The organism is Dermacoccus barathri (genome assembly GCF_015070805.1).
Lineage (GTDB): Bacteria > Actinomycetota > Actinomycetes > Actinomycetales > Dermatophilaceae > Dermacoccus > Dermacoccus abyssi.
In genome coordinates this window covers 568,584-623,555 of the sequence record NZ_JADCTK010000001.1, presented here as the reverse complement: position 1 = coordinate 623,555, position 54,972 = coordinate 568,584, and the positions used below count along the sequence as shown (strand labels likewise).

The 54,972-nt window shown below is 68.7% G+C and carries 60 protein-coding genes and 1 riboswitch (2 of these 61 running past the window's edge); of the genes, 27 read left to right on the top strand and 33 right to left on the bottom strand.

Annotated elements, in window-relative coordinates; all coding sequences use genetic code 11:
- Positions 1-35, top strand: the 3' end of a protein-coding gene (locus IM689_RS03015) for an MFS transporter (protein WP_406565485.1). The gene continues 505 nt to the left of window position 1, outside the view; the window shows 35 of its 540 coding nt (coding positions 506-540); the start codon falls outside the window, past its left edge; it ends in the stop codon at positions 33-35.
- Between the two features lie 35 nt (positions 36-70).
- Here the strand turns inward: IM689_RS03015 and IM689_RS03010 are convergent, their stop codons facing one another.
- Positions 71-1,516, bottom strand: coding sequence for an APC family permease (locus tag IM689_RS03010; RefSeq protein WP_193642804.1), 1,446 nt, complete (start codon positions 1,514-1,516; stop codon positions 71-73).
- 288 nt (positions 1,517-1,804) lie between these two features.
- Positions 1,805-4,108, bottom strand: a complete 2,304-nt coding sequence (locus IM689_RS03005; protein WP_193642803.1) for an ArnT family glycosyltransferase — start codon at positions 4,106-4,108, stop codon at positions 1,805-1,807.
- Between the two features lie 186 nt (positions 4,109-4,294).
- On the opposite strand from IM689_RS03005, the gene IM689_RS03000 reads away from it, so the two are divergent.
- The 3 genes from IM689_RS03000 (at position 4,295) to IM689_RS02990 (ending at position 6,120) form a co-directional block, all read left to right on the top strand.
- Entirely contained in the window at positions 4,295-4,990 is a 696-nt protein-coding gene (locus IM689_RS03000; protein WP_129666046.1) for a phosphatase PAP2 family protein, read from the top strand.
- Positions 4,990-5,718 carry a phosphatase PAP2 family protein gene (locus IM689_RS02995; protein ID WP_193642802.1) on the top strand — a complete coding sequence of 243 codons (729 nt, stop codon included), beginning with the start codon at positions 4,990-4,992 and terminating at the stop codon, positions 5,716-5,718. The genes IM689_RS03000 and IM689_RS02995 overlap by 1 nt, the downstream gene beginning before the upstream one ends.
- 207 nt (positions 5,719-5,925) lie before the next feature.
- A complete protein-coding gene (locus tag IM689_RS02990) occupies positions 5,926-6,120 on the top strand; it encodes a hypothetical protein (protein WP_047310764.1) in 195 nt (64 codons plus the stop codon).
- 67 nt (positions 6,121-6,187) lie between these two features.
- Here the strand turns inward: IM689_RS02990 and IM689_RS02985 are convergent, their stop codons facing one another.
- From IM689_RS02985 to IM689_RS02975, 3 genes are all read right to left on the bottom strand, one after another.
- The gene (locus IM689_RS02985; RefSeq protein WP_047310763.1) at positions 6,188-6,580 is read right to left on the bottom strand and encodes a hypothetical protein; all 393 of its coding nucleotides are present in this window, start codon (positions 6,578-6,580) and stop codon (positions 6,188-6,190) included.
- Complete coding sequence (locus IM689_RS02980) at positions 6,580-6,933, bottom strand: hypothetical protein (RefSeq protein ID WP_193642801.1); 354 nt, start codon at positions 6,931-6,933, stop codon at positions 6,580-6,582. Before IM689_RS02980 ends, IM689_RS02985 begins: the two co-directional genes overlap by 1 nt.
- 182 nt (positions 6,934-7,115) lie before the next feature.
- A complete protein-coding gene (locus tag IM689_RS02975; RefSeq protein WP_193642800.1) occupies positions 7,116-8,597 on the bottom strand; it encodes a hypothetical protein in 1,482 nt (493 codons plus the stop codon).
- Between the two features lie 222 nt (positions 8,598-8,819).
- On the opposite strand from IM689_RS02975, the gene IM689_RS02970 reads away from it, so the two are divergent.
- The 4 genes from IM689_RS02970 to IM689_RS02955 all read left to right on the top strand — a co-directional run bounded on the left by IM689_RS02970 (position 8,820) and on the right by IM689_RS02955 (position 11,899).
- Positions 8,820-9,734: a class I SAM-dependent methyltransferase gene (locus tag IM689_RS02970; protein ID WP_193642799.1), complete on the top strand. Its 915-nt coding sequence runs from the start codon at positions 8,820-8,822 to the stop codon at positions 9,732-9,734.
- A gap of 51 nt (positions 9,735-9,785) precedes the next feature.
- Positions 9,786-10,955 carry an RtcB family protein gene (locus IM689_RS02965; RefSeq protein WP_047310759.1) on the top strand — a complete coding sequence of 390 codons (1,170 nt, stop codon included), beginning with the start codon at positions 9,786-9,788 and terminating at the stop codon, positions 10,953-10,955.
- Between the two features lie 104 nt (positions 10,956-11,059).
- Positions 11,060-11,419: an ArsC/Spx/MgsR family protein gene (locus tag IM689_RS02960; RefSeq protein WP_193642798.1), complete on the top strand. Its 360-nt coding sequence runs from the start codon at positions 11,060-11,062 to the stop codon at positions 11,417-11,419.
- Positions 11,420-11,455: 36 nt separating this feature from the next.
- Positions 11,456-11,899, top strand: coding sequence for a YccF domain-containing protein (locus IM689_RS02955; RefSeq protein WP_047310757.1), 444 nt, complete (start codon positions 11,456-11,458; stop codon positions 11,897-11,899).
- Positions 11,900-11,905: 6 nt separating this feature from the next.
- On the opposite strand, the gene IM689_RS02950 is transcribed toward IM689_RS02955, so the two are convergent.
- Positions 11,906-12,145 (bottom strand): hypothetical protein, encoded by a 240-nt coding sequence (locus tag IM689_RS02950; protein WP_047310756.1) that lies wholly within the window; start codon positions 12,143-12,145, stop codon positions 11,906-11,908.
- 146 nt (positions 12,146-12,291) lie between these two features.
- Entirely contained in the window at positions 12,292-12,918 is a 627-nt protein-coding gene (locus tag IM689_RS02945; RefSeq protein WP_182434750.1) for a maleylpyruvate isomerase family mycothiol-dependent enzyme, read from the bottom strand.
- A 308-nt stretch (positions 12,919-13,226) separates the two neighbouring features.
- Here IM689_RS02945 and IM689_RS02940 point away from each other — a divergent pair, with 308 nt between their 5' ends.
- Together IM689_RS02940 and IM689_RS02935 are read left to right on the top strand one after the other, a co-directional pair.
- Entirely contained in the window at positions 13,227-13,886 is a 660-nt protein-coding gene (locus tag IM689_RS02940; protein WP_193642797.1) for a hypothetical protein, read from the top strand.
- A 536-nt stretch (positions 13,887-14,422) separates the two neighbouring features.
- Entirely contained in the window at positions 14,423-14,599 is a 177-nt protein-coding gene (locus tag IM689_RS02935) for a hypothetical protein (RefSeq protein ID WP_193642796.1), read from the top strand.
- 58 nt (positions 14,600-14,657) lie between these two features.
- Here the strand turns inward: IM689_RS02935 and IM689_RS02930 are convergent, their stop codons facing one another.
- Positions 14,658-16,244, bottom strand: a complete 1,587-nt coding sequence (locus IM689_RS02930) for an APC family permease (RefSeq protein WP_193642795.1) — start codon at positions 16,242-16,244, stop codon at positions 14,658-14,660.
- A gap of 316 nt (positions 16,245-16,560) precedes the next feature.
- On the opposite strand from IM689_RS02930, the gene IM689_RS02925 reads away from it, so the two are divergent.
- The 4 genes from IM689_RS02925 to IM689_RS02910 all read left to right on the top strand — a co-directional run bounded on the left by IM689_RS02925 (position 16,561) and on the right by IM689_RS02910 (position 20,997).
- A complete protein-coding gene (locus IM689_RS02925; RefSeq protein WP_193642794.1) occupies positions 16,561-18,039 on the top strand; it encodes an aldehyde dehydrogenase in 1,479 nt (492 codons plus the stop codon).
- Between the two features lie 73 nt (positions 18,040-18,112).
- Complete coding sequence (locus IM689_RS02920) at positions 18,113-19,099, top strand: DODA-type extradiol aromatic ring-opening family dioxygenase (RefSeq protein ID WP_193642793.1); 987 nt, start codon at positions 18,113-18,115, stop codon at positions 19,097-19,099.
- Positions 19,100-19,128: 29 nt separating this feature from the next.
- The gene (locus tag IM689_RS02915) at positions 19,129-19,989 is read left to right on the top strand and encodes a fumarylacetoacetate hydrolase family protein (RefSeq protein WP_193642792.1); all 861 of its coding nucleotides are present in this window, start codon (positions 19,129-19,131) and stop codon (positions 19,987-19,989) included.
- A gap of 183 nt (positions 19,990-20,172) precedes the next feature.
- Positions 20,173-20,997, top strand: coding sequence for a gamma-glutamyl-gamma-aminobutyrate hydrolase family protein (locus IM689_RS02910; protein WP_193642791.1), 825 nt, complete (start codon positions 20,173-20,175; stop codon positions 20,995-20,997).
- 113 nt (positions 20,998-21,110) lie between these two features.
- Here the strand turns inward: IM689_RS02910 and IM689_RS02905 are convergent, their stop codons facing one another.
- From IM689_RS02905 to IM689_RS02865, 9 genes are all read right to left on the bottom strand, one after another.
- Entirely contained in the window at positions 21,111-21,695 is a 585-nt protein-coding gene (locus IM689_RS02905) for a GNAT family N-acetyltransferase (RefSeq protein ID WP_193642790.1), read from the bottom strand.
- Positions 21,696-21,899: 204 nt separating this feature from the next.
- Complete coding sequence (locus tag IM689_RS02900) at positions 21,900-22,949, bottom strand: ADP-ribosylglycohydrolase family protein (RefSeq protein WP_193642789.1); 1,050 nt, start codon at positions 22,947-22,949, stop codon at positions 21,900-21,902.
- Between the two features lie 204 nt (positions 22,950-23,153).
- The gene (locus tag IM689_RS02895; RefSeq protein ID WP_193642788.1) at positions 23,154-24,254 is read right to left on the bottom strand and encodes a winged helix DNA-binding domain-containing protein; all 1,101 of its coding nucleotides are present in this window, start codon (positions 24,252-24,254) and stop codon (positions 23,154-23,156) included.
- Positions 24,247-24,786: a MarR family winged helix-turn-helix transcriptional regulator gene (locus tag IM689_RS02890; protein WP_193642787.1), complete on the bottom strand. Its 540-nt coding sequence runs from the start codon at positions 24,784-24,786 to the stop codon at positions 24,247-24,249. The genes IM689_RS02895 and IM689_RS02890 overlap by 8 nt, the downstream gene beginning before the upstream one ends.
- A 126-nt stretch (positions 24,787-24,912) precedes the next feature.
- The gene (locus tag IM689_RS02885; RefSeq protein ID WP_193642786.1) at positions 24,913-25,308 is read right to left on the bottom strand and encodes a DUF779 domain-containing protein; all 396 of its coding nucleotides are present in this window, start codon (positions 25,306-25,308) and stop codon (positions 24,913-24,915) included.
- On the bottom strand, positions 25,308-26,351 hold the full coding sequence (adhP, locus tag IM689_RS02880; protein WP_193642785.1) for an alcohol dehydrogenase AdhP: 1,044 nt from the start codon (positions 26,349-26,351) through the stop codon (positions 25,308-25,310). The genes IM689_RS02885 and adhP overlap by 1 nt, the downstream gene beginning before the upstream one ends.
- 48 nt (positions 26,352-26,399) lie before the next feature.
- Positions 26,400-27,923, bottom strand: coding sequence for an acetaldehyde dehydrogenase ExaC (exaC, locus tag IM689_RS02875; RefSeq protein WP_193642784.1), 1,524 nt, complete (start codon positions 27,921-27,923; stop codon positions 26,400-26,402).
- Positions 27,924-28,041: 118 nt separating this feature from the next.
- Positions 28,042-29,160, bottom strand: coding sequence for a GAF domain-containing protein (locus IM689_RS02870; protein ID WP_193642783.1), 1,119 nt, complete (start codon positions 29,158-29,160; stop codon positions 28,042-28,044).
- A 134-nt stretch (positions 29,161-29,294) separates the two neighbouring features.
- Positions 29,295-30,095: an acetoacetate decarboxylase family protein gene (locus IM689_RS02865; protein WP_193642782.1), complete on the bottom strand. Its 801-nt coding sequence runs from the start codon at positions 30,093-30,095 to the stop codon at positions 29,295-29,297.
- 217 nt (positions 30,096-30,312) lie between these two features.
- Here IM689_RS02865 and IM689_RS02860 point away from each other — a divergent pair, with 217 nt between their 5' ends.
- Both IM689_RS02860 and IM689_RS02855 read left to right on the top strand, forming a co-directional pair.
- Positions 30,313-31,665 carry a glutamine synthetase family protein gene (locus IM689_RS02860; protein ID WP_193642781.1) on the top strand — a complete coding sequence of 451 codons (1,353 nt, stop codon included), beginning with the start codon at positions 30,313-30,315 and terminating at the stop codon, positions 31,663-31,665.
- Between the two features lie 30 nt (positions 31,666-31,695).
- Entirely contained in the window at positions 31,696-32,988 is a 1,293-nt protein-coding gene (locus tag IM689_RS02855; protein ID WP_193642780.1) for a cytochrome P450, read from the top strand.
- Between the two features lie 140 nt (positions 32,989-33,128).
- Here IM689_RS02855 and IM689_RS02850 read toward each other — a convergent pair whose 3' ends face one another.
- The 4 genes from IM689_RS02850 to IM689_RS02835 form a co-directional block, all read right to left on the bottom strand.
- Positions 33,129-33,452, bottom strand: coding sequence for a HepT-like ribonuclease domain-containing protein (locus IM689_RS02850; RefSeq protein ID WP_193642779.1), 324 nt, complete (start codon positions 33,450-33,452; stop codon positions 33,129-33,131).
- The gene (locus IM689_RS02845) at positions 33,449-33,922 is read right to left on the bottom strand and encodes a nucleotidyltransferase domain-containing protein (RefSeq protein WP_193642778.1); all 474 of its coding nucleotides are present in this window, start codon (positions 33,920-33,922) and stop codon (positions 33,449-33,451) included. Before IM689_RS02845 ends, IM689_RS02850 begins: the two co-directional genes overlap by 4 nt.
- A gap of 42 nt (positions 33,923-33,964) precedes the next feature.
- Positions 33,965-34,456 carry a hypothetical protein gene (locus IM689_RS02840; protein ID WP_193642777.1) on the bottom strand — a complete coding sequence of 164 codons (492 nt, stop codon included), beginning with the start codon at positions 34,454-34,456 and terminating at the stop codon, positions 33,965-33,967.
- Between the two features lie 76 nt (positions 34,457-34,532).
- On the bottom strand, positions 34,533-36,068 hold the full coding sequence (locus tag IM689_RS02835; protein WP_227484360.1) for a pyridoxal phosphate-dependent decarboxylase family protein: 1,536 nt from the start codon (positions 36,066-36,068) through the stop codon (positions 34,533-34,535).
- A 145-nt stretch (positions 36,069-36,213) separates the two neighbouring features.
- Here IM689_RS02835 and IM689_RS02830 point away from each other — a divergent pair, with 145 nt between their 5' ends.
- Positions 36,214-37,134 (top strand): LysR family transcriptional regulator, encoded by a 921-nt coding sequence (locus tag IM689_RS02830; protein WP_193642776.1) that lies wholly within the window; start codon positions 36,214-36,216, stop codon positions 37,132-37,134.
- Between the two features lie 105 nt (positions 37,135-37,239).
- Positions 37,240-37,857, top strand: coding sequence for a PaaI family thioesterase (locus IM689_RS02825; protein ID WP_193642775.1), 618 nt, complete (start codon positions 37,240-37,242; stop codon positions 37,855-37,857).
- A 23-nt stretch (positions 37,858-37,880) separates the two neighbouring features.
- Here IM689_RS02825 and IM689_RS02820 read toward each other — a convergent pair whose 3' ends face one another.
- Positions 37,881-38,114, bottom strand: coding sequence for a hypothetical protein (locus IM689_RS02820; protein ID WP_193642774.1), 234 nt, complete (start codon positions 38,112-38,114; stop codon positions 37,881-37,883).
- Positions 38,115-38,144: 30 nt separating this feature from the next.
- Entirely contained in the window at positions 38,145-38,870 is a 726-nt protein-coding gene (locus IM689_RS02815) for a type 1 glutamine amidotransferase (protein WP_129666106.1), read from the bottom strand.
- A 155-nt stretch (positions 38,871-39,025) separates the two neighbouring features.
- Here IM689_RS02815 and IM689_RS02810 point away from each other — a divergent pair, with 155 nt between their 5' ends.
- Positions 39,026-40,057, top strand: coding sequence for a PDR/VanB family oxidoreductase (locus IM689_RS02810; protein WP_193642773.1), 1,032 nt, complete (start codon positions 39,026-39,028; stop codon positions 40,055-40,057).
- Positions 40,058-40,179: 122 nt separating this feature from the next.
- On the top strand, positions 40,180-41,568 hold the full coding sequence (locus IM689_RS02805) for an NAD(P)/FAD-dependent oxidoreductase (RefSeq protein WP_193642772.1): 1,389 nt from the start codon (positions 40,180-40,182) through the stop codon (positions 41,566-41,568).
- A gap of 71 nt (positions 41,569-41,639) precedes the next feature.
- On the opposite strand, the gene IM689_RS02800 is transcribed toward IM689_RS02805, so the two are convergent.
- Positions 41,640-42,158: a hypothetical protein gene (locus tag IM689_RS02800; RefSeq protein WP_193642771.1), complete on the bottom strand. Its 519-nt coding sequence runs from the start codon at positions 42,156-42,158 to the stop codon at positions 41,640-41,642.
- A 279-nt stretch (positions 42,159-42,437) separates the two neighbouring features.
- On the opposite strand from IM689_RS02800, the gene IM689_RS14965 reads away from it, so the two are divergent.
- A complete protein-coding gene (locus tag IM689_RS14965; RefSeq protein ID WP_319803776.1) occupies positions 42,438-43,511 on the top strand; it encodes an FUSC family protein in 1,074 nt (357 codons plus the stop codon).
- On the opposite strand, the gene IM689_RS02790 is transcribed toward IM689_RS14965, so the two are convergent.
- Positions 43,496-43,699 carry a hypothetical protein gene (locus tag IM689_RS02790; protein ID WP_047310729.1) on the bottom strand — a complete coding sequence of 68 codons (204 nt, stop codon included), beginning with the start codon at positions 43,697-43,699 and terminating at the stop codon, positions 43,496-43,498. The genes IM689_RS14965 and IM689_RS02790 overlap by 16 nt on opposite strands.
- Before the next feature lie 146 nt (positions 43,700-43,845).
- Here IM689_RS02790 and IM689_RS02785 point away from each other — a divergent pair, with 146 nt between their 5' ends.
- Positions 43,846-44,307 (top strand): pyridoxamine 5'-phosphate oxidase family protein, encoded by a 462-nt coding sequence (locus IM689_RS02785; protein WP_193642769.1) that lies wholly within the window; start codon positions 43,846-43,848, stop codon positions 44,305-44,307.
- On the opposite strand, the gene IM689_RS02780 is transcribed toward IM689_RS02785, so the two are convergent.
- From IM689_RS02780 to IM689_RS02755, 6 genes are all read right to left on the bottom strand, one after another.
- Complete coding sequence (locus IM689_RS02780) at positions 44,304-44,774, bottom strand: hypothetical protein (protein ID WP_193642768.1); 471 nt, start codon at positions 44,772-44,774, stop codon at positions 44,304-44,306. The genes IM689_RS02785 and IM689_RS02780 overlap by 4 nt on opposite strands.
- Positions 44,767-45,681 carry a DUF692 domain-containing protein gene (locus IM689_RS02775; RefSeq protein ID WP_319803775.1) on the bottom strand — a complete coding sequence of 305 codons (915 nt, stop codon included), beginning with the start codon at positions 45,679-45,681 and terminating at the stop codon, positions 44,767-44,769. The genes IM689_RS02780 and IM689_RS02775 overlap by 8 nt, the downstream gene beginning before the upstream one ends.
- Entirely contained in the window at positions 45,624-46,424 is an 801-nt protein-coding gene (locus IM689_RS02770; RefSeq protein WP_047310727.1) for a TIGR04222 domain-containing membrane protein, read from the bottom strand. The genes IM689_RS02775 and IM689_RS02770 overlap by 58 nt, the downstream gene beginning before the upstream one ends.
- Before the next feature lie 29 nt (positions 46,425-46,453).
- Entirely contained in the window at positions 46,454-46,867 is a 414-nt protein-coding gene (locus IM689_RS02765) for a DUF2207 domain-containing protein (RefSeq protein ID WP_187036391.1), read from the bottom strand.
- 71 nt (positions 46,868-46,938) lie between these two features.
- The gene (locus IM689_RS02760; RefSeq protein ID WP_193642767.1) at positions 46,939-47,847 is read right to left on the bottom strand and encodes a TIGR04222 domain-containing membrane protein; all 909 of its coding nucleotides are present in this window, start codon (positions 47,845-47,847) and stop codon (positions 46,939-46,941) included.
- Positions 47,848-47,947: 100 nt separating this feature from the next.
- The gene (locus tag IM689_RS02755) at positions 47,948-48,784 is read right to left on the bottom strand and encodes a uracil-DNA glycosylase (protein ID WP_193642766.1); all 837 of its coding nucleotides are present in this window, start codon (positions 48,782-48,784) and stop codon (positions 47,948-47,950) included.
- A gap of 104 nt (positions 48,785-48,888) precedes the next feature.
- On the opposite strand from IM689_RS02755, the gene IM689_RS02750 reads away from it, so the two are divergent.
- Entirely contained in the window at positions 48,889-49,653 is a 765-nt protein-coding gene (locus IM689_RS02750) for an ABC transporter permease (protein WP_052946911.1), read from the top strand.
- 79 nt (positions 49,654-49,732) lie between these two features.
- On the opposite strand, the gene IM689_RS02745 is transcribed toward IM689_RS02750, so the two are convergent.
- Both IM689_RS02745 and IM689_RS02740 read right to left on the bottom strand, forming a co-directional pair.
- Positions 49,733-49,912 carry a hypothetical protein gene (locus IM689_RS02745; protein ID WP_118913757.1) on the bottom strand — a complete coding sequence of 60 codons (180 nt, stop codon included), beginning with the start codon at positions 49,910-49,912 and terminating at the stop codon, positions 49,733-49,735.
- Between the two features lie 248 nt (positions 49,913-50,160).
- Complete coding sequence (locus IM689_RS02740; protein ID WP_193642765.1) at positions 50,161-51,636, bottom strand: UDP-N-acetylmuramoyl-L-alanyl-D-glutamate--2,6-diaminopimelate ligase; 1,476 nt, start codon at positions 51,634-51,636, stop codon at positions 50,161-50,163.
- A gap of 140 nt (positions 51,637-51,776) precedes the next feature.
- Here IM689_RS02740 and ccmA point away from each other — a divergent pair, with 140 nt between their 5' ends.
- From ccmA to IM689_RS02720, 4 genes are all read left to right on the top strand, one after another.
- Positions 51,777-52,409, top strand: coding sequence for a heme ABC exporter ATP-binding protein CcmA (gene ccmA, locus IM689_RS02735; RefSeq protein ID WP_319803774.1), 633 nt, complete (start codon positions 51,777-51,779; stop codon positions 52,407-52,409).
- On the top strand, positions 52,333-53,847 hold the full coding sequence (locus IM689_RS02730) for a DUF6297 family protein (protein ID WP_193642763.1): 1,515 nt from the start codon (positions 52,333-52,335) through the stop codon (positions 53,845-53,847). The genes ccmA and IM689_RS02730 overlap by 77 nt, the downstream gene beginning before the upstream one ends.
- A 43-nt stretch (positions 53,848-53,890) precedes the next feature.
- A riboswitch (guanidine-III (ykkC-III) riboswitch) is annotated at positions 53,891-53,954 on the top strand.
- Positions 53,955-53,968: 14 nt separating this feature from the next.
- Positions 53,969-54,283, top strand: coding sequence for a DMT family transporter (locus IM689_RS02725; protein ID WP_193642856.1), 315 nt, complete (start codon positions 53,969-53,971; stop codon positions 54,281-54,283).
- 338 nt (positions 54,284-54,621) lie between these two features.
- Positions 54,622-54,972, top strand: the 5' portion of a protein-coding gene (locus IM689_RS02720; RefSeq protein ID WP_193642762.1) for a hypothetical protein. Its footprint extends 333 nt past the window's final position; only the first 351 of its 684 coding nucleotides appear in the window; it begins with the start codon at positions 54,622-54,624; the stop codon falls past the right edge of the window.

Sequence of the window (54,972 nt, the reverse complement as noted above, 5' to 3'; positions counted from 1 at the left end):
CGCCTCGCGAAGCGACGGCGCCCGCTCGACCATGAGGGTCGGGCGGGCGCCGTTGTCGTCGGGAGAGGGTTTACTCCTCGAGGTTCTCGATGTCGCTGAAGCGCGTCTTCTCGTGGTGGCGCGTGTGGACGAACCACGTGAACAGCGACAGCACGACGCCGATGGCGAGCAGGGCCGCGCCGATCTTGTACTGGATGTACTTCTCCGGGTCGCGCGCCCACGGGCCGGCGAGGAAGGCGCACAGCACCGCACCGAGGATCGGGATGACGGTGGGCGCACGGAAGGCCTCGGGGTGTGCCTTTTCCCGGCGCAGCACGAGGCACGCGATGTTGACGATGGTGAACACGATGAGCAGCAGCAGACCCGTCGTGCCGCCGAGTGCGCCGACGACCGGCGTGCCCTCCTGCATCGACACGTAGATGATGAGCGCCAGGGCGAGCGCCGTCGTGAAGAACACGGCCGCGTAGGGCGACTGGCGGCGCGACACCTTGCCGAGTGCCGGCGGGAGCACTTCCTGCTTCGCCAGGCCGTAGATGAGGCGGCTCGCCATCATCATGTTGATGAGTGCGGTGTTGGCGACGGCGAACACCGTGAGGAACGGGAAGACTGCGTCGACGGGGAAGCCGGGCATGCCGGTCTTGACGACCTCGAGCAGGATGCCGGTCTCGCCGTCGAAGTTCTGGATGTCCTTGATCGGCAGCACGAGCACGACCGACACGGCGACGAGCATGTAGATGAGCACGGCGATGCCGAGGCCCGTGAGCATGATGCGCGGGAAGACCTGACGCGGGTTCTCCGTCTCCTCGACCATGTTGACCGAGTCCTCGAAGCCCACCATCGAGAAGAACGCGATGGCGGTGGCGACGGTCGTCGCGGCGAACATGTTGCGGTCCGAGGACGACTCGAACGTCGTGAGCTGGCTGAAGTCGGCGCCCTTCGTGGCCATGGCGTAGAAGCCGATTCCGATGACGACGGCCAGTGCGAACAACTCGACGACGGTGAGCACGACGTTGAACTTCACGCTCTCGCCGACGCCGCGCAGGTTGATGAGCGCGAGCAGCACCATGAACGCGAGGGCGACGAGCATCGTGCCGAGGGCACCCGGGCCGTCGTCACCGCCGACGCCGAGACCGGTGAGGAGGTTCGCGGCGAGCAGGTTCGACGACGTCGCAGCGCTCGTGATGCCCGAGCAGACGACGGTGAACGCCACGATGAACGTGAGGAAGTGGATGCCGAACGCCTTGTGCGTATAGAGAGCAGCGCCGGCGGCTTGCGGGTACTTCGTCACGAGTTCGAGGTAGCTGAACGCCGTCAGGGTGGCGACGGTGAACGCGATGAGGAACGGCAGCCACGCCATGCCGCCCACTTCGCCCGCAATGTCGCCGGTGACGGCGTAGATGCCTGCGCCGAGAATGTCGCCGACGATGAACAGAAGCAGCAGCTTCGGGCTGAGGACCCGCTTGAGCTCGGTCTTCGGCTCGTGCGCCTCGGCTTGCGCCGCGTCCGTCGCAGCCATGATGTGTCCTCTCACCCCGTGATGCGTGTCACTCACACTGTCGCGTACGCAGCGGTAGAGCAACCCTGACATGCCGCCCCTTCGCGACTTTCACGAACGCCTTTCTGGGGCCGACCTATTTTGCACGCTGACGAACACCGTTGTGGGTGTTGGCGGCTCACGATTCCGGCAGAACGGTTCGGGTCATGAGGCTCGGCGGCTGCCAGCCGCAGCCGGTGCACTTGTGTGGATCTGGCCGCGATATCTCGCGGCCAGATCCACACAACGTACCCAGATAGGGGGAGAGGCTTACGACGTCGCCTTCGTCAGGTCGTACATCGTCACGCCACCGACGGTCGTCGCCGTGTAGTGCGCCTTGACCCAGGCCGTGATCTGCACGGCCGACCCGTTGCCACCCTGGTCACCGCCCATGCCGCCTCCGGCGATGAAGTACGTGATGTCGCCGTTCTTCACGTACTCCTGGAACTGCGCGAGCGTGACGTTGTTGTCGCTGCCGCTCCATCCGCCGATCGACATCACCGCGGTGTCCGAGGCGAGGATGTACCCGGCCGCACTCTGGTCACCGATGACCGCAGCGGACCACGTGGATGTCGTCGCGTCGAGCTTGGCGCTGAGGGCCGTGTTGCGCGTCGCGCTGCCCTGGCCGCCGGGAGCAGCCTGCATCGAACCGGACGTTGCCGATCCCGACGTTGCACCGCCCGACGACGCGGACCCGCTCCCGGGGGAGTTCGTCGAACCTGACGACGACTGGCCGTTCGTGCCGGACGCTCCCGGTGCGGCACCGTTTGGTGCCGACCCACCCGGGCTGCCGGACGGCGGCGTTCCCGTCGGCGGCTGCCCGCTCGGCGGCGTTCCGGTGGGTGCTTGCGCCGACGATGACGACGACGACCCGCCTGTCGTGCCGCCCTGTTGGGCGTTCTGCTGGGTGCCTTGCTGACCGCTCGGTCGAGTGCCGACCTGGCCGCCCGACGGGCCGCCACCCATGGGGCCGCCGCCCGCGCCGCCAGCCACAGCCGGGCCGGACGCCGGCATCGAGCCGGTGTGACCCTGGGTGATCGTCGCGAGCGTGTACGCCGTCGTTCCGCCCAGGCCACCGAGCACGCCGATGACGAGTCCGATCGTCGCGAAACGACGCACTCGCGCAGGGCGAGCACCGGCGACCACGAACGTCAGCGCCCCGATGACGGCGAGCACCAGCGACACCCACTTGAGCCACGGCATCCACGACGCAGCGTTCGTCGACAGCACCTGGAAGCTCCAGGCCGCCGTCACAACGACAGCCGCGGCGATGACGAGCCGCCACACGAACGAGTCGCGTCGGGCCCACGCCTCACGGCCACCGACGGCGACGCACGCCGCGATCGCCGGAGCGAGAGCCACCGCGTAGTACGAGTGGACGGTGCCCTGCATGAACGACAGGCACAGCACCGTGACGACGAGCCAGCCGCCCCAGAGGATGAGCGACGCGCGAACACGGTCGGTGCGCGGCGCCCGTCCTTGAGCGACGAAACCGGCGACGAGCAGCAGGAGAGCGGCCGGCAGCAACCATGAGATTTCACCGGCGAACTGGCTGTTGAACATGCGCAGGAGGCCTGCGGTGCCACCGAAGCCGCCTCCGCCACCACCTCCGCCGCCGTTGCCCGCGCCGCCGAGGATGCGGCCGAGGCCGTTGTAACCGAGGGCGAGCTCCCACAGCGAGTTGTTCGTCGAGCCGCCGATGTACGGGCGTGCCGATGCAGGCCACAGCGAGACGAGTGCGACGAGCCAGCCAGCTCCGACGACGACGCCGACGAGACCCACGACGAGGTGCGCGAGGCGCTGCTTGAGCGAGAACCGGGCCGCGACGAGGTAGGCCAGGCCGAGGCCGGGCAGCACGAGCAAGCCTTGGAGCATCTTGGTGAGGAACGCGAAGCCGATGAGCAGACCGGCCCCGAGCATCCACCGCAGGGCCACGCGTCCGCGTGTGGTCTCCACAGCGCGCACCACCGCGTAGGCGGCCGCCGTCATGAGGAGAACGAGCATCGCGTCGGGGTTGTCGAAGCGGAACATGAGGGCCGCAACCGGGGTCAGGGTGACGAGGAGCCCGGCGAACAGGCCGGCGGCGTGACCCGACCACCGACGCACCGCGCCGTACGTCAGCGCCACCGTGCCGACGCCCATGAGCGCCTGCGGCAGGAGGAGGGAGAAGCTCGAGAAGCCGAAGATCCGAGCCGACAGGCCCATGACCCACAGTGACGCCGGGGGCTTGTCGACCGTGATGGCGTTGCTCGCATCGAGCGACCCGAAGAGCCAGGCCTTCGCGTCCTGGGTCGCCGACTTCACTGCGGCGGCGTAGAACTCGTTGGCGTAGCCGGAGTTCGTCAGATCCCACAAGTACACGAACGCGGCGAACGCGAGCAGCGCGAAGAGCGCGGGACGCGCCCACGGCGGGTCGTCCTGCCTGCCGCGCAGGAGAGTGGCCGCGCGCCCACGGCTCGAGGTCTGGCCCGTGACGGCGTTCGTGCGTGACGCGCCGTCCGTCAGGTGTTTGTCATGAGGCGCGGTGTCGCTGCGTGATCGCCGCAGCAACCGCGCCGGGGTGGTCGTCGTCATCGCTGATCCTTGGGTCCGTTCGACGGCCGCCGAGTGCGACCGTGACGAGACCAAACTCCCGGCCCGCTCTTTGCGGGCCTCTGGGTGGCGCTGTGGGATTCCTGTGGGCGAATTCGTCCGAATCGTCCGCGGCCAGGAATCACCGAGCGCGGCGGCGTCTCAGTGCGCCGCGCGTACCCTGACGGCGTGTCCCCAGCAACGTCGGGCGCGTGGTTCGTCCGCGTCGTCCTGCCCCGCCTCGTGCGCGGTGCCCTCGCAGCCGCAGTGCTCTGCCTGCCCGTTGTCGTCCTAGCCGTGCTGGTCACACGTCACTGGTCGCCCATCGTCGACGCCGACCAACGCGCCGTCCTCGCAGCCACGAACGTCACGCGCGAGCGGGGTTTCCTCCCGGCGCTCGAGGCGTGGCAGTGGTGGCTCCACCCGATGCGGGTCTACATCGCGGCCGTGCCGATTGCGCTGTGGACGTGGCACCGGCGTCTTCGCGGACGCACCATCTGGGGTGTCGCGACGATGCTCGTCGGCTGGAACCTCGGCCTCCAGGCGAAGCTCGTCGTCGAGCGTGCGCGGCCCCTCATCGACGATCCCGTCGCCCACGCGCCGGGCTACAGCTTCCCCAGCGGGCACGCGTTCAACGTCGCCATGATGCTCACGACGAGCCTCATCATGCTCTGGCCGCTCGTGCGCGAAAGGGCGCTCGCGCTGCGTGCCCTTCTCGTCGCGGGCGCCGCCGTCATCGCCGTGCTCACGGCCCTCGACCGTGTTTTCCTCGGCGTCCATTACCCGAGTGACGTGACGGCCGGCGTTCTGCTGGGGTGCGGGCTGTCGGTGGCTTCGTTCATCGGGTTCAGTCACCGACCGCGAGCGACGAAGGAGCCGGCGTGATGGCGGTTGGACCCGCTGCGAACACGCGCGCCGCTCGGCCCACCGTCCACGAGGTGCTGCGATCGGTACTGCTTCGCGCCGTTCTTCCGGCGCTCGTGATGTTCGGGCTCCTGCTCGGTATCGGCAAGGCCCTCATGACGGTGTTCCACGAGGTGCCGTCCGAAGAGCGCATCTCGCAGAAGGTGGCCGCCGAGCGTGACGGTGTGCTCAACACCGTGACGAAGGTCGTCTCGACGATCAACGACACCTGGTTCACGATCGGCGGAGCGATCGTCATCGGGCTCGCTCTTCTCGCGCTGACGCGGAAGTGGTGGCTGAGCGTCGTGCCGCTGCTCGCCATCAGTCTCGAAGCGAGCGTCTTCGTGCCCGTGACGCACCTCGTCGGCCGACCGCGCCCCGAGGTCGGTCGGCTCGACAACGCGCCGCCGACCTCCAGCTTTCCCAGCGGCCACACGGCCGCGTCGTTCGCGCTGTTCTGGTCACTCGCGATGCTCGCGACGCGTATCGAGAACTCGGCTCTGCGACGCACCGTGCAGACGCTGTGCGTCCTCTTTCCGTTCGGCGTGGGCGCCGCACGTCTCTACCGCGGCATGCACCACTTCAGCGACATCGTGTTTGGTGGCCTCCTTGGCATCGGGTGCGCGTTCGCGGCCTACCTTGCTGTTCGAGCGGCGGATCGCCATGCCACCGAACGTCAGGTGGATCGGGGGAAGCTGACGACGGTCTGAAGCGTGAGCCCAAGGTGTCCAATTTGGGACGGATCGCGGTGTTCGGCCGTGTTTTTCAGGTGGTGACGGACCGGAAAGCAGGACCGCGAAAAATTCTCGGTTCACTTTTCGATGCACGCTCGATTTCACTCCCGTCGAGGTGAGAAGGTCAGACTCCGTTCCCGGACGCCGGCGCACCACGGTGGCGGCTTTCTTCGAGGAGAGACCATGAAACGACTCACCGCAGCGGCTGCTTCGATGCTCGTCGCCGGATCCTTCGTCGCCCTCTCCGCGGGGGCGGCCAACGCTGTGAGCCACCCGGTCACCGCGAAGCACGGTGAGGACAACGCCCCCACGGCGCGCGGCGAGGACAACGCCCCGTCCGTTCGCGGTGAGGACAACACACCCGGCGCGCGTCGCTGACGATGACGCACGAGGCGCCCTCCACGACGAATCGCGAAGGGCGCCGACGAGGTGAGGCGTGCAGGCTTCAGCCCATGCGTTCGATCGACTCGGCGCTGATCTCCGTGACGTCGTTGATGCCCTGGGTGCGCTGCCCCGTCACCGAGCCGCGCACGCGAACGACGCTGCCGAGGCGGAGGTGCTGGGTGTTCGGCAGCGGGCAGCACAGGGCGAGACCCGAGTCGACGGTGCGGAAGCAGTGGCGCACGATGTCCGGGCCGTCCTGCGCGTGGCGGGGGGTGGTGCCGGCAACGCGTACGACGATCTCGAAGGGCTCGCCGACCTCGCCGAGGTAGCCCGACGACGTCGTGCGGGTGGAATCCTGCTCGGCCGGGCCGGCAGCGACCCCGGCGAACCGGTCGTCGCGGGCCGCGCCGCGACGTTGCGCGGAGACGCGGGAGAGGGTCAAGGGGCCGAACATCAGGTCATCCTCAGCGGGTTGAAGCACTCGTGGAGCGTCGTGATGCAGACATCGTCACGACGGATGTGGGCCTGTACGAGGCCGGACAATTTCACTCGATCGCCCACGCGGAATCCGTAGCGGCGGGCTGATGACCATTCAAGCAAATTGTGAGTGCCGATTTGGCGGACGAGATAACGCTGAATTCGATGACCCATGTCGGTGATGGCGACGATCTCCACCGGCACGCGCACGTGCTCGGCCTGTTCACCGATCCATTCACTCGCCAGAGACGGGACGAACGGGCGCTCAGGGGTGCGGCTCGCGGCACCCGTTGCAGTCGCCGTACGGGTGCTGGACGAGACGAGGTTCACCGGAGCGAAAGTGCGCACGAGGGCACGACGAAGAGCGAAGGTCGCCACACGAACTCCAAAGCTGATCGACAGTCCTGACAGAAGGAGGACGCTCGATCAAGGTTTGGGTTGCACGTCGTGAGGTGATCAACGGAAAGCGTGTGCGCGTCGTCGGGCCGAGATGCTCGAAGCCGGTGCGTGTGTCAGCGGCGCACGACCTTGGGCAGGCCGAGCACGGCGGCCACGCCGAGCGCGGAACGCGGGGCCCACGCCGTCCGCCACAGCCCGCCGTGAGCGGCGCCGTCGCTGAAGAGTGCCTCCGGGTGGTCGCGGTGCGGCGCCTCGCCGGGCGCCAGGTCATCGCGCATGACGTCGTGCACGAGCAGCGCAGCCATGAGGGCGCGGCTCGTCTCGGACGCGAAGACCTCGACGCCGAAGTGGTGGGCGCCGCCGTACGCCGCACGTAGGACGGGGTTCTTCGTCACCGATCGCGTGAGTGTGGCCGGTGCGACGTTGAACGACACGCGCTTGCCGTCGGCTTCGGCCGCTACAGCACGCCAGCGCTGCAGTCGCTTCGCGACGGCGTAGTTCGGGCCCTGCTGCGCGACGAGGCAGTCGGCCACGTGCGAGTGCTTGGGGTAGGGCTCGCTGAACAGCTGGCCCCGCGAGGCCAGTCGTAACCCCTTCTTCGCGACGCCGCGACTGCCGTGACGCTGCCAGCGTCCCCGCGAGGCGTCGACGATCTCCTGCGGCACGACGAAGGCGTCCGTCGGAGTGGCGAGGTACGCGAGGACCGTGGTGGGGCGCATGCGTTGCAGGTACTGGCCGATGGCGTCGGCCGCCAGCGTGAGGCGGATGTGCATGCCCGAGTCGGCGTAGGCGTGCATGCCGAAGACGATCGTGTCGTCGCCGGCGTTGTCGGCGAACCAGGCTGCAACACCGGCCGGGTCGGCCACGATGTCGGCACCCGCCTCGCCGTCCCTGACGGGCAGGGTGATGCTGCCCGCCCCGGCCTCGGCGAACTTCGCGAGACGCTCGCTGACGCGCGGAATGTCCACGGCGAGGATGCGTGCGCCCCAGCGCGACAGCATGTCGGTGGGGCCCATCTCGGCGCCCGCGCCGACGCTCGCGAGGACGTGACCGGGCAGGCTCAGCCATTCCGGGTGGTTGATGACGCGCTTGACCGCTTCGGCGCACGAGGCCTCGATGACGCCCTTGGCCACCCACGTGTCGAGCTGACGCTCGAGGTCGTGGCCCGTGAGATCGCGTCCCTTGTAGGGCACCGCCAACGCCTCGACCCGAGGCTTGCGACCGTCGATCGTGCGAATCTCGTACGTGCCGTGAGCCGCTTCGACGGCGTCGTCGAAGGCCCACTCGGCGAGTGGTGTTTCGTGGCCGTCGTCCCCGACGACGCGCATGCGGCGGTAGGCGGAGTCGAGCCCCGCGCGGGCGATGTCGACAGCGGCCTGCGGCGTGGAGGCCGTCGTCATCGTGAGGTCGCGAACCGCGGCGAGGTAGGCCTCGCGCCAGTTCTTCGCGCCCTCCACGCGTGCGGCGAGGACCGCGTCGCTGCCGCGGACGGCGTCGGTGACGATGCCCCGAACGGTCGGGGTGGTGGGGCGCTCGGCGTCAGCGCTCTCCGCGGTGTCGGGCGCGGGGAAGGTGATGCCACGAAGCGTCGTCATCGTCTGTCTCTTCCTGATCGGTGCAGCGGTCGCTTTCATGAAATCCCAGGACGTGTGGCCGGATCATCCGAAGAACCGCCAACGTCGGACGGGCGTCTTTGGAGGTTTCCTCCAACTTCCCGATGATGAGCGGTGACCGCGGCACCGGTGCCGCGTTTTCGAGGCAACATCGTCGGAGATATTCGGTCGCGCACCGGGATCACCTGCGTCAGACTCTCTTCTATGAACTCCTTCACCACGAGTTCTCCCAGCGCCGACGCGACGTGGGAGAACTCCCGCTCGCACAATCAGGCCAACTGGGACGAGCGCGCCGCCGCGCACGCTTCGAGCCCCGACTACGCCGTCCAGCGCTTCATCGACGACCCCGACGCCCTCAGTGGCGTCGTCGAGTTCGACCGACCTTGTCTCGGCTCGATCGAGGGCCTCGACGTCGTGCACCTGCAGTGCCACATCGGCACGGACACACTCTCGTTGGCGCGTCTCGGGGCAGCGTCCGTCACGGGGCTCGACTTCTCGACGGCGTCGCTCGAGCAGGCGCGCAGCATCACCGAGCGCGCCGGGCACCGCGACATCCGGTTCGTTCAGTCCGATGTCTACGACGCTCCGGCCGCGCTCGAACGACAGCAGTTCGACCTCGTCTATACCGGCATCGGCGCGTTGTGCTGGCTGCCGAGCGTCGAACGGTGGGCCGCCGTGGTGGCTGAGCTGCTGCGAGCAGGCGGACGACTGTTCATCCGCGAGGGACACCCGATGCTGTGGGCGCTGAGCGACAACCCAGCCACCGGGCAGCGCACCCTCGCGGACGGCGAGTTCACCGGCCCAGCGCTCGAATTCCCCTACTTCGAGATGCCCGAGCCACTCGTGTTCGACGACGGCGGCACCTACGTCGAGACCGAGCGCGAGTTCAACGCGACGGTCACGCACGAGTGGAACCACGGTCTCGGCGAGATCGTCACCGCGCTGCTCAAGGCGGGCCTGCGCCTCGACTTGTTAACCGAACACCAGAGCGTCCCCTGGAACGCGATGCCCGGCCAGATGGTCGAGATCGGCGCCGGCGAATGGCAGCTCGCCGAAGCGCCGGAACGTCTCGCCGCCACGTACACGATCACCGCCACGAAGGTGGCACCCCAAACCTGACCTTGCTCCGTACTCCGTTGCGGTGCAGGGTGACCGCAAGGAGAAAGAACAATGGAGCGCATTTCCCCGACCCTCTTCAACTGGGCCTCGATCCTCGAGGATTCGACCCGCGAGCAGGCCGTCACCACGGCGTCGATGCCGTTCGTCTTCCCGCACCTGGCCCTCATGCCGGATGCCCACCTCGGCCGTGGCGCGACCGTCGGCTCGGTCATTCCGACGCTCGGGGCCATCATCCCGGCCGCCGTCGGTGTCGACATCGGCTGCGGCATGATCGCCGTCCGCACGCAGCACACGGCGGCAGATCTGCCCACCGAGCGTGCGTCCGTGCGTCAGGCGATCGAGCGCGCCATCCCGCTCTCGGCGGGTGGGGCCAACCGCAAGATCAGCCGAGAGCACACGCAGGTGCGCATCGACGAGCTCGAGACGATGGCCGAAGAGGCCGGGTTCGACCCGGCCGCGTACGCGAAGAAGTGGAAGCTCCAGCTCGGATCGCTCGGTTCCGGTAACCACTTCATCGAGATCTCGCTCGACGAGGAGGACCGGGTGTGGCTCTTCCTGCACTCCGGTTCGCGAGGTGTCGGCAACCGCATCGCCCAGCACCACATCAAGGCGGCCGAGGCGTACTGCCGGACGAACTGGATCCAGCTGCCCGACCGTGACCTCGCCTACCTCGTTGAGGGAACGCCGCAGTTCGACGCCTACATCCGTGAACTGCGCTGGGCGCAGCACTTCGCGCTCCTCAACCGCGAGGAAATGATGGACCGCGTCGTGCGCCAGTACGCCGAGTGGGTGGGCGAGCCGGTGACAGAGCTTGAGCGCATCAACTGCCACCACAACTACACGGAGCAGGAGAAGCACTTCGGGAAGAACGTGTGGCTCTCACGGAAGGGCGCGATCAACGCCGAGGCAGGGCGTCCGGGTCTCATTCCGGGCTCGATGGGTACGGCGTCGTACGTGGTCGTCGGCAAGGGCAACGCGCTCTCGCTCAACTCGTCGCCGCACGGTGCGGGTCGTGCGTTCTCCCGTTCTGCGGCGCGCAAGCGCTTCACTGGTGACGAGCTGCGGGAGGCGATGAAGGGCATCGAGTACCGCGACACCGATGCCTTCATCGACGAGATCCCGGGCGCGTACAAGGACATTGACCAGGTGATGGCGGACGCCGCCGACCTCGTCGAGATCCGGCACACGCTGCGTCAGATCGTCAACGTCAAGGGCGATTAGTCGTAGCCCGATTCCCCCGATGGTGTGTGGCCCCTCCGCCGCGCGGCATCGGGGGAATCGGCGTTCCCAGCGGGTTGTCGGTGGCGACGGGTAGCGTCAGGGGCATGGCTGAGACCACCGTTCTGCACAACCCGCGCTGCTCGACGTCACGCGCCGCCCTCGACGTGGCGCAGGAGGCGAGCGTCGACGTCGAGGTCGTCCAGTACCTCAAAGAGCCCCTCACCCGTGAGGCCCTGCTCGAGTTGCTGGGCAAGCTCGAGGACGCACCCGCTGACCTCGTGCGTCGTGACGCCACGTTCAAGGAGCTGGGCCTCACCGACGCCGACGTCGCGACGCCCGAACAGGTGGCCGACCTCCTCGCGGAGCACCCGAAGCTCATGCAGCGCCCCGTGCTCGTGCGTGGCAACCGCGCCATCATCGGGCGCCCGAAAGACCGCGTGCCCGCGTTCCTCGCAGGCAACTGACTTCTCGCACTACTGATCACCACTGGGGGAGGCCGCGTGAAGACGCTGCTCAACATCATCTGGTTTGTGCTGGCCGGCTTCTGGCTGTGGATCGCGTACGCGGTCGCGGCTCTCGTCATGTGCATTCTCATCGTGACGATTCCGTTCGGCATCGCGTCGTTCCGCATCGCCAACTTCGCGGCCTGGCCCTTCGGCCGCACCTACATCGACAAGCCGACCGCCGGCGCGGCGTCGATGATCGGCAACGTCATCTGGTTCGTGTTCGCCGGCCTGTGGATCGCGCTCGCGCACATCGGCACGGCCATCGCGCTCGCGGTGACGATCATCGGTATCCCCTTGGCGTGGGCGAACCTCAAGATGATCCCGCTCGCGCTGTTCCCCCTGGGCAAGGAGATCGTGCCGGAGGGTGCCCTCGCTCCGCCCCGGTACACACCGCCGCAGGCCTACGGCCAGGGCGGCCCGCCACTTTCGCGCTACTGAGTGGCCTCACGTGTAGGGGTAGGGCTTGGGCGTTCCGTCGTCGTCAATGCCGTAGCCGCTGCGAGGGCTTTCCTTCGGTTCGTCGAAACTCACCCAGCGGCGCAGCAGGCCGGGCACGAGGAAAACCACCCACGCGATCTCCCACGCGTGGAAGGCGAAGCCGAGCACGAAGAACGTGATGAGCGCCAGGGTGCCGGAGACTGCGAGCAACTTCTGCGCGGTGGTCATGGGCTGGTTGGTCTTCATGCCTTCACTCTTCCCCCGTGGTGGTCGCGCAGCCCGGGGTTGGTGTCACGAACGCCCCATGACATTCGTCAGGGGGATGACGAAGGGCGCCCGCCGCCGATACGAATGTCGGAGACGAGCGCCCTTCGTTCGTGAGCGGCGCCGCGTTACTTCGTGAGGCGGGCGCGGTACTCGGGCAGGCCGTCGCCGGCGAGGTCGTCAAGGTACTCGGCGCGGCCCGTCATCGTCATGATGAGCGCGAGCAACGGGCCCTGGACGATCTCACCCTTGCCGTGATCCCACTTCTGGTCCGTAGCCATGAGGTGCAGGCCGTCGATGCGCTTCTTCACACCGAGGCCACTCGAATCCTTGTAGTAGTCGCCGAGCTCACGCAGCGTCTCGAGCGGGTACTCGCGGGTGAGCCCGAGCGAACGGCGGATGTCTTCGGCGTGCACGAGCGTGTCACCCAGCATCGCTTCGCCGCTCAGCGGGGCGGTGCGCTCGTGGAGCACGGCCTTGAACGCGGCGAGCGTCTCGGCGGGCGTGCCCTTCGAGTACTCGGCCACGCCGGCGTCGATGGCGGCCTGGAAGTCGCCCTTGTGCTTGAGCACGAGCTTGGCGACGTCGGCCTTCGACGTCGAGGCGCCGGAAGCGAGGTGGGCGACGACGTCCTGGATCGTCCAGCCCTCGCACAGCGACGGGCTGCGCCACTGCTCGTCGGAGAGCTGCTCCAGCTCGGCGAGGAGAGCCTCGCGCTCGTCGTGGATCTTCGTCCACACCATCTCGTGCGACATGACGTTGCCTTTCGTCGGGGCCGAATCTTGGCTCCAGTCTGCCGAAACGGCGAGCGATCGGCCATCCGAGCGCGTGAACCTGCTCACAGCGCGACGGCCGTTCGCGCGCGGGAAATCACTCGACGGTGAACCTGCGATGAACGCGTCGTGACTGCTCGGAGGCGCCCTTCTCGACGCGGATGAAAGCCCATCGCTCTCCTATCAAGTGTGAGAGTCCTCACGAAAAAACCGCGGAAACTCGGTCGATTCCTTTTTGTGCGGTCGTCCATGTTCGAGCGCCTCGGCCGTCTCGCGGTCGGGGATTCATCTTGAGGAGGAGCACATGCACGTCCGTTCATGGGGCCGCACGACGGACGGCCGCTGCGGCCACCGTCGCCGTCGCGTTCGCCATCATCGGCGCCGGCGCCACGGCGTCCGCCGAGCCGCAGGTCCGCCACGTCACGCAGCACGAGACGATCGACCTGTCGAACTCCAGCGTCTACTCCGACGCGCCGGTTCCGGGCTCGCTCACGGCGGGCCAGTTCACGGTTGCCAACGAGAGCGCCTACTCGCTGCCCAAGGGTTACTCGGTACAGGTCGGATGGCAGGTCGTGAAGAACCTGGCCAACGAGGGTGGCCGCAAGGGCTACCAGTCGTACGTGAGCACGACGGCCACCCCGTCGCTCGCCTCGTCGTCGGTGAAGTACGCCGGCGCGACGAACGCGTCGGCCGGTAAGAACGGCGTCGCCAACGTCGAGCTGACGAAGACCCTCGCCCCGGGCCAGGGCATCTACGGCACCTGGTCGGGCGCCCCGATCTCCGCCGACGGCGAACGTTCCGCGACCATGCGCTACCGCGTCTCCGTCACGGCGCCGTCGCGCACGATGACGTACACGAGCCGCGCCAACACGTCGGCGGGCGAGCTCGTCGAGATCGAGCACGTCGTCACGATCAAGGGCGGCACCTTCACCTACGACGCCGACCTCTGATCGGTCCACCCGCACTTCGACCCCCGACACGAGGTAGGAACCATGACGACCATCAAGCGCACCCTCGCCACGTTCGCTGCGGCCGTCACCGTCGCCACCGGCTTCGCCGCCGCCCCGGCGCAGGCCGACGCGTCGACCGAGAACGTCGACATCTGGCACATCAAGAACGCCGGCCCGATCAAGCCCAACTCCTCCAACCCGAACCCGGTCTGCAACCCCTGGTCGCAGTACCGCACGCACATCACGAGCGTGAAGACGTCGTTCACGCCGATGGGCGCCGTGCGTACGACGAACGACTCCGACTCGAGCGTGCCGCTCACGCAGACGCTGTCGTCCACCCAGACGCTGACGATGAAGATCGACGGCGACTTCGGCCGCTCCCTCACCGCCGGTCTGACCGGCTCGGGCAGCAAGGACGGCATTACCGGCGGCGGCAACCTCGCCGCGACGGGACCCAGGCCATCAAGCCCGGCTTCTCCTACGAGGCGTCGTGGACGACCGGTCAGGAGATCGGCCCCTACGACATCAAGCCCGGCATGGTCGGACGCGCGACGTACGGCTTCAACACCGTCACGTTCAAGGGCACGCAGCAGTACTGCAAGCTCGACGGCACGTGGAGCCAGCCGACGCCCCTGTCGGGCACGGCCCCCATCGCCAAGGACGTTCACATCGAGCAGTACAAGATCGGCTCGCTGCCGAAGAACCGCTACTGACGCACACACACCCGTGCCCGGGCCGATGATTGGCCCGGGCACGGGTGTGCGAACGACGTCAGTGGTGGTCGGGAACGAGCTCGTCGACCCGGTCCTTGCCCATGAGGGCCCAACGCTCGGGGTCGCGCTTCTTGAGCGCCGCCGCCGAGATGATGCCGACGACGACCGCCACGAGGATGAGGCCCGGCAACACCCAGCGCAGAGCGCTCTCCGGGTTGCCGATGAGGTTGCCGAACTGCGAGGTGGCGTACACGGCGACCGCGCCCATGAAGACCGCGGAGAGCGCGGGGGCCACGGCCGTCCGCCACATTCCCCCGGCGCCGGTGCCCGCGGTGGCGACGTCCGCCGTCACGGCCTCGTCGGCCGCGGCCTTGCGACGCTCGCCGCGGTAGCGCGCGAAGAACGCGACGACGGCGACGGACGCGAGCGACATGAGGAACAGAATGGCGAGCGTGCCGAGCTGCGTCAGCCACGTGAAGAGGTTGAGCACCGGATCCTGACCCGTCACCGTGAAGAGCAGCAGGACGACGGCGGCGAGGGCCGTCTGGCTCATCGAGCCCATGTGGGGCGACAGGTGCAGCGCGTGCGTGTGGCCGAGCTTGCGCGGCACGAGCCCCTCACGCCCGAGGGCGTAGAGGTAGCGGGCCACCGCGTTGTGGAAGGCGAGCAGGGCCGCGAACACCGACGTCGCGAACAGCAGTGACATGACCTGCGTGGCCGTCGAGCCGAGGTAGGTGCCGCCGAGTTCGAAGAGGAAGACGGTGGGGTCGGGCTTGAGTTCGCCGAGGTGCGACACGAGCGTCGAGGGGCCCTGGGCGCTCACCATGAGCCACGTCGTGATCGAGTAGAAGACGCCAATGACGATGACGGCGAGGTAGGTCGCGCGGGGCACCGTGCGGCGCGGGTCCTTCGCCTCCTCGGAGTAGATCGTCGTCGACTCGAAGCCGATGTAGCTGGCGGAGTTGAACAGCAGCGCGATGGCGAGCGAACCGCTCGTCAGGGCGCCGAAGCTGAAGGGCTCCATCGACAGGTTCGAGGCGAAGCCGCCGGTGCCTCCGTTGCCGCCCTTGCCGACGATCGCGACGTCGAGCAGGAGCACGATGAGGAACTCGAGGGCGACGAGGATGCCGAGCACCTTGACCGAGAGGTCGACCTGGCGGTAGCCGAGGACGCCGATGATCGCCCAGGCGACGAACGAGCACGCCCACCACGGCGGGTTGAACCCGAGGGTTTCCGCGCAGAAGCTCGCGGCGGCGGCGCCGAAGAGTCCGTAGAGGCCGATCTGCATCGAGTTGTAGCCGAGCAGGGCGGTCCACGCGGCCGCGCCACCGGCGGGCTGCTTGAGGCCGCGCGCGACGTACGCGTAGAAGGCACCCGTACTCGTGTGGTGACGTGCCATGGCCGTGTACCCGACGGCGAAGAGGAGCAGCAGGGCGCTGACGATGAGGTAGGCGAACGGGATGCCGGGGCCGTTGCCGAGCAGCATCGCGACGGGGGCTCCGCCGGCCATGGCGGTCAGAGGTGCCGCCGCCGAAACGACGATGAATGCGATGGCGACCGAGCCGAGTCGGCCGCTGCGCAGCCGGTGTTCGTCGCCGGACGTCGCGCGCTCGCGTGCGTCGTCGTGAAGTGGTGCGCTGCTCATGGCATCGCCTTTCGCCAGGGGGTTGCGTGGGGAGGCACCCCGGCCCGTGACGCCGCGTGTCGCGGGCCGGGGTGTTACGCACGTTCGCTCCGAGTTACCCCACTCGTTAGGGAACGAACGATCTGCGTGAGGCTCACGGTAGCGCACGGTGTGACCTGGACCACAGCATTTCGTCGGAAAATTTCCGGCGTGCCCTTTCGGTGCTCTTCGCGGGGTCTCGACGCGCTTTCAAAAGCCTCGGCCGTCCGATACGTTTGGGCCCGAACGATTGCTACTGTGACTCATGTCACCACCCACGCGAACGGCGAGGAGCGTCATGGCGAACCCGGAGAAGATCACCGTCGAGGGTGTCGAGGTCGACACCCGGCACTGGATCGGCGGTGAGCGCGTCGCGAGCGCCGACGGCGCCACGTTCACCACCGTCTCGCCGATCGACGAGTCGGTCATAGGTGAGGTCAGTGCCGCCGGTGAGGCCGAGGTCGACGCCGCGGTCGCCGCAGCTCGCAAGGCGTTCCCCGCCTGGTCGAAGACGAGCCCCGCCGAGCGCGCCGCCGTCCTGCGCAAGGTTGCCGAGGGCATCGAGGCCCGCGTCGAGGAGCTGAGCAAGGTCGAGACGCGTGACAACGGCGCGCTGCTTCGCAGCCACCTGCGTGGCGTCATGCCGCGTGTGGCGATGAACTTCCGCTTCTTCGCCGACTACCTCGAGAAGGATCTCGACCACCCCGACATGGAGGTCGCCGGGCGCGGCCACCGCGAGCGCATCACGTACGACCCCGCGGGTGTCGTCGCCATCATCACGCCGTGGAACGCGCCGCTCATGCTGGCCACGTGGCGCATCGGCCCGGCGCTCGCCGCGGGTAACTGCGTCGTCCTCAAGCCGCCGGAGTGGGCGCCCCTCACGGCGTCGCTGCTCGCCGACATCGCTCACGAGGCGGGCCTTCCGGCCGGCGTGTTCAACGTCGTCCAGGGCACGGGTGTGGACGCCGGCGCGCCGCTGACGCGTCACCCGGACATCAACCGCCTGTGCTTCACGGGCTCGGTGCCGACGGCGGGCGTCATCGCCGCCGCTGCCGCGCCGAACATCGTGCCGCTCAGCTTCGAACTCGGCGGCAAGTCGCCGTTGCTCGTGCTCGCCGACGCCGACATGGACACGGCCGTCGACATCGCCGTCGAGCAGTTCGACAACGCCGGTCAGGTCTGCCTCAAGGGCTCGCGCATCCTCGTCGACGAGGCCATCGCCGAGGAGTTCACGAAGCGCGTCGTCGAGAAGTCGAAGACACTCAAGCAGGGCGACCCGCGCGACCTCGAGACGGATGTCTCGGCGCTCATCACGCGCAAGCACTTCGAGACGATCGACGGCTTCGTCGAGCGCGCCAAGGCCGACGGCGCCACGGTGCTCGCCGGCGGCGGACCGAACACGGAGCTCGGCGGCCTCTTCTACGAGCCGACGATCCTCGCCGACTGCCCGGAGGGCTCGGAGATCCTCACCGAGGAGGTCTTCGGCCCGGTGCTCACGATCGAGACGTTCTCCGGTGACGACGAGGGCGTCGCCAAGGCGAACGACACGCGCTTCGGCCTCGCGGCCACGCTCGTCACGTCCGACCCGGAGCGTGCCGAGAAGGTCTCGGCGCAGCTTCGCGCGGGCACCGTCTGGGTCAACTGCTTCTTCGTGCGTGACCTGGGCGCGCCGTTCGGCGGCAGTGGCCAGTCCGGCATCGGCCGCGAGGGCGGCATCTGGAGCTTCGACTTCTACTGCGACGTGAAGAACTCCGTCTTCGCGCCCGCATCGAACTGACACGACGAAACGCCCGCACACGGCTGACGACGGACGTCGTCACCGGCGGCGGGGCAGAGAGAGGAATGGGCCGATGGGTGAGGTAGTCGGCGCGGGATTGCTCGCGCACGTTCCGACGATCATGCTGCCCGAGGAGATCCGCCGCAGCCTGAACCACGGTGAGGACTCGACGCTCGTCGCCGGGCTCGAGCAGTTGCGCAAGAAGGTCTTCGAGACGCTCGACTACGACACCGTCGTCGTGCTCGACAGCCACTGGGCAACCACCGTCGAGTTCGTCGTCACGGCGCAGGACCGCCGCTCGGGGCTGTTCACGTCGGAGGAGTTGCCGCGCGGCATGACGCGCCGTCACTACGACTTCCCGGGCGACCCGGAACTCGCGCACCTCATCGCGAGCAAGGCCGACGAGCATGGCACGTGGATCACCGCGATCGACGACCACTCGCTGCCGATCTTCTACGCGACGACGAACATGTGGGAGTACCTCGGCAAGGGGCTCGACGACAAGCGCTGGATCTCCATCGGCGTGTGCCAGACGGCCGACATGGAGGACAACCTGCGCCTCGGGCGTGCGCTCGGCGACGCCATTCGTGAGAGCGACCGCAAGGTGCTGCTCATCGCGAGCGGCGCGCTCAGCCACACGTTCCACCCGCTGCGCAAGTTGCGCGACCACGAGGCTGCCGACCCGAAGCACATCTTCTCTCAGGAGGCCTACCAGGCCGATCTGCAGCGGATGGAGTGGTTCGGCCAGGGCGACCACGCCCGCGTGCTCGACACGATGGACGAGTTCTACCGCTACAAGCCCGAGGCCCGCTTCGGGCACTACCTCATGATGATCGGCGCCCTCGGCGAGGGCGACTGCACCGCCACGTCGCGCCAGTACGGCGAGTACGAGAACTCGGTGGGCACCGGCCAGGTGCACCTGTGGTTCGACCAGCCCGAGGGCGGCTTCCCGGCGCCGCGCCGCACCGACATTGACGACGACGTCAAGCGTCAGAAGGCTGCCGCAGCCGCTGAGGAAGCCGGACCCGAGCACATCCCCGACCTGCCCGCCGCCGGCTGACCACCCGAAAACTTCGAGGAGTAATCACCATGGCCACCAAGGAATTCCGTCGCATCCTGCTCGACGGCAACCCCGTCGACGTCGTCGTCGAGGGTGAGGAACTCGTTGCCGGTGACGGCCGCCGCGTCGCCATCGCCGACGCGACGCACCTGCCGCCCGTGACGCCGAGCAAGATCGTCTGCGTCCACCTCAACTACCGCAGCCGCGTCGAGGAAATGATGACGACGCTGCCGAAGGCGCCCACCTACTTCCACAAGCCCGTCTCCGCGCTCAACACGCACGAGGGTGCCGTCGTGCGACCCGAGGGCTGCAAGTGGCTCAACTACGAAGGCGAGATCGCCATCGTCATCGGCAAGACGTGCCGCAACATCTCGCCCGAGGAAGCCGGGGACTACATCCGCGGCTACACCGTGGCCAACGACTACGGCCTGCACGACTTCCGCGACACCGACTCCGGTTCGATGCTGCGCGTCAAGGGCGCCGACACGCTCTGCCCCGTCGGCCCCGGCGTCGTCGAGGGCTGGGACTTCCGCGGCAAGCGCATCCGCACCCTCGTCAACGGTGAGGTGAAGCAGGACGGCACGACCGACGAGATGGAGTGGGACATGCACTACCTCGTCGCCGACATCGCCCGCACCATCACGCTGCAGCCGGGCGACCTGCTGCTCTCGGGCACGCCCGCGATCTCGCGCACGGTGTACCCGGGTGACGTCGTCGAGGTCGAGGTCGAGGGTCTCGGCACGCTGCGCAACCACATCGTCACGGGGCCGACGCCGATCCGCACCGACGTCGGCGCTCAGGTGACCGAGTCCGAGGAAGTTCTCTCCACCGCCCAGGGTGGCGACTGGGAGTTCCGCGGCATCCGCAAACCGAAGCCGCCGCAGCCCTGATCATTCGGGCCGGGGCGCTTGCCCCGGCCCGCTCAGGTTTCGGCTTCAGGGTGCGACGGAGCGTCGTGGCGCCATCGCACCTGAACCGCCCTGATTGAGGTGCCGAATCGTCATGGAGCCGGTTCGGTACCTTGAGCCGGGGCTCGCCAGGGGCACGATGTGATCGTCAACGAAGGAGGGGCCATGGGTCGGCCCATCATCGCCATCCCGGCGCGGTTCTCGGCGTCGGCATCGGCGCTGCGGTTCGGCGCCGACGTGACGGCGCGCAAGCTGCTCGACGCGGTGTGGGCAGCGGGTGGCGAGCCGGTCGTCATCCACCCCGTGGCGCCCGTCGGCGACGACGTTCCGGCCGACCGACGCATCGACCCATCACGGGGATTCAGCGCGCTGACACAGGATTTCGTCGACGAGGTCGCCGAGCGTGTGGCCTTTGCCGACGGCATTCTGCTGCCCGGTGGCGGTGACGTCTCGCCAGTCTGGACCGGCGATGCCATGCATGAGACCCACTACGACGTCGACGTCGCGCAGGACGCGTTCGACTTCGCCCTGGCACGCGTCGTCATCGAACGCGGTGTGCCGGCGCTCGCGATCTGCCGCGGCATGCAGCTGCTCAACGTGGCCCTCGGCGGCACGCTGCACTTCGACATGGACGACGAACTCTCCGTCGAGGCGCACCGTCACCGGGTCGAGGGCGTCGAGGTGGACGCCGATTCGCGCCTGGCGGGAGTACTCGGCGTGCCGCAGGTGCGCGCCAGCTGCTACCACCACCAGTGCCTCAAGGACGTGGCGCCCGGATGGCGCGTCGTGGCGCGGTCGTCGGACGGCGTCACCGAGGCGGTGGAGCTGGACGGCGGCGCTGCGGGTGAGGGTGCGAGCGGTGCGGCCACCAGTGCGGGCGGCGCGAGCGTTGTTGCGGTGCAGTGGCACCCGGAGGACACCTTCGACACCGACCCGCAGCAGGCGAAGCTCTTCGCCGACCTCGTCGAACGGGCGCGTCAGCGCGCGTGAGCGATCGCTGATCGGCGCCCTGCCAGAGGTTGGGCAGACTTCCCCGCGGTTGGGCAGTGTGTGCCTCTACCCAGCCGCAGGAAACTCTGCCCAGCGACGGCGACGGGGTGCCGTCAGGCCGGTCCGCCCGACGAGCGCCACGCGCCGAGCGGCTCGTCGGGGTAGTCCATCTCGTCGACGCTCTCGTCGGTGAGCGTGAACCCGCGCTTCTCGTAGTTGGGAAGCGCTGCGGGGCCGTCGAGGTCGCACGTGTGAACCCAGACGCGCGACGTCGCAGGCAGGTCGTCGTGGCGCTCGCCGAGGCTCCACGCCGAGGCGATGCCGTGCTCGAGCAGCGCCCGGCCGATGCCGCGTCCGATCGCTTCCTCGACGAGGCCGAAGTAGCGAATCTCCACCGAGGCCGGGTGCTGATCGTCCTTCGTCGGCTGGATCTGCACGTACCCAGCAGGTGCGCCGTCGGCGTAGGCCACCCACGTCTCCGTGCCGGGAACGCCGAGGTCCTCGAGCCACTGCTCGCGTGACCAGGCGAGGCGATCGGTCCACGTCCACGGTCCGCCGACGACGGCGTAGAGGTAGCGCGCGAACTCCGGGGTGATGTTCTCGGCGAGGTCGATGCGCACGCCCTCGGGCAGCGTCGCGGCCAGTTCGGGGCGCGTCGTCATCTCGAGCGTCCAGGTCGTGACGGTGCGTGCGGGCATGGTGACCTCCGGCCGGTGCGTGCGTTGTTCTCGCAGCCTACGAGTCGGCACCGACCGGGAGCACGGCGGCATCGTCACCTCACGCCGTTGGGCAGAGTTTGCTGCCCTTGGGTCGAGGCGGTGACTGCCCAATCGCAGGGAAGTCTGCCCAGCGATGAGAGTGCATCCGGTGGGGACGGGAATGCCTCCCGTCCCCACCGCGGGTCACGCCGTCGCGGGAGTCGTGACGCGGGGCGCTTCGATGGCCCGCGCCACCTCCAGCGCGGTCTGCCAGAGCAGTCCGTCGATCGCGGTGACGCCGAGGGCCCGGCGGATCTGTTCGGCTGCGGCGTCCGTCGTCAGCCAGCGGTACTTCACGGCGTAGACGAGAGCGACCGACGCCGTGCGGTGGTGAGCGTGGACGCAGTGCAGCAGCACGTGGTGTCCCTGGGAGCGCAGCTCAGCGACGACGTCGGCTGCGTCGATGAGGGTGGCGGCGAGGTCGTTGTGCGTCGCGGGGTCGTCGGAGTCGACGAGCCAGAACTCGATGTGGCGCTCCGGGTGGTCGGCGAAGAGCCGCTCGGACGAGCCGATCCGCGAGAGGCTGACGACGGCGTCCGCGTCGGTCGTCGTGAGGCAGCTCTGGGTGCCGAGCCGCAGGCCGTTGTCGAAGGCCACGGTGACGGCGGGACAGCTCGTGACCTCCGGCTCGTGCGCGCGGCGCGGCCATGCGTCAGCGGGTGCTTCGCCGGCGGTGCGCAGGGCGAGCTCGACGAGGTCGCGAGCGCGCAGGCCCGGCCAGCCGTGGATGCGGCGCCGCCACGTCGCGGGGATCGCCGAGACGCCGTAGACGGCACCGAGGAGGGCGACGGTGATGGCAGCGACGGTGTCAGTGTCGTACCCGGCGCTCGCCGCGGTTTCGAGGGCGGCGCGAACGACGAGCAGAGCCTCGCCGTCTCGGCCGCGGAAGGCTTCGCGGGCGCTCGTGATGGCGGCGTGGGCGGCCCGCAGGGCGCCGAACGTCGAGCCGTTCGCCTCGATGGTGGAGGCGTCCGCGCGGGTGGCCGACTCGAGCCAGGAGACCCACTGCCCGCGACGCTCCTCGGGCAGGAGGTCGAGGCCGGCGAGGAGGTCGTACTCGCCGGTGAGCACCCCGCGGCGCACAGCCTCGGCGTGGGGGACGCAGGAGTCGAGGACGAGTGGGTCGGCGTGCGTCAGCTCGGCGACGCGGTGCGCGTTGGCCGCTGTCAGCTCGCGGTCGTCGAGCGCCGTCACGCCCCCCGGGCGTGGAGAGCACGGCGGAGGCTCATCTCTGGTGACGTGTCACGGCGGCGCTGCCCGCGCATGCGCCGCGAGACCATGGCGTCGGCCGGAACGGGTTTCACCCGACTGACGTTACCCATCTGCCCCCGGTTTGCGCAGTACCTGGGGACGGCATCGAGGCAAGCTGTGCGCTTGTCCCGGCCCGCCCGGTCAGCGTCACGCCCCGAGGTAGGGGAACTGGGCGTGCAGACGTTCAGCGTCGTGGGCCACGTCGGCGGGCAAGGTGTCGAAGCCGACGACGTCAAGCGCTCGTCGGCCGGGACGCCCGCCGCGACGCCAGGTGCCGACGATGGTGCCCGCGTGCATGATGCCGCGCTGGAAGACGCCGTTGTTGCCGGGCACGAGTCGCGGATGGTGTGCCTCTTCGAGCAGGGCCAGCCGGTCGGGGTAGCCGAGCACGATCTCGTCGAAGCCGGGCAGGAGGAACAGCCCGTCGGCGGCGTCCCCCGCGGCGTCCACCTCGTCGTCGAGTGTCTGACGCCAGTAACGGCCCTCATCGGAGTCGTCGCCGACGAACTCGTCTGCGATCGTGGCGAAAGCGCGGCGAATCTTCGTGATGGGCAGCTTGGTCCACCAGGCGAAGTCGCGCAGCGTGGCGGGGCCGTGGCTCGTGAGGTATCGGCGCAGCAGTTCGGCGATGGCGGCGGTTTCGTCACCGTTGAAGCGTTTCCCGAGCGACGACCCGGCGGGCAGCCAAGCCTGAGCTGACACGACGTTGTTGTCCGAACCGTTCCACGGCCCGTACACGGCAACGCCGGTCGCGATGAGGTACGACAGCATGTGGTAGCCGCGGCCGCCGGCGGGGGCGAGGCCCGCCGCCTCCCAGTGGGCGAAGAGGTCGCCGCGCGACAGCCCGCGCGGCGAGGCGGTGCACTGCGTCAGGAGAATCTCCTGCGCCCGCGCGATCTGCTCGTCGTCCAGCTCCAACTGGGCGCGGCGCCTCACCTGGGCTTTGACGGCCGGTCCCGCGCAGAGCTCAGTCATCCATCGGACGTCCTCGGCGGCCACGGCGAAGACAGTGCCACGCATCGGATATCCGCGGACGACGGAGCCGTCGTCGAAGGCGGCCACGACGTCGTCGAGCCCGAAACGCCCACCCGGCTCGCTCAACCGCAACGCAATGGACGCCATGACGCCCGGCAGGTCCTGCCCCTGCATGGCACCGAACGCAGCCACGGCGTCGTGGGGACTGCTGAAGGGCCGGGTCGCCAACCCTTGGGCCACGAGGCGGCGGCGGACCAGCGCGGAATCAACCATGAGTCACGCCTGACTCGGGCCTCGGGCCGTCGGCGCTCATGGACTCGGCCGTCGTGACGACCTTGCGCAGCGCCTTCGTCAGGACGTCGACTTCCTCGAGCGTGAGACCGGAGATGAGTTCTTCCTCGAGGGCGTTGAAGCGCGGGAAGAGCTCCTCCATGAGGGCCACGCCGGCCGGGGTGAGGCTCAGGTGGGCGAAGCGCTTGTCCGTGCTCGACTGGCTGCGCGTCAGCCAACCCCGCGCACTGAGCGTCTTGACGACCCCGCTCAGCGTCGCCTTCGAGATGCCGGCGCTGTCGGCGACCTCACGCGTTTCCGGGGCGTCGAAGATCCACACGCTCCACAGGACGACGAACCCGGTCCACGACAGGTCGTGCGGACGCAGAACGGTGTTCGTCATGTGATTGCGCGACGCGTTCGCGGCGCGGTGGATGCTCGAGACGGCGTGCATCGCGTCAGCGTTGATGTCGACGTTCGCCAAGCGACCGGTCACGGCGGCCTCGGTCTCGACGAGCGTGTGATGGCTTGGCATGCGGACAGATTAGCCGTCACGCCACGACGATCTCCTCCTGGCACGGCCTCGCCCGACGCTCACACCGACAACGTCGAGCGCGGGGGCCGTGGCGAACCACGACCCCCGCGCTCGACGATCGAGCCGTCAGCCTTCCAGCACGTCCGAGCGGATGAGGAACCGCTTGCCCGTCGGGCTCTCCACGGAGAAGCCGCCCCCACGCCCGTCGACGACGTCGACGGTGAGGTGAGTGTGCTTCCACGTCTCGAACTGTTCCCGGCTCATCCAGAACTCCAACTCGGCATCGTCGCCTGCCACGTCCGGGAGCGTGAACGTGCCGAGCAGGACGTCGGCCTGACCCGTGCGGAACTGCCCTGCCGGGTAACACATCGGGGTCGACCCGTCACAGCACCCGCCGGACTGGTGGAACATGAGACGACCGTGCTCGGCCACGAGCTGGTGCAGCAGGGCGACGGCGTCCGGCGTCAGGGCGACCCGGCTGACGGTCTCTCCGGCCACACCGGCTCGTGACTCGAGGTTCATCACTTGTCCTCGCGCTCCGTCGTGTAGTCGATGACGACGCGCCCGTCGATCTTGCCGTGGTGCATCTCGTCGAACACCGCGTTGATGTCGTCGAGGTTACGCTTGCTGAACGTCGGGTGGATGAGGCCTCGGGCGTAGAAGTCGAGAGCCTCGACCATGTCCTGCCGGGTGCCGACGATCGATCCGCGGATCGTCAGGCCCTTGAGGACGACGTCGAAGATCGGCGCCGGGAAATCACCCGGAGGAAGACCGTTGAACACGATGGTTCCCCCGCGACGCGCCATGCCGATGGCCTGGCCGAACGCCTTGGGGTGCACCGCCGTGACGAGGACGCCGTGGGCGCCACCGCCTGTGGCGTCGAGGACGGCCTGCGTCGGGTCCTCGACCGCGCCGTTCACCGTGACCTCCGCGCCGTGCTTCTTCGCGAGCTCCAGCTTGTCGTCGGCGACGTCCACGGCGACGATCCGCATGCCCATGGCCTTGGCGTACTGGACGGCGATGTGCCCCAGCCCGCCGATGCCGGAGATGACGACCCACTGCCCGGGGCGCACCTCCGTCACCTTCAGACCCTTGTACACGGTGACGCCGGCGCACAGCACGGGAGCGATCTCGTGGGGGTCCGCGCCCTCGGGGATACGGGCGGCGAACGTGGCGTCGACGAGCATGTACTGCCCGAACGAGCCGTTGACGCTGTACCCGCCGTTGGTCTGCTCCTCGCACAGCGTCTCCCAGCCGTTGCGGCAGTGTTCACACGTGCCGCACGCGGAGGCGAGCCAGGCGTTGCCCACCATGTCGCCGACGGCGAGTTCGGTGACGCCCTCGCCGAGTTTCTCGACGACGCCGACTCCCTCGTGGCCGGGGATGAACGGCGGTTCGGGCTTGACCGGCCAGTCACCGTCCTTGGCGTGCAGGTCGGTGTGGCACACACCCGATGCGATCAGCTTGACGAGCGCTTGACCCGGCCCGGGTTCCGGCAGTTCCACATCCTTGACGTTGAGGTCTTCGCCGAAGACGTCCACGACTGCAGCTTGCATGGTGCTCATGACTCTTCCCTTCGTGTGGTTGCGATCTGATCGGTGATGCGGGTCGGCTCAGAAGAAGCCGAGCTTGTTCTCCGAGTAGGAGACGAGGAGGTTCTTCGTCTGCTGGTAGTGGTCGAGCATCATGAGGTGGTTCTCCCGCCCGATGCCCGAGCTCTTGTAGCCACCGAACGCCGCGTGCGCCGGGTAGTTGTGGTAGTTGTTCACCCACACGCGGCCGGCCTGGATGTCGCGGCCCGCGCGGTAGGCGGTGTTGCCGTTGCGGGACCACACGCCGGCGCCGAGGCCGTAAAGGGTGTCGTTCGCGATCTTCAGTGCCTCGTCGTACGTGCCGAACTTCGCCACGGACACGACCGGCCCGAAGATCTCCTCCTGGAAGATCCGCATGTTGTTCGTGCCCGCGAAGATGGTCGGCTCGACGTAGAAGCCGCCGCCCAGATCGCCGTCCAACTCGGCCTGCCGACCACCGGTGAGCACCTTCGCGCCTTCCTTCTGGCCGATGTCGAGGTAGGACAGGATCTTCTGCAACTGGTCGTTGGAGGCCTGCGCACCGATCATCGTCGAGTCGTCGAGCGGGTTACCGGCCTTGATCTTCTTCGTGCGCTCGACGACGTCGGCCATGAACTGGTCGTAGATCGACTCCTGGACGAGCGCGCGTGACGGGCAGGTGCACACCTCGCCCTGGTTGAGGGCGAAGAGGGTGAAGCCCTCCTGCGCCTTGTCGTAGAACGCGTCGTCCGCCTGCGCGATGTCCTCGAAGAAGATGTTGGGGCTCTTGCCGCCGAGCTCGAGCGTCACCGGGATGAGGTTCTCCGAGGCGTACTGCATGATGAGGCGCCCCGTCGTCGTCTCGCCGGTGAAGGCGATCTTGCGGATGCGCTTGTTCGACGCGAGCGGCGCGCCGGCCTCGACGCCGAAGCCGTTGACGATGTTGACGACGCCCTTGGGTATCAGGTCTTCGATGATCTCCATGAGCACGAGGATCGACGCGGGCGTCTGCTCCGCCGGCTTGAGGACGACGCAGTTACCTGCGGCCAGCGCCGGCGCGAGCTTCCACACGGCCATGAGGATGGGGAAGTTCCACGGGATGATCTGCCCGACGACGCCGAGCGGCTCGTGGAAGTGGTAAGCGACGGTGTCCTCGTCGATTTGCGAGAGGCTGCCTTCCTGCGCGCGGATGGCACCGGCGAAGTAGCGGAAGTGGTCGATCGCGAGGGGGATGTCGGCGTTGAGCGTCTCGCGCACCGGCTTGCCGTTGTCCCACGTCTCCGCGACGGCGATCTTCTCGAGGTTCTCCTCCATCCGGTCGGCGATCCGGTTGAGGATGAGTGCCCGCTCCGCGGGCGAGGTCTTGTTCCACGTCGGTGCCGCCGCCCATGCCGCGTCGAGGGCGGCCTCGATGTCCTCGGCAGTGCCGCGGCCCACCTCGCAGAACGTCTTGCCGGTGACCGGGGTGGGGTTCTCGAAGTACTGCCCCTTCTTCGGCGCGACCCATTCGCCGCCGATGAAGTGCTCGTAGCGCTTCTTGAACTCGACCTTGGAGCCCTCGGTTCCCGGGTTGGCGTAGACCGTCATCGCAGCTTCCTTTCCCTGAGCCCGCGGGATGTGACGCGGGGTTGCGTGATGTGCGTCACGTTACGAAGGGTTGCGTTGCATCAACGTTGCACTGCCCGTGCAACGCGCTGTGCGGGCGTCAGTTCGCCTGGCGCAGACGAGTGTCGAGCTGTTCGAGATGCGTGAGAACGATGGCCCGCTGTGGCGCGCGCGGTGGCAGGACGGTGAGTGCCATGTGCCACGACTCGACGTCATCGGCGGCCTCGGGCAGGTCGAGGTAGCGCAGAAGGGTCTCGGGAGTGGCGTCACTGAGCATCGCTTCGCGCAGCGACCCGGACGTCGAACGCAGCAGGTCGACGACGGGCTCCGCCTCGCTGTGCGTCAGCGAGGCTCCGCGATACAGCTCGAGGGCTTCGTCGTGCTCGCCGCGACGCAGATGCTCCGTGACCTGGACGGCATCGATGAGCAGTGGCCCCGTGAGGCGGTAGGGGCGGCTTTCGAGGTTCGGCGCGCCGGGAATCGTGTCGAGCCGTCGACGAAGCCGCAGCAATTCGCCGCGGATGGTGGCGGGCGGCGTGCCGTCCGGGTAGATGAGGGCCCCGATCTCGTCGGCGCTGAGGCCTTGGGGTTCGAGCGCGAGTGTCGCGAGGAGTTCGGCGTGGCGGTCGGTGAGTGCGTGGGTGGCCGTACCCGTTTCGATGCAGGGGCGGCCGTGGTGGACGAGACGCAGCCGCGCGCTCGTGTGCGGTGGAGGGCCGACCGGCACCCCGGCGAGGCGAAGTTCACGAGCCACCGCGGCCGCGGTGGCCTGCACGAGTGCGAGGGTGCGCCGGTCTGCCGCAGCGTCACCTCCCGTCACGTCGAGAGCGCCGAACACCTCGCCGGTGACGGGGTCGACGAGCGGCGCCGCGGAGCAGCTGAACGGGTGGACGTCCGGGCGCGTGTGCTCCTCGCGATGGATGGAGACCGCTTCGCCGCGGGCCACAGCTCGGCCCGGCGCGTTCGTGCCGACCTGCGCCTCCGACCAGTTCGCCCCCGCGGTGAAGCCGATGCTCTCGGCGCGGCTGCGGGCGCGGGAGTCTCCTTCGACGTAGTGCAGGCGTGCCTCGCGGTCCGCGATGGCGATGACGAGACCCTCGTCGCGTGCCGTCGAGCTCAACAGCGAACTGACGAGGGGGATCGCGTCGGCGAGCCGAGCGTGGACGCAGCCGGGGCCGCACCCGCAGGCGCAACCCTGTGGACGGGATTTGTGCCGCATCCCTTCCCCTCTCGCCGTGACCCACCTCACACTACACGCGTCCGGGGTGGGGTGGGTCGGCGGCGTGACGCTGCGTGCCGTGTGTCCACGAACTCATCTGCGACGCAGGCTGCCGCCCTTCGCAGCCGCCTGGCTCACACGAGACGTTCGAGCGTCTCGCCGCCGTTCCAAACGACGCCGATCTGCCGGTAGTAGCCGCCGATGATCTCGTCGACCTCCAGGGCGGCGAGTTCCTCCGTGGGCGATTCGAACAGGCGCAGATCGACGTCACCACGCCACGCCTGCCCGCCCTCGAACTCGGCCGCGCCGGACGAGATGAGCTCGCTGTAGGCGTCGCCCGTCGCCCCGCGGGCGATGTCGGGGTAGATGCGGTGGTGGGCCATCGGGTGGCCGTTGACGAAGCCGTTCGTCTCACTCGGCTCGCGCAGCGTCAGCACGGCCTCGGCGAGACGACGGTCGCCGGCGGCGAGCGTCGCACCGAACATGCCGCCCTCGGCGATCTGCGGCGCACCCTGCGCGAAGGGGTGGGGGCGCGTCTGCCACATCGAGCCGAGCTTCTTCGGGTAGCCCTGGTGCAGACCGCGGCCGATCGCGAAGTCCTTGTCGACCCAGATGTAGACGCAGCGGCTGAACGTCTTGCCCTTGTACGAGCAGCGGACGACGGCGAACGCCTCCTTGTACTGGGCGCGCACCGGGTCGAGCAGCTCCTCGCGGGAGCTGGAGCAGCTCTGCCAGTCGGCCCAGATGAGCGCGACGGCGCCCGGGTCCTCGTCAGCGAGTTCCAGTGGGGCGGGCAGGAGTTCGCGCACACGCTCCGGGTTGGTGCGGTACTCGACCGTCAGCAGGTCTCCCGAGTAGTACCACGGCGGGCTCGGGATGATGCCCGAGGTTCCGCCGGCGGTGCGGGGGTAGAAGAAGCCCTTCTGGTCGCTCATGTGCGTGCACCCTTTCACCGTCTGCGGCCCGTGCCGCAAGTTTGTTGCCGCGAAATCGTTCGTGTCCGTACGACACCGGCTAGGCTACCCGATCAAGAGAGGTTGTGTGGCCTGAGTCACACAGTTACTGTTCGGATCCGAACGACCTTTTGACTCACTCCCGGCACGGCAACCGTCGGGGGAGGCGTTCGCTCACAAAGGCGTGAAAGGCGATGGCATGACGAAGATCGACTCAAGGCTCATGGCGGAAGCCATGAGCAAGTGTGCGGCGGAGGGCATCGACGTCGTCCGCCTCGGCTACTCCGACATCATCGGCACCGACCGCAGCAAGGATCTGCTCGTCAACCGCTTCGAGCGCACCACCGGCCACGGCGTCGCGTTCTGCCGCAGCGTCTACGGCACGACGCCCATGGGTGACGTCGTCGACATCGAGGGCGGCCTCGCCGCGGGTCTGCCCGACATCGTGGCCTACCCCGACATCGAGACGATCAAGACCGTGCCGTGGGAGCCGGGCGTCGCCCACGTCATCGCCGACGTGTTCAACCCGGACGGTTCGCCGTCCGCCGAGAGCCCGCGCTACGTCCTCAAGCAGGTCATCGAGAAGTTCAGCTCCATCGCGGGCACCCCGATCTGCGGCCCGGAGCTCGAGTTCTACCTCCTCGAGGAGTCGGACACGAACGACTCCGGCTGGGCGCGCTACGGCGAAAGCCCCGGCAACGTCTATGTCTCCGGCCTGCGCGGCGACCCCGAGAACGTTCTGCTCGCCTCGCTGCGTCAGCTCGGCGCCTACGACCTCGACGTCATCGCCGCGAACCACGAGTTCAGCTCCGGCCAGTTCGAGATCAACCTCTGGCACTCCGACGCACTCGACGCCTCCGACCGCGCGTTCCGCTTCAAGGCCGCCGTCAAGGAGATGGCGCGCGCCGGTGGCAAGCTCGCGACGTTCATGGCCAAGCCGTTCAACGACGAGGGCGGCTCGGGCTTCCACCTGCACTTCTCGACGCAGGACGCCGCAGGCAACCACCTCTTCGACGACCCGAACAGCCACAACGGCCTCTCCGCCGTCGCTCACCACGCGATCGGCGGCATCCTCAAGCACGCCCCGGCCCTCGCGGCGCTCGCGAACCCGACGATCAACTCCTACAAGCGCTTCGGCCCGGACACGCTCGCCCCGTGGCTCATCGACTGGGGTCTCGACAACCGCAGCGCGATGGTGCGCATCCCCCCGGAGCGTGGCTCGGCGTCGCGCCTGGAGCTGCGCCTCGGCGACGCGTCGGCCAACCCCTACCTGCTCACGGCGGCGACGCTGGCCGCGGCCTACCTGGGCATCAAGAACGAGATCGACCCGGGCCCCGCGCTCGAGGGCTACGGCTACGACCCGGAGCGTTCGCCCAAGCTGCCCTCGTCCCTGTGCGAGGCGCTCGACGCCCTCGAGGCCGACTCGGAGATGCGCGAGGTGCTCGGCGAGGGCTTCGTCACGACCTTCCTCGCGTACAAGCGCAACGAGATCGAGCGTTTCAACGCCTTCATCACGGACTGGGAGTTCCGTGAGTACACCTACCACCTGTGATCCAGACTTCAGCGATTGAAGGAGACCGACATGACCACTGACGTGGGTGCCGCACCCAGCAGCGAGTACACGCTCGAGGACGTCGACCTCGCGAACCTCGACCGGTTCCGCGACAACGAGGGTTGGGCCCAGTTCGCCGCCCTGCGCGCCGGTGACCCGGTGCACTGGAACGAGGAGTCCGACGGCATGGGCTTCTGGGCCGTCACGAAGTACGACGACATCTGGGCCGTCGACAAGGACTCCGAGACGTTCACGTCGGAGAAGTTCGTCAACCTCGAGGACGTCGACGACGACCTCATGGACTTCCGCCGTTCCATGCTGGAGACGGACGGCGCGCGTCACACGGCGCTGCGCAAGCTCATCCAGCGTGAGTTCTCGCCGCGCAACCTCCTCAAGAACTACGAGGCGTTCCTGCGCGAGCTGACGAAGAACACGATCGACGAGGCGAAGAAGACGTCGCCCGACGGCGAGTTCGACTTCGTCGAGAAGATCTCGGCCGACTTCCCGATCCAGGTGCTCGCGCGCCTGCTCGACGTGCCGCGCGACCACACGCCGCAGCTCATCGCGTGGGGCAACGAGATGGTGGCCAACACCGACCCGGACTACACGCAGCACCTGCTCGACTCGCCCGAGTCGGAGAAGTACCGCCACCTGCCGTTCCGTTCGCCGACCGTGCAGGACGTGTGGGACTACGGGCGAGACCTGCGTGACAAGCGCGTCGGCGGCGAGGGCAAGGACCTCGTCTCGATCCTCGCGAACAAGATGCCCGAGGACGGCGTGCCGCTCTCGGACCAGGACTTCAACAACTACTTCTCGCTGCTCGTCATCGCCGGCAACGAGACGACGCGCCACGCGATCAGCCAGATCATGCTTGGCCTCATCGCGCAGCCCGACCAGTTCAAGCTGCTCAAGGAGGACCCGTCGCTCATCGAGTCCGGCCTTGAGGAGCTGCTGCGCTGGGCGACGCCGGTCTACCACTTCCGCCGCACGGCGACGAAGGACGTCGAGCTCGGTGGCAAGCAGATCAAGGAAGGCGACAAGGTCGTCATGTGGTTCGGCTCGGGCAACCGTGACGAGGACGTCTTCGAGAACCCGAACAAGATCGACGTGACGCGCAAGAACGTCGACCACATGACGTTCGGCAAGGGTTCGCCGCACCTGTGCCTCGGCAACAACCTCGCCCGCCTCGAGATCCGCCTGCTGCTCGAGGAGCTGCTGCCGCGCATCGAGAAGATCGAGCTCGTCGGCGATGTGAAGCGCGTGCGCTCCAACTTCGTCAACGGTGTGAAGAAGTTCCCGGTGAAGGTGACCTGGGCGGAGTGATTCGACCGCCAAAGATCCCCACTTGCGCGACGAATCGCGCGAGTGGGGATCTTTGCGCCTGGTCTGTCCCCCATTGAGCGACATCTCGCGCGAGTGGGGGGCGAGGGATGCCCGACGCACGCTGACGCGCGGTCCGATCGTCAGGTGAGCTCGGCTGCGAGGCGAGTCAGAAGGGTTGGGACATCCCGTTCTGCGGTGGTTCGCAGGAGGCGTCCGTCCGTCAGTGCGTAGCCGTGCGCGATTCGATTGCGCATGCCCCACATTTCCTTCCACTCGCCCATGCAGACGCGGTCACGCATCTCGACGGGCAGTGCGGAGATCGCCTCCAGGGCGGCCGACAGGCGCATGGCGATGGCGTCCGGCGCAACTTGCGTAGCGGGTTCGTCGAGGTAGGTCACGACGAACTGCAAGTGGTAGCGGGCTTCTTCAACGTTCTCGGCGGGTGTGCGTCCGGTGGGGCTCACAGCGGAACGGCTTCCTTCAGGACGCGTTCGCGTAGGTAGGGCCTCAGCCCCGAGTCGGGCGTGAGTTCCACTGTCGCGCCCACTTCTTCGGTGAGTCGTGACTGGAGGCGCTCGAGGTCGAGCAGGCTGAGGTCAGCGAGGCTGAGGTCCGCCAAGAGATCGATGTCAGAGCCGGCGTGCTCGCGGCCCGTGGCGACGGAGCCGAAGACACGCACATTGCGTCCCCCGGCATCCTCGATGAGGCGGATCACCGCTTGGCGGTGGGCGCGCAACCTGCGGGCAAGAGGTCCGGACCCGTGGAAGCGGATGAGGCGCGACACCTCAGGCTGGCTGCGTCCGATACGCCGGGCGATCTCGCGCTGGGAAATCCCCTCGCGGTGTGCGTCGCGGACGGCAGCGGTCAACATGGCGCGAGCGTCACGCGTCATGCGGTCGCTCGCGGCTGCGATCTCCTCCAAGCCCGTCGCCATGGCTACAGACTACAGCCGATAGCAAGACCTATCGGTGAATCCTCAGTCCTCGACGATGACGAGGACGCCCTTGTCGGCGACGACGGCGTCGAGGTCGATGCCGGTGAGGTCGACGACGGCCTGCTTGAGGGTCTTCTCGGGGTCGCCGTCGATGATGGCGGTCGGTTCGCCCTCGACGGGCTCGCCGTCCTCCGCCGTGACGCCCGACGCGTCGAGCGTCAGCATGCGGCTCTGCTCGTCGCCGTCGACGATGAGCAGCCACGTCTTCGAGTTGCCCGCGAAAACCGCGGTGACGGCCTCGTCCGCGATGTCGGGGATGAGGTCGGGCTGCAGCATGAGCTCGTAGCCGACGAGGACGACCGCGTCCTCGTCGTCATCCGTACGCGCCGTGAACGCGCCGACGTACCCCGCCGGCAGCGCGTTGGAGATGGCCTCCTCGCCCGTGACGTAGTCCGTCGTCGGGTCGAGAATGCCGCTGGGCAGCGTGTCGATCGTCAGACCGGGCAGGACCGCAAAGGCCGTGTTGAGTGCCATGCCTCCACTCTACGGCGTGGCGCGATGTTGCCTGGGAAACGCGGCACCGGTGCCGCGCACGCCGCTCAACATCGGGTCAGGCGTCGACGGCGCGGGCGAGCTTCTCGACGGCGGCGTGGATGTCGTCGATGAGGGGCTCGGTCTCCGGCTTCATCGTCACGCTGCGCAGGATGCGCGCGCCCGCCTCGGGAGCCTCGCCGGGCACGTCGTGGCCACGGTTCGTCATGTCGTCGGGCTTCACCTGGTACGTCGCGACGAAGAGCGACTCGTCACGCGGCGCGTTCATGCCGTTCGTGAGGATCGCGCCCGAACGGCGGTCGACATCAGCGAGAGAGTCGCCCTTCGGGAAGTAGCTGACGATATCGAGGTCGGGCTCCTGGTAGAGGTCGAACACCTCCGAGCCGCGCAGCTTCTCGGCCCACGCCAGCGCGGCGCGACGTCCCGGCGCGACGATCTCGCCCATGCCCTCCCGCGTGAGCGGCAGTAGCTGGAGCGTCATCCACAGCGCCGCCGCGGACGCGCCCGAACGCGAGCACTCGAGCGAGATCTCGCCCATGTGCAGGTCGTCACCGCTCGTGAAGTACGTGTACGGCGAGGTGTGATCGTAGAAGTTGGCCACGTTCGGGTCGCGGAACAGCACCGCGCCGCAGCCGTACGGCTGCAGCCCGTGCTTGTGCGGGTCGATGACGACGGAGTCGGCCTCGTCGATCGCCCGGAAGGCGGCGGCCACGTCCGGCGCGAGAAGGTCGTCGCCCTCCTCGGCGAGCAGGCGGAAGAAACCGCCGTACGCCGCGTCGACGTGCACGCGCACGCCGTACTTGCGGCACAGCGGAATCGCCTTGTCGATCGGATCGACGGCCCCCAAGCCCGTCGTTCCGGCCGTCAGGACGACGGTGCCGATGCCGCCCGCCGAGATGAGGCGTTCCAGCGCCACGAGATCCATGCGTCCACGCGAGTCGGTGGGTACGGCGACCGACGGCACGTTGAGCAGGTGACTCATGCGCCCGTGCGTGTAGTGCGCGTCGGCGCTGTGCGCGATGGCCTTGCGCGGATGCGTCTCGCGCGCGACGAACAGCGCCTCGAGGTTGGCCACGGTGCCCGACGTCGTGAGGTGGCCAAGGTGGCACATGCCGCTCTCGTGCTCCGAGTCGTCATGCGGCACACCGAAGCTCGCTGACGAACCGTTCTTGCCCTCCATCGCCTGACGATGCGCGCGGCAGCCGAACATGTGCGCGATCGCGTCGACGCACTCCTGCTCCATACGCGTCGTCGCGGCGCCCGCGTCGAGGTCGTGGTTGTTCGGGTTGATGAGCATCGTCGTGAGGTAGCCGACGACGGCCGCCGGGTGCGGCGGCTTGAGCATCTGCCCGACGTAGCGCGGGTGGAAGAACGGATAGTTCGCGCGCAGGCGCGTCGTCAGTTCCTCGAAGGCGCCGTGGAACGCGTCGGCGTCCACCTCCTGCGTCGGGTGTGGCGTGGAGGGGCCGTACCCGTTCATCCACTCGGTGATGAAGCCCATCGCCTCGTCGAGGTATCCGCGCAGCGGGCCCATGGCCGCCGCGGACATGCCCGGCAGCGGGGCCGGGTTCGTGACGATCTCGTCGGACGACATCGATACCTCCGAAGGTGGGGAGTGGTGTGCGTCACTCAGGTTGGGCGATCGCGGCTAGGCTGTCCAATACTTGTTTCGGCTGTCCGCCATGCCTTCTGGTTATGACGTGGCGGTGGACTGACCCATGACGTGAGGAGGACGGCCAGTGGAACTACGGGCGCTGCGCTATTTCGTTGCCGTGGCCGACGCCGGCACCGTGACGGGCGGTTCGGCCGCCGTCCACGTCAGCCAGCCGGCGGTGTCGAGGCAGATCCGCGGTCTCGAACACGAACTCGGCGTGACGCTCTTCGCCCGCTCCGAGGGTGGCGTCCGCCTCACCGCCGCCGGTACGGAACTGCTCGCCCTCGCCCGGGATCTCCTCGAGCGCGAGGCCTTCATCAAACGCACCGCGACCTCGCTCGCGGCCGGACGTCTCGTCTCGCTGACGTTCGCCGCTCCGCCGACAACCCTGAGCGACGTGATCGCCCCGTTCCTCGCCTCGCGACCCGCTGACGACGGCGCCTCACCGACGCCGAACGTCGTCGCACGCCCCAGCGAGGACGTCTTCGCCGCGCTCGACGAGGGCGCGGACTTCGTCGTCGCCCCGGCGCCCGCCCCGAGCGGCCTCGCGTCGATGATCATCGCCGAGCTACCGGTGCGCGCCTACGTCGGTTCACGACCATCGGCGGACGACGAGGCGCAGAGCCACGAAGCGCCGCGCACCCTCTCGCTCGAGACCCTCGCGACCGCCGACCCCCTCGTCGTCCTGCCCGGTCGCTACCCGGTGCGGAAGGTTCTCGCGCGCGCCTTCGAGGACGCGGGGCTCGCGCCGGCACACCTGCAGGAGGTCGACTCACCGGAGGCGGCCCAGGCCATCGCCGCGTCCGGCCGCGGCATCGCGGTGCTGACGAACGACCCGCGCTTCGGCCTCGTACCGCGGCGGGTGCTCGACGTCGACGGCCAGGTGCTCACACAGTCGCTGCGGGCCGCATGGTCGCCCGATCATCACGCAGCGGGCGAGCTAGCCGCGCTGGCGGAGGATCTGCGTGACTTCTGCGCGCGTCAGTACGCCGACGACCTCGCCTGAACCTTTCCCTCGTCACCAGGCACCCTCGACGTACTCGCCCTGCTCGGGGCATCATGCGCACAGGCCGGTGCCCGCCCCGGCGATGCCGAACTCAGAGGAGAACCCATGACCGAGCGCGACGCCATCGCCGCACTGCACGCCCTGCGTGTGAACACGGTGCCGCCCGTGACGATCGATGCCCACGATTCGGTGGCGACGCAAATACGCGAGCTGCTCGACCTCGTGGCCGCTTCTCGCCTCGACGCCGCTCAGGCCGCCGAAATCACGGAACACCTGCGCAAGGTGAACACCATTCTGCGCGGCGCCGGAGCCCCCGAACCCGAGCGCGTCTGGGGTCGCGTCAACACCGTCGGCCGCGCGCAGGCGCTCGTGCCGCCCGTAGACGACGGCACCTACGTCGGCGACTCGTTCTCCGGCAGCGTCCGCTTCGGCACGTTCCACGTCGGGGAGAACTCCGTCGTCCACGGCGGAGCGATCTGTCTGCTCTTCGACGACGTCCTCGGAGCGCTCGCTCTGGAAGCCGAGCTCGACCCCAGTCGCACGGCGTACCTCACCGTGAACTTCCGCTCCGTCGCGCCGGTCGACGAGACGCTGACGGTGACGGCCACCGTCGATCGCATCGAGGGGCGCAAGCAATTCATCCGCGGCTCGCTGTGGGCGGGCGAACGCCTGTGTGCCGAAGCCGAGGGGCTGTGGGTGGCCCTCAAGCCCGGCCAGCCCTGACCCCGTGAGTGGGCGGCCGCGGCTCAGTCGAGATCGTCGAAGGAGCGACCGCTCCAGAGCACGAGGTCGTCCAGTTCGTCCGCGGGCCCGACCTGGCTCAGGATTTCCGTGTCGCGCATGGCCAGACGATGGCGCAACTCTCGCTCGAGCGCGATCGTGATGAGCGCGGCTCGACTCGGCGCTTCCCCTGCAGCCACGCTGTGGTCGAGGAAGGCAACCGCAGTGCTGGGCAGGCTCACGGCAATCTGAACGCTCATCGGTTCATCCCATCAATCCCATCACGGCATTCACGAGGCACGGGCCTCCTGTGACGCCACGTTGTCGAGAAATCCGTCGACGACGGCGTGGGCGCGCTCGCGACCGCGCTCGTCCCAGTCGCGCGCCTGCGCGATGAGGTCGTCGGCGCTGCGGCCCATGCCGGCGAGCATCTCGCGGCCACCGTTGTCGCACCAGCCGGTCAGCATGTCCGACGACAGCTCCGGGTGGAACTGGACGGCGAGGTTCTTGCGCAGGATGAATCCCTGTGACGCCATCGCGTTGCGCGCGAACTCGACGCCCTGCGGCGGCAGCTGCCAGCGGTCGTAGTGCCACGCGAACCAGCGTCCGCCCGGAGCCAGCTCCTCACGTTCGCTCGTCACCTCGACGAAGCCGATCTCCGGCTCCGGGGCACGCGCCACCGAGCCGCCGTGCGTGCGCGCCAGCAGCTGCCCGCCGAAGCAGATGCCGAGCACCGGCACGCCGGCTTCGTCAGCCTCGCGCAGCATCTCCATCTCGGGGCGCAGCCACGAGCCGATGAGGTCGTCGTCCCACGCCGACCAGTACGAGCCCATGACGACGATCGCGTCGAACCCGCGAACGTCGGGGAACTCCACCTCGACGCCCGGGTTCTCGAAATCGGCTTCCGGCACGATCTGGAAGAGCGTCTCCTCGTAGCCGCGCTCGCGGAAACGCTCCGCGACGGCGCCGGGAGGGGAGCAGTGGTCGTGTTGGACGATGAGGACGCGCTGAGTCATGTCCCTACGCTAGGACGTTTCGTTCGGCCCCGAAAGACTTCGGGGCAACGATTGAGACGCAGGTCACAGATGCATGATGTGGTGCGTACACTGGTGACTCGTTCGCACCCGAACGAAAGGGCCGCGGAGTGTCAGCACCGCCGAAGGAGAAGCGCATGATCTCGGAATCGACCCAGCCGGAATCGTCGACCCTGCTCGTCGTCGACACCATCGACGAAGCTGCCGACGGCGTCCGTCTCCTCACCCTGCGGTCCAAGGACGGCAGCGACCTGCCGCCGTGGACGCCCGGTTCGCACCTCGACCTCGTCCTGGGCGGCGTCGACCCGGCCCAGATGCAGGCCGCCGAAGCCGGCGCGATGCCCGAGCACGACCCGTTCGCCGAGACGATCCGCCAGTACTCCCTCTGCGGTGACGTGGCCGACCGCTCCTGCTACCGCGTCGCGGTGCTGCGCGAGGTCGAGTCGCGCGGCGGCTCCTCCTACGTCCACGACACGCTCAAGGCCGGCGACGAACTCGTCAGCTACGGCCCGCGCAACCACTTCGAACTGCGCAAGGCACCCAAGTACGTCTTCGTCGCCGGGGGCATCGGCATCACGCCGATCATGCCGATGATCCGCGAGGTCGAGGCCGCCGGGAAGAACTGGCACCTGTACTACCTCGGCCGCAGCGAGGCGACGATGGCCTTCCGTGACGAGCTCGCCCAGCACGGCGACAAGGTGACGCTCTGGGCCAAGGACCCGAAGGGTGCCTTCGACCTGCAGGGCATGTTCGACCAGATCGAGGCCGAGGGTGCTGCACTCGTCTACTCGTGTGGCCCCGAGCGTCTGCTCGAAGCGGTCGAAAACCAGTGCCGCACGCGCGCGACGCTCGTCGCCCACGTCGAGCGCTTCACGCCCAAGGAGATCGACGACTCGGACAACTCCGAGTTCGAGATCGTCCTGGAGGAGTCCGACATGCGCCTCACGGTGCCGGCCGACAAGTCGATCTTCGAGGTCGTGCGTGAGAACGGCATCTCGGTGCTCGGCTCGTGCCTCGAGGGCATCTGCGGCACCTGCGAGACGGGCGTCGTCTCCGGCGAGATCGACCACCGCGACTCCGTCCTCGAGGACGACGAGCGCGAGGAGGGCGACGTCATGATGATCTGCGTCAGCCGCTGCAAGGGCAAGGAGCTCGTGCTCGAGCTCTGAGACCCGTTCGGACGGCTGAACTGACGAGGCCGGAACCACACGCGGGCGAGCGTCATCACCTACAGTTGGTCCTTTGCCCTCTGCATTTCGACCGGTGCCTCGAACGGTTCTAGAGTGAAGACATGCCTTTCTCGCAGAACACGAACGTGCGCCCCCGCATCCTCATCGTCGGCGGCGGATACCTCGGCTTCATCACGGCGAAGAAGCTCCTCGCGGGGCTGAACCAGGGTGAAGGTTCGGTGACGGTCGTCGACCCGAACCCCTACATGACCTACCAGCCCTTCCTCCCCGAGGTCGCGGCCGGTTCAATCGAGGCGCGCCACGCGCTCGTGCCGCTGCGCCGTCACCTCAAGGGTGCCGACATCATCACCGGCAAGGTGACGTCGATCGACCACGCGAACCGCACGGTCAACGTCGACCCCGAGCTCGGTGACGACTTCACGCTCGAGTACGACCACATCGTCATGGCCGCCGGCTCCGTGCCGCGCGCGCTGCCAATCCCCGGCCTCGCCGAGGAGGGCATCGGTTTCAAGACGATCGAGGAAGCAGTCACGCTGCGTGACCACGTCCTCGCGCGCCTCGACGAGGCCGCCGTCCTCACCGACCCCGAGGAGCGCAAGCGTGCGCTGACGTTCGTCTTCGTCGGCGGCGGGTTCGCCGGCATCGAGGCGATCGCCGAGATCCAGGACATGGTGAAGGACGCCATCAAGCACTACACGCGTCTGTCGCCCGAAGACCCGCGCTTCGTGCTCGTCGAGGCCATGAGCCGCGTCATGCCCGAGGTCAGCGAGGAGCAGGCGAAGTGGGTCGTCGCCTCCCTGCGCGAGCGCGGCGTCGACGTCTACCTCGACACGCAGCTCAAGAGCTGCGAGAACAAGCACATCGTGCTGTCGACCGGCGAGGAGTTCGACGCCGACACCATCGTGTGGAACGCGGGCGTCAAGGCCAACCCGGTGCTCGTCGACTCCGACCTGCCGATCGACGACCGTGGCCGCCTCATGGTCGGCACCGACCTGCGCGTGCGTGACGACGACGGCAACGTCGTCGAGGGCGCCTGGGGTGCCGGCGACAACGCGGCCGTTCCCGACGTCACCGGCATGGGCCCCGGCGGCTTCTGTGTGCCGAACGCTCAGCACGCGCTGCGTCACGCGCCGGTGCTCGCAAGCAACATCCTCACCGTCATCCGCGGGGGCGGCGAGCTCAAGCAGTACAAGCACAAGACGATCGGCTCGGTCGCCGGTCTCGGTGTCGGTAAGGGTGTGGCCCAGGTCGGCAAGTTCGGTCTGCGCGGCCTGCCGGCGTGGATGATGCACCGCGGTTACCACGCGTACGCGATGCCGACGTTCGAGCGCAAGGCGCGCATCCTCGGTAACTGGGCCGTCGGTCTCATGTTCGGCCGCGACGCCAGCGCGCTCATGGATCTCGAGTCGCCGCGTCACGCGTTCGTCGACGCCGCCAACTCGAAGCCGGCGCCGAAGAAGGAGCCGAAGGGAGAGCCCGCGAAGAGCTGACCCTCGCCCATGACGAAGGGGTGCCCCACCGAATCGGTGGGGCACCCCTTCGTCATGAGTGACGCTGTGGATCAGTCGCGGTAGTGGCGACCGTCCGTGCCGGCGTCACGCACGTCAGCGTCTCGCACGTCACTGTGCGCGCCGCGCTGCGGCTCGGTGCCGCGCACGTAGTTGGCGTCCGTGCGGTGGTCGGCCTCGGAGCGGGCGACGTCACGCTCGGCGACGCGCTGGCGGGCCTCGGCGGTCTCACGCTGGTGGGCTTCGGCGTCACGCTCGTCACGCAGGGCGTCGCGGTCGCGCTCGGCGGCGAGACGGTCCTTCTCGTGAAGCTTGTGCTCCTTCTCCAGCGTCTTGCGCTCGCGACGCTTGCGCATGCCGCGCTTCGTGCCGGCGGCGATGAGGCGCGTGGCGGCCCACACGAGCAGCAGCGCGAGGGCGCCGAGCAGGAACAGGGTGAGGGGGCTGAGGTCGGCGGTGATGCCGAAGCCGTCGAAGTGGATCTTGTTGTTGCCTGCGTCGTTGAGTCCGAAGATGACCCACAGGACGAGGGCAGCGGCTGCGATGAGCAGCACGATGGCGAGTGCGAACATGTTCAAACTCCTCGGGTGGCGTGTTGCGGTCAGGGAGGTTTCTCGGATGCGGCCACCACTACTTGCTCACGAGATTAGCCCGCCGGATTGCCCGAATCCACCTTCGCGGTGTGGTACCGATCGCCTGTCGCGTGGATAGCCCCCGCCGGGGCGCCCAGGTCGAACGCTCAACTGCGCGAGGAACATTCGCGCGTCGACGCCGTCAGGATGAGCAACATCACGGGCCGCGAGGGTGCTCGCGATGAGGTGTGCGGCTCATGTGCGGCGTACCGTCGAGCGGTGGCCTCCCAGCGTTCGAACTCCGGTTTTCTCACCGATTTCTTCACCGTCGGGCCCCACGCCGGAGCGCACCGTGTCGCGGTTCGCGCGGCCGTCTCCGTCTTCGTCCCGCTGCTCGTGCTCGTCGTCCTCGACCGTCCGCAGTGGACGATGTTCGCCGCCTTCGGAGCCTTCACCTCGTTGTACGCGCGAGGGCAGCAGCACGCCCGGCGCGCGGGGGAACAGATCGTCGTCGGCAGCGTCCTGACCGTGCTCGTCACCGCAGGCACCGCCCTTTCGCTCATGCCCCAACGCGAACTCGCCGTCATCCTCGGCGGCACGCTCGTGGCCGGCGCGACCTCCCTGCTCTCCGACGGGATGCGTTGGCACCCGCCCGGCCCGCTGTTCCCGGTCTTCGCCTTCACGGCCGTGACGTCGTTGCCGCACGACCCGCGCAACGTGCCGGTCGCCTTCGCCGTGGCGGCGCTCGCGGCGGCGTTCTCCGTCGTCGTCAGTCAGGTGGGCCGGGTGCGTGTCGAATCGTCGCGCGGCGGCGCTGACGGTGCGAAGAAGGTCGTCCTCCCGCGCTTCGATCTCGCGCAGGTTCTGAGCGTTGAGGCGAACCGTCGGCGGGCCATGTTGTTCGCCGGGGGAGCCCTCGTCGCGGGCCTCGTCGGCGCAGTCGTCGGTTCGCTCTACGGCAGCACGCACGCGTACTGGGCCATGGTGGCCGTCGTCGCGGGGCTGACGGGAGCCACGCGTCGCGCCCGCCTCACGCGTGGGCTGCACCGCCTCATCGGCACCTTCGCCGGTGTGGGCCTCGCCGCGCTCATCCTGCCGCTGTACCCCCGGGGCGTCGTGGCGGTGCTCGTACTCACCGTGCTCCAAGCCGCGGCGGAATTGTTCGTGGGTCGTAACTACGGCATCGCGTTGATCTTCGTCACGCCACTCGCCCTGCTCATGGGGCAGTTGGGGCACGAGGTGGCCGTCGGACCGCTGCTGTTCGATCGTGCCGCCGAGACCGCCGTCGGCTGCGTCGTCGCGATGCTCCTGCTCTACGCCACGCGGGTTCGCGCGCGTCAGAGCGGGCGGTAGGGCGGCTTCGGACGCTGACGACGGTCGGTGAGTTCACTCGTGTCGTCGGGGATGCGCACGTGGCTGATGTCGCCGAAGTAGCGCTCGCGCTGCTGGCGCTGCACCTGATTGTTGACGCGCACGATGAAGACGACGATGAGCGCCATGACGACGACCGAGGCGATCATCAGGCCGATGGCTGCGTTCACGTGGGCACCTCCTCGCGGCTGACCTTTCGAGAGTAGCCCAGGGAAGGGACGAAGGGCCTGGGGCCGAAGGTCCCCACCGCGCCCGCAGGCAGGGCAGGCTGGAGGTGCGGGGCGCACCAGCCCCCGCCGGAGCACCAGGAGGAGCCATGCCCGAGTTCGCGGAACCGCGTGACGTCGTCCACCCGCTCGACGAGAAGGAGTGCTGGGAGTTTCTCGGCCGCCACGAGTTCGGCCGCCTTGCCTACACGCTCGTGGGCGACGTGCAGATCGTGCCGATCAACTACGTCTCCGACCACGAGGCCGTCTACTTCCGCACCGCAGAGGGCAGCAAGCTGCTCGGCGTGACGATGAACGACGCCGTCGCGTTCGAGGTCGACGACCTCGTGGCTGCGCCGGACGGCAGGCGCGACGCCAAGGCGTGCAGCGTCGTCGTCCACGGCAAGGCCGAGGTGCTCGAGGGCCAGGACAAGGCACGCGCCGAACAGCTTCCGCTGCGCCCGTGGGTGCCCACGCAGAAGCACACGATCGTGCGTATTGCCGTCTCGGAGATCAGCGGGCGCCGCTTCGACCTGTCGAAGCCGTGGGAGCACATGAGCACGCGCGGTTAGGACGTGCGCGGTCGGCCGATCGTGTGAACGCGGTTGCCCGTGCGCACGAGACGGCCGCCGGGGAAGCGGGCGCTCGCGATCCGTGACGTCCGCCGCTGAGGTGGGGTGTCGTCATCGGACCAGACCCACCAGAGGCGCGCCTGGGCGAGTTCGAGGGCGCCTGCGAGAGGGAGGTCGCCGCGCGCCTCGAGCCACGTGGCGAACGCGTACCCGTCGTTGCGCATGCCGCGCGTCGGGCGGTGCTCGGCGAACTCCGCGAAGAGCGGACGCAGGCGCTCGGTGAGCGATGCGGCGAGGATCGGCCACGTGTAGTGCAGTTCGCGTGCACGCTTGTCGAGCAAGGCGCGTCGCGCGACGTCGACGTTGAACGCCGCGAAGCCGTCGGGGATGGCGGCCGTTCCCGTGACGGCGTCGAGCACCTGCCGCTGACGGGCGGCGAGCGAGGCGTTGACGTCCGGCTCAGACACCGACCGACACCTGGGTGCTGACGCGCGGCATGCGGGCGGCGTCGGCGATGGCGTCGAGCTCGCCGAGCAGTTCGCTCGCAGGCGGGTAGTTGCCGTCGCGTTCGAGCATCGCGGCGGGCAACTGCGTGTGCGTCGACAGCTCTGCGATGAGGGCGAGCACCTCCGGCTCGACGCGGTGGGCGTGGGTGTCGTGGTAGATGCCCTCGTTCTCCGCGCCTCCGGCGACGTGCATGTACGCGAGGCGCTCCAGCGGCATGGCCCGGGCCTGCTCGAGGGCGTCCCAGCCGTGGTTGCGCGCGTTCGCGTAGACGTTGGCGATGTCGAGCAGCAGCATCGCATCGGTGCGTTCGACGATCTCGGTGACGAACTGCGCCTCGGTCAGCTCGTCCTCGGGCCACGTGAAGACGGCCGCGATGGGTTCGAGGGCGATCGGGACGTCGAGCTCGGCCTGCACGCGCTTGACGTTGGCGACCATGACGTCGGCCGCCTCCCGCGTGCGCGGCAGCGGCAGGAGGTGTCCGGCCTCGACGCCTCCGGAGCGCACGAACGCGATGTGCTCGCTGACGAGCGGCGCCCCTGTGATGCGGGCGGCATCGGCGAAGTGGGCGATGCGGTGCTCGTCGAGTCCTTCGGCGTCGCCGAGGCCGAGGCGCACGCCGTGCGGGATGACGGTGACACCGTCGTCACGCAGCCGACGCAGGGCCGGTGGCATACCGTGCATGACGCCCTCGGCGACGACCTCGACCCAGCGCAGGTCCGGCATCCCCGCGAGCAGGGGCGCGATCTCCTGACGCCAGCCGATGCCGACGCCGGAGGGCATGGGCAGGCGCGTGGTGGCCGGCGTCGTCGTCATGACGAGCACCCGCCGCCGCAGGAGGAACCGCCGCCACAGCTGCTCGAACTGCACGACCCGGAGTTGCACGAGCCGCCGGAGCCACAGGTGTTGCCGCCGCTGCACCACGCGTCGTGGTTGCCGTCGCTCCCGGACGACGACGAGCAGGAGTAGCCGCCACCGCTTCCACCGGCCCAGCGCTGGGCCTGCACCATGGGGTCGTCGAAGTCGACGAGCGGCCAGCCGAGGACGGCTGCCGCGGGAAAGGCGAGCAGGAGCGGGCGGGTGCCGAACGCGGCCACCCGCACGCCGAGCGGCGACGCCTCGCCCGTTTCCGCGCGCGCCTGCTGGAGGGCGGCGATGCCCTGCTTCGTGCGGCGGTCACGTGGGGCTGCCGGGCGGCGGATGGCGAAGAAGAGGGCGACGACGATGGCGACCATGGTCACCACGACGAGGGGAATCGGCGCCTTCAGGACGGCGAGGACGACGAGCAGGATGACTCCGCCGAGGAGGAGGCCGCCCACCGAACTGCCGTTCTTGGCCCGCTTCGGCGGGTGCAGGAGGCCGCGGCGCACGCAGTCACGCTGGAGGAGGTCGAGCTGGGCGACGACGTCGCGGTCCTGTTCGACACGCGGCGCGCCGTTGTGGACGGCGCGGTGGATGGCTCGCTGCAGGTCCGTCATGCCGGGAACGGTGGCCCCCGCGGAGACGGTGTGGCCGTCGCTGCGCAGGGCGCCGCGTTCGAGCAGGTCGGCGGTGGCAGCCTGAACTGCGGCGGTGCGGCCGTTCAGCATCGCGATGTGCTCAGGTGTGGTCATCTCGTCCCTCCCCAGGTGTGATGGCGCCATCATCCACCACAACCACCTCCGCAGCCGCCACCGCACGACGATCCCGAGCCTCCCGAGTCGCCGCCGCCTGAGCCGTCGCTCGCCACGGAGCCGTACACCTGTTTCGGGAGGGCGATCGTTTCCGCGAAGGCCGGAGCCGCGACGAAGAGGGCAGCCGTGCCGAAGAGTCCGACGGCAAGCCCGAGGTCGCGCGGTGCCGGCGCCTCGGTGCCGACCTTCGTCATGCGGTCGCGCCGGAAGGTGAAATTCAGGGCGAGGGCAACGGCGAAGGCGATCAGTTCCGCAACGAGATAGCCGACGGGCCTGCCGCGCCCGAGCCAGACGACGAGGCGCACCGTGCCGAGGGCGAACCACGCGACGAGCCCGGCGTAGGAGAGGATCCAACCGTGCTGCTGACGCCGGGTGGCGATCAACTCCGTCGGATTCTGTAGACATCGCGCGGCGTATGTGACGCCGAACGTCTACAGAATCGGCCTGCAGGGTGTCAGCCGCCGCATCCACTGCCACAGCCTCCGCTGCTGCAGGACGAACTCGTGTACGACGACCCGCTGCTGCCGGCGGTGGGGATGGCGCCGTAGGTGGTGTGCTCGATACCGAACGCGGACGCCGCTGCGGGGTGGGCGAGGACGAGCGCGGAGGTGCCGAAGAGGGCCACCGAGAGGCCGATGTCGCGCCCGGCGCCCCCGACGTACCCGCTCTTGCGCGTCGCCTTCGAGATGACGAGGTCGGGGTTGGCCTTCGCCTTCTCGGTGATCAACCGCTGACCCGCCCGTGTGAGGTGCCGTGGTTCGCCGTAGGCGGCCATGGTGAACAGAGCGGCGAAGAACAGAGCGGCGAGGAGGTAGAGGATCGGCTTGCCGTTGTTCAGGCCCGCGACGAGCCGCGCGACGCCGAGCGCGATCACCGCCGTCATGACGAGGGGCAGTCCCCAGGCGCGACGTTCGCGGGCAGGGGTCGTGAGAACACCGAGGCGTTCGAGGTGGCCGCGCATCGTCGCCATCTCGCGCACGACCGTCGGGTCGGCGAGGAGCTGCTTCGTCGTCGGCTGGTGGGTACCGGCATTCGCAACCGCAGTGAGGACCGCCCCGTGGAACGGGGTGCGAAGGGGGCGTTCACCGCGCCCGGCCGGCGCGCACCGTCCGGGCGAGCCGACCAGCCAGCCGTCGCTGAGCAGGTCGGCGATCGCAGCGTTCACTGCGGCCTCCGGCCGTCGCATGAGGCCCCATTCGGGTGAACTCAACGAGTCGAGAGGGATGCCGAGGTCCTTGGGCCCGCGTTGCTGCGGCGCGAAGATCCAGCGGGCGATGAGGTAGCCCGCGAACGTGAGAATGACGTAGCCGATGAGGAAGTTCGGGCCGGAAATCCCCCACGTCTCGCCAGCTGTGCTTGTCACGACGTCACGATATGCAGTCACAGCCCTTCGACGTGGCGATCCGCTGGGAGGTTTCCTGCGGATTCTGTCGACGTTGCGCGTCGTATATGACGCCGAACGTCTACAGAATCGGGTCGTGAAGCCGCGTGAGCACCGCGTCGAGCATGTCCTCGGTGAGCACTCCGGTCTGGGTGTTGCGCTGGCTCACGTGGTAGCACCCGAGCAGCGTGATCGGGCGTCCCTTCGCCGTGCGTAGCTCCACCTCGGCGCCGTGGCCGAAGCGGGGGGCGGGGCGCGGCACCTCCCAGCCGAGGCGCCGCGCGACGCCGAGCGTCTGCGTCCACGCGATACCGCCGAGCGTGACGACCGTGCGCAACCCCGGCTCGAGCAACTGCAGCTCACGCACGAGCCAGGTGGAACAGGTGGCCTTCTCCACGCTCGTCGGTACGTTGTCCGGCGGCGCGCAGTGCACCGGTGAGGTGATGCGGACGCCGTCGAGTTCCAAGGCGTCTCCGGCGTGTTCGCTCACCGGCTGCGACGCGATGCCCACCCGGTGAAGGCTCGCGAAGAGCCACTCGCCGCTGCGGTCGCCGGTGAACATCCGGCCCGTGCGGTTGGCGCCGTTGGCTGCCGGGGCCAGGCCGACGATCAGGCCGTGGGGGTTGGTGCTGCCGAAGGCCGCCACCGGCCGTCCCCAGTAGGGCTCGCCCGCGAACGCTGCCCGCCTGTCGCGCGCCACCGATTCGCGCCATGCGACGAGCCGCGGGCAGGCGCGGCACACCGTCACCCGGGCGTCCAGCTGCTCCAGGGAACGCGACGACGCTGCGAGCCGCTCGACGTCGTCCGAACTGCGCGCGACGCGGGTGCGCGGTCGAGCGGGGTCGGCCGGCCATCCCGTGCCCGGCGGCACGGGGGAGGCGAACGGCTCGCCGGTGCCCGGGTGGGGCAGCGTCGTCATGGGCGTCTCCTCTGCGTTCGTCACAAGCCGCCGAACCGGCCATGGGGCGTCTGCACAGTCTCGCCTCACTGGCCGACGGGGGCGAACGCGGGCAGACTGCACGGGTGACAACAGGTTTCGGCTGGCACGTCGTCGTCGCGATCGTCTGCCTGCTCCTCATGATCCAGGTCGGCTACCGGATGTCCGGTGTCCGCCTGTCGCGCACATCGCTTATCGCAGTGGCCCGCGCCGCCGTGCAGTTGACGCTGGCCGCGCTGCTCATCACGGGCGTCGTGAAGTACCTCTGGGCGTCCATCGCTGCGGTTGTCGCGATGTTCCTCGTCGCCGTCCTCACGACGACGAAACGCTCCGGAGCCACCGATCATCGCGCCCGCGTGGCCGCGGCCATCGCCATGGCGTCAGGGCTGCTTCCCGTGCTCGTCATCGTCGCGGCGGCCGGCGTCGTGCCGCTCAAGGGCGAGTCGATCATCCCCACCGCGGGCATCGTCATCGGCAACGTCATGAGCGTGCACACGCTCGTTTCGCGTCGCGCCTTCGACGGCCTGCGCGAGGAGAAGAACCAGTACGAGGCGGGCCTCTCGATTGGTCTGCTGCCCAAGGACGCCATAGCGCTCGTCATCGAACGGCGTCTGCCCGAGTCGCTCATCCCCGTGCTCGACCAGACCCGTACGGCCGGCATGGTGACGCTGCCCGGTGCCTTCATCGGCGTCATGCTCGGTGGCGGTTCGGCCGTTCAGGCTGCGACGGCGCAGGTTGTCGTGTCGACGTCGATCCTCGCGGCTCAGGCCGTGACGTCGGCCGTCGAGCAGAAGATGATCTGCGCGCGCCGCCTCTTGCCGCCTGAGCTGCGCGAGTCGCTCCTCGACTGAACCCCAACGTCGCAGCGACGGCACGAGACCCCGTCACACCAGCTGGTGTGACGGGGTCTCGCGGTTGGTTTGTGGGCGATCAGTGCGCCGTGGCGAGGCGGCCGTAGTAGGCCGGGATGCTCTCGCGACGCTCCTTGCGCACCGGGCGGTTGGCAGCGAAGAACTGCGTGCCCCAGGTGGCGAGGGTGGCGACGAAGGCGATGACGCCGATGGCGCTGATCGTCATGAGGGCCCAGAAGACGGTGGTGATGTTGTCCATGATGTTTCTCCTTCGAAAAGTTGTGTGCGCGAGGTGTTGAGACAGGCGCTGGAGGCTTTCCCACATCTGCTTTCTACATCTGTAGTGCCTCGATGTCTTCGACACTACGCCTGTAGTGAATCGGGTGCAAGTCGAGGCGGTGTCTCGTGCATCACGTTCATGGAAACCCGATATTTCGGGGCACAGGACGACGAAGGGCCAGCCCTCGCTCCTGCGCGGGACCGGCCCTTCGTGGTCGTTCTCGGATGTCAGCTCTCGGCGAGCAACTCCGTGACGACGGTCGTGTCGTGGAAATCGACGTCGCCGTCGGGCAGGTGCTGGACGCGCTCGTGGCCCTTACCCGCGACGACGACGATGTCGCCCGGGCGAGCCTGCGCCAGCGCCTGACGGATCGCCTCGCGGCGGTCGAGCACGACCGTCGTGTCGGCCGCATCGGCGCCGGCCATGACCTCGTCCGCGATGGCCTGCGGATCCTCGTCGTAGGTGTCGTCGTTCGTGATGATGTTGACGTCGGCCAGGCGGCTCGCGACCTCACCCATCTTGGGGCGCTTGGCCGGGTCGCGGCGCCCCGCTGCGCCGTAGACGCAGATGACGCGGCCCTCGGGGGAGATGACGTCGCGCGCCACGTCGAGCACGAGCTCGAGGCCAACCTCGGTGTGGGCATAGTCGACGACGACCTCGAAGCCCTTGTCGGTGGCCGCGGCCACGCGCTCGAAGCGGCCGGGAACCTGGCCCATGTTCTTCACGGCGTCGACGAGCGTGTCGAGCGGCATGCCCATCTCAAGGGCGATCGCGGAGGCGCCGGCGACGTTGTGCACGTTGTAGTCGCCGAGCAGCGGCATCTGCAGCTCGATGCGTCCCGGCGCTTGGCGGCCGTCGAGGAACGTGGCGGGCGTCGTCAGGGTGAAGGCGGTGCCGCCCTCGCTCGGGCGGGCGTCGCCGATGCGGTAGTCGGCCTTCTCGCTCACGCCGAAGCCGAGCGTGCCGGGCACCTCGGTGACGATGCGGGCGCCGTAGGCGTCGTCGACGTTCGTGAGCTTGGGGCCCTCGGTCCACTCGAAGAGGCGGCGTTTGGTGAGGAAGTAGTCCTCCATCGTGCCGTGCAGGTCGATGTGGTCGCGCGTGAGGTTCGTGAACAGCGCTGCGGCGTAGCGGGTTCCGGCCACGCGCTGGAGGTGGATGCCGTGTGAACTCGTCTCGAGGACGACGTGCTGCACGCCTGCGTCCCGCATGCGCGCGAGGTTGCCCTGCACCTGCGGCGCCTCGCCCGTGGTGCGCACGGCAGGCTCGCGGTGGGTGCCGACGACGATCTCCGCCGTCGTCAGGAGGCCCGTGTGCTCCTCGCCGTACGCGGCGGAAAGGATGCCGTGCAGGACGTAGCTGCTCGTTGTCTTGCCGTTCGTTCCCGTGATGCCGTAGACGACGACGTCGTGGCTCGGGTGGCCGGCCGTCGCCGTCGCGAGGGCGGCGAGCGCGGCCCGGGCGTCGGGCACGACGGCGGTGGGAGCTCCTTCGACCTCTCGTTCGGCGACGACGAGGGTGGCGCCGTTGGCCATGGCCTGCGGCACGAACGTCACCCCGTCGACCGTGAACCCGGGGACGGCGACGAATGCGCCCCCGGGTGCGGCGGCGCGGGAGTCGTGGGTGACGGCGTCGACGCCGTCGACCCCGTCGGGGATCGTCGTGCCGAGGATCGTCTCGAGTTCTGCGCGGCTCACAAACACCGTCCGAGGTTAACAACGGGCGACCCCGGCACCGCCGTCGCCGCGCGGGGTGGCACGCCTGGATGGCCCCTCACACGTCGCGTGAGCGCCCCCGGCGACGAACCGTGGCAGGCTGTCGTCGACCCCCCCAAGGAGAAGGTGTGCTCGAGGTCGAATCATTGCAGCGATCGTTCGGCGGCGTGCGTGTCGTCGACGATCTGACGTTCACCCTCGCCGCCGGCGAGGTCGTAGCACTCGTCGGCGCCAACGGCGCGGGCAAGACGACGACGTTGCGCTGCATCGCCGGCCTCGACGAGTGCGACGGCGGCGCTGTGCTCTGGGACGGTTCGCCCCTCGACGAACGCGACTCGACCACGCGGCGCGAGGTGTGCGCGCTCCTCGACGACACGGCTTGGTTTCCCGACCTCACCGTCGCCGAACATCTCGCGATCCTCGCCCGGGCCCACGGTGAGGAGGCCCGCGTCGTCGTCGATGCCCTCGACGCCCTCGGGCTCGCCGACCTCGGTGACAGGATGCCCGCCACCCTGAGTTCCGGGCAGACACAGCGCCTCCGTCTAGCCCAAGCGCTCGTGCGGCCGTGGCGGTTGCTCGTGCTCGACGAACCGGAGCAACGTCTTGACGCGGACGGCCGCGAGTGGCTAGGCCACTACCTGCGAGCGTGCGCCGACGAAGGCCGCGCCGTTCTCATGGCCAGTCATGACCACACGCTGTGCGCGATCGCGGGCGCTCGCCTTCTCGACGTCGAGCGCGCCCACGAGCGTGCCGATGGGTGAGGCCGACGTCCTGCGCGACGCCCGGGCGCGCAGCCGGGAGAGCCGGACCTCCACATGGACTCTCGTCTACGGCGGGTTCCTCCTCACCCTCACCGGCTGCGCCATGGGGCTCGCCGTCGTCCATGAGGCAGTGGGGACCCTCGGGGGTGCGGGAGCATCATGGGTGCCGTGTGCCCTCGCTGCCGCTTGGGCTGCAGGCCTCCTCGCGACGTGTCTGTCGTTCGGCCCAGCCCACGCGCGGCCGGCTCCGGCGATGTGGTTGTTGCCCTCACCGATCGATCGGGCTCGGCTGCTGAGGCGACCCCTCCTCGTGACGTTCGGGCTCGTCGCGACTCTCGGTGCCCTCGGTGGCCTGACGACGGCGCTCCTGGGTGGTGGAGGCAGCGGCGCCGTCGTACTCGTTCCCCTGGGCGGCCTCGTCGGTGTAGCCGTGCACCAGATCGCGCTCTGGGCGCAGGCTCGCCGGGTGGCCGATCGACTTCGCGTGGCCGCGGCAGTCGTGGCAGCGGCCGCTGCACTCGTCATCACCTGGGGGCGCCATGTCGGGGCGACGTGGGATGTCACGGGTGCGAGGCCGTGGATCATCGGAGTGACGACCGTTCTCGTGGCCGCGGTGACGCTCGTCTCAACGTGGCGTTGGGCGACGTGGCTGCGCCAAGTCGGTAGGCCGAGTCTTCGGACTGCGGGTGATGCCGTGGACACGGCGGTGACGGGCGCGGTGATGCTCGACCCGAGTGTGTTCGCGGTGCGCAGTGCGCGTAGGGCGGGTCGTCGTCGAGGCCGCGCGACGAGCTTCGGCGTGGCTCACTTCCGCCACCGTTTTGTCGTGGTCGACTTCCTCGCACGCGACGTCGTCGCAGCGTTCCGTCGTCGGGGACCGCTCGCTGCTAGGGCCGCATGGATGCTCGGCGTCTGGGCGTTCGGGGCGATCTTCGGGCCGGCATTCAGTGAGCGCTCCACCGTCGTCGTGGCGGCCTTCGTCGTCTGGAGCGTCGTCGCCATGGCCGGGCAGGGCCTGACGACGTGGCTCGGCTCGTCGTCGCTGTGGCGCCTCGTGCCGACGCGTCCGCAGGCTGTGACGTTGGCACTCACGCTTACCCCGTTGGTTCTCGGCGCATTCCTCGGGGCGGTGATGCTCGGCGGCGCCGGGGTCGGTGCGGCCGACGCCCTGGCGTGGGGTGTGCTCCTCGCCGTCTCGACCGTGGCAGGCGTCGCCCGCCGCGCAGATCCGCCGCCCGTGACGTTCGGCAACAGCGTCAGCACGCCGCTCGGGGACGTCGAGATCGGCCTGGCCGCAGCGCTCCTGCACGGTCCGGACGCCGTCGCGCTGTGCCTCCTGGCCGGCATGCTCGCCGGCCCGCAGCTCGGATGTTTCGCGGCCCTCGGGTGGTTCGCTCGCGTCGTTCTCACGGCTCGGCCTGGAGGGAGACGGCGCTGAAGGTGCCCGGTGGCACGTGACCTCCAGGTCTGAGATCGTGGAATCGACCCCGCCACCGCGGGGCCCGGACGAGGGAGCCGTACCCGGAACGCGACAAGACGGCCATCGGGAGTGAATGACGATGGCATGGGTGATTCTCGTGATTTCCGGTGCGATGGAAGCGGTTTGGGCGACGGCGCTCGGTAAGTCGGAGGGGTTCACGAAGCTCGGCCCGAGCATCCTGTTCGTCGTGGGGTGCGCCTTCAGCATGATCGGCCTGGCGACGGCGATGAAGTCGCTGCCGGTGGGTACGGCCTACGCCGTCTGGGTCGGCATCGGTGCCGTTCTCACGGTGGCCTACGCGATGGCGACGGGAGAGGAACCGGTCTCACTCGCCAAGGTTCTGTTGCTGCTCGGCATCGTCGGCTGCGTCATCGGGCTCAAGGTGCTCCACTGACGCTTCCGTGACAGGGCCGTTCGTCACATCCTCGTTCGGCAGCCGAGGAGACGCGCGGCCTGCTCGTCGTGGATCGGCGCGGAGGACTTTCGGCACCACTCCGGTACACGCACAACCGTGGCGCTGGGTCCTGTGGTGGCGGAGCCGTGATGGGTTCTAGGGGGTAGATCTGCTAGGGGATTCGTAGGATGATGTCCCGTAGGGAGTCGCCGGGGGCTGAGGGTGATCGCGGCACGTCGTGTTGCCAATGACCCCACGCAGCAGCGTGAGGTTCGATGTCTCCGGCTACTCGTGAGCCCTGCGGGGCCAGTTTTCTGTCGCGCGAAAGGCTTGTGGGAATGGAAGACCAGTTCCAATCCGACGGCAGTGGAGTCAGCCGCCGCAATGTGGCCAAGGGGCTGGCGTGGGCTGCGCCCGTGATCGTCGTGGGGGCGGCCGCCCCGGCCGTAGCTGCCTCGACGTGCCAGTCCGTGGCGACGACCTTCGACTCGACGTGGGTCTTCGCCAGTCCCGCCACCGGCACGCTTGTAAGCCCCACGTCGAACAAGGTGACGACCGGTGCCGATGGCAAGAGTTACTTCATAGCTCAGACGACGGCCACGAGCACGGACCCCGCCACGACCACGGCGACCTACAACGTGGTGGTCCAGCCGTCGTCGAGTTCAGCGTCGCGTCTGCGAGAGGGGTGC

Coding starts and splice junctions, on each gene's coding strand:
- IM689_RS02755 (WP_193642766.1), bottom strand. CDS start 48,784: ATGACGACGCTGCCCCACCCGGGCACCGGCGAGCCGTTCGCCTCCCCC.
- IM689_RS02990 (WP_047310764.1), top strand. CDS start 5,926: ATGAAACGACTCACCGCAGCGGCTGCTTCGATGCTCGTCGCCGGATCC.
- IM689_RS02970 (WP_193642799.1), top strand. CDS start 8,820: ATGAACTCCTTCACCACGAGTTCTCCCAGCGCCGACGCGACGTGGGAG.
- IM689_RS02930 (WP_193642795.1), bottom strand. CDS start 16,244: ATGAGCAGCGCACCACTTCACGACGACGCACGCGAGCGCGCGACGTCC.
- IM689_RS03005 (WP_193642803.1), bottom strand. CDS start 4,108: ATGACGACGACCACCCCGGCGCGGTTGCTGCGGCGATCACGCAGCGAC.
- IM689_RS02975 (WP_193642800.1), bottom strand. CDS start 8,597: ATGACGACGCTTCGTGGCATCACCTTCCCCGCGCCCGACACCGCGGAG.
- IM689_RS02920 (WP_193642793.1), top strand. CDS start 18,113: ATGGGTGAGGTAGTCGGCGCGGGATTGCTCGCGCACGTTCCGACGATC.
- IM689_RS02910 (WP_193642791.1), top strand. CDS start 20,173: ATGGGTCGGCCCATCATCGCCATCCCGGCGCGGTTCTCGGCGTCGGCA.
- IM689_RS02890 (WP_193642787.1), bottom strand. CDS start 24,786: ATGCCAAGCCATCACACGCTCGTCGAGACCGAGGCCGCCGTGACCGGT.
- IM689_RS02945 (WP_182434750.1), bottom strand. CDS start 12,918: ATGTCGCACGAGATGGTGTGGACGAAGATCCACGACGAGCGCGAGGCT.
- IM689_RS02960 (WP_193642798.1), top strand. CDS start 11,060: ATGGCTGAGACCACCGTTCTGCACAACCCGCGCTGCTCGACGTCACGC.
- IM689_RS02935 (WP_193642796.1), top strand. CDS start 14,423: ATGGTCGGACGCGCGACGTACGGCTTCAACACCGTCACGTTCAAGGGC.
- IM689_RS02770 (WP_047310727.1), bottom strand. CDS start 46,424: ATGACCACACCTGAGCACATCGCGATGCTGAACGGCCGCACCGCCGCA.
- IM689_RS02845 (WP_193642778.1), bottom strand. CDS start 33,922: ATGGCGACGGGCTTGGAGGAGATCGCAGCCGCGAGCGACCGCATGACG.
- IM689_RS02805 (WP_193642772.1), top strand. CDS start 40,180: ATGCCTTTCTCGCAGAACACGAACGTGCGCCCCCGCATCCTCATCGTC.
- IM689_RS02815 (WP_129666106.1), bottom strand. CDS start 38,870: ATGACTCAGCGCGTCCTCATCGTCCAACACGACCACTGCTCCCCTCCC.
- IM689_RS02820 (WP_193642774.1), bottom strand. CDS start 38,114: ATGAGCGTTCAGATTGCCGTGAGCCTGCCCAGCACTGCGGTTGCCTTC.
- IM689_RS02905 (WP_193642790.1), bottom strand. CDS start 21,695: ATGCCCGCACGCACCGTCACGACCTGGACGCTCGAGATGACGACGCGC.
- IM689_RS02825 (WP_193642775.1), top strand. CDS start 37,240: ATGACCGAGCGCGACGCCATCGCCGCACTGCACGCCCTGCGTGTGAAC.
- IM689_RS02860 (WP_193642781.1), top strand. CDS start 30,313: ATGACGAAGATCGACTCAAGGCTCATGGCGGAAGCCATGAGCAAGTGT.
- IM689_RS02995 (WP_193642802.1), top strand. CDS start 4,990: ATGGCGGTTGGACCCGCTGCGAACACGCGCGCCGCTCGGCCCACCGTC.
- IM689_RS02730 (WP_193642763.1), top strand. CDS start 52,333: ATGACCACACGCTGTGCGCGATCGCGGGCGCTCGCCTTCTCGACGTCG.
- IM689_RS02785 (WP_193642769.1), top strand. CDS start 43,846: ATGCCCGAGTTCGCGGAACCGCGTGACGTCGTCCACCCGCTCGACGAG.
- IM689_RS02800 (WP_193642771.1), bottom strand. CDS start 42,158: ATGTTCGCACTCGCCATCGTGCTGCTCATCGCAGCCGCTGCCCTCGTC.
- IM689_RS02870 (WP_193642783.1), bottom strand. CDS start 29,160: ATGCGGCACAAATCCCGTCCACAGGGTTGCGCCTGCGGGTGCGGCCCC.
- IM689_RS02745 (WP_118913757.1), bottom strand. CDS start 49,912: ATGGACAACATCACCACCGTCTTCTGGGCCCTCATGACGATCAGCGCC.
- IM689_RS02725 (WP_193642856.1), top strand. CDS start 53,969: ATGGCATGGGTGATTCTCGTGATTTCCGGTGCGATGGAAGCGGTTTGG.
- IM689_RS02895 (WP_193642788.1), bottom strand. CDS start 24,254: ATGGTTGATTCCGCGCTGGTCCGCCGCCGCCTCGTGGCCCAAGGGTTG.
- exaC (WP_193642784.1), bottom strand. CDS start 27,923: ATGACGGTCTACGCCAACCCGGGAACCGAGGGCTCCAAGGTCGAGTTC.
- IM689_RS03010 (WP_193642804.1), bottom strand. CDS start 1,516: ATGGCTGCGACGGACGCGGCGCAAGCCGAGGCGCACGAGCCGAAGACC.
- IM689_RS02840 (WP_193642777.1), bottom strand. CDS start 34,456: ATGGCACTCAACACGGCCTTTGCGGTCCTGCCCGGTCTGACGATCGAC.
- IM689_RS02855 (WP_193642780.1), top strand. CDS start 31,696: ATGACCACTGACGTGGGTGCCGCACCCAGCAGCGAGTACACGCTCGAG.
- IM689_RS02950 (WP_047310756.1), bottom strand. CDS start 12,145: ATGAAGACCAACCAGCCCATGACCACCGCGCAGAAGTTGCTCGCAGTC.
- IM689_RS02865 (WP_193642782.1), bottom strand. CDS start 30,095: ATGAGCGACCAGAAGGGCTTCTTCTACCCCCGCACCGCCGGCGGAACC.
- IM689_RS02810 (WP_193642773.1), top strand. CDS start 39,026: ATGATCTCGGAATCGACCCAGCCGGAATCGTCGACCCTGCTCGTCGTC.
- IM689_RS02885 (WP_193642786.1), bottom strand. CDS start 25,308: ATGAACCTCGAGTCACGAGCCGGTGTGGCCGGAGAGACCGTCAGCCGG.
- IM689_RS02915 (WP_193642792.1), top strand. CDS start 19,129: ATGGCCACCAAGGAATTCCGTCGCATCCTGCTCGACGGCAACCCCGTC.
- IM689_RS02985 (WP_047310763.1), bottom strand. CDS start 6,580: ATGTTCGGCCCCTTGACCCTCTCCCGCGTCTCCGCGCAACGTCGCGGC.
- IM689_RS02835 (WP_227484360.1), bottom strand. CDS start 36,068: ATGTCGTCCGACGAGATCGTCACGAACCCGGCCCCGCTGCCGGGCATG.
- adhP (WP_193642785.1), bottom strand. CDS start 26,351: ATGAGCACCATGCAAGCTGCAGTCGTGGACGTCTTCGGCGAAGACCTC.
- IM689_RS02965 (WP_047310759.1), top strand. CDS start 9,786: ATGGAGCGCATTTCCCCGACCCTCTTCAACTGGGCCTCGATCCTCGAG.
- IM689_RS02925 (WP_193642794.1), top strand. CDS start 16,561: ATGGCGAACCCGGAGAAGATCACCGTCGAGGGTGTCGAGGTCGACACC.